Below are 57671 nucleotides of genomic sequence, written 5' to 3' on the forward strand. Positions count from 1 at the left end.
ACCACTTTATCGACGACCGCGACCGGCGGCTCTGCAAGAATACTCAGTGACGGTATGATGATTTCAAATTTATCCGCACCATATTCCTTGACAGCCAGGAAGGCTTCGTTCTCCCATGAGATCAACACATCGCCCACGCCACGTTCCACAAATGTTGTGGTTGAACCGCGTGCGCCGGAATCAAGGACAGGTACATTTTTGTAGAGGTTACTGACGAATCCTTGTGCCTTGTCTTCACCATAACGCCGCTTGCCAAACTCCCATGCCGCCAGATAATTCCACTGCGCACCGCCGGAAGTTTTCGGATTGGGCGTGATCACAGAAACACCGGGTCGTGCCAGATCGTCCCAGTCTTTAATGCCTTTGGGATTGCCTTTGCGCACCAGGAAAATGATCGTCGAAGTATACGGCGTGCTGTTGAGTGCCAAGCGTTTCTGCCAATCTTGCGGGAGTAATTTGGCTTTCTCTGCAATGGCATTGATATCATTGGCCAAAGCTAACGTCACAACATCGGCTTCCAAACCATCAATGACGGAACGTGCCTGCTTGCCGGAACCACCGTGGGACTGCCGAATCGTGACCTTTTCGTTGCTTTTTTCCTGCCAGTGCTTGGCAAAAGCCGTATTAAATTCCTGATATAACTCCCGCGTTGGATCGTAGGAAACATTGAGTAATGTTTTTTCCGCCAATACACTGCTGCTGATCAAGAGACTCGCTGTCAAAAAACTTGTTGTCAACCGTGCTTTAATGTTCATGATTTTTCCTCCAATAGAAATAATAAAAATTTAAGATGCTTTATAAGAGACTGATGAGTACTTCAAAGTATAGAAAATCAGTATCGCCCGAACGTTGATCGACGCAAGGATGCGAGTGGCGGGTAGCGCAGGAATTCGCTGCGATACGGTTTTTTACGAATTCACCCGCGGTAAAATGGGTATAGCCTAAGATGGTGCTGATTCTTGAGGTGGCCTGATAGCGTATGCGTCCTTCAAATGCATGGCCACCGAAATCACCACTTTGTCCGGTCCGGTCGCGGTTGAATCCGGGATCCTTGACGGTATTACTGATGTTGCCGTCGAGAATATCGAACATGCGGTCAGTGCTGCTGGCCAGGAAATACGCGCCATAGCCGAGTTCAAATCCCAATTTCTGGGTTGGACTGAATTCAAACCTGATTTTCGGCGCCTTCAAGTTCTCGTAAATCACATAGTGATCTGCTGACCAAGGCCGTGCGAATCCAAAGAAACGGTCAAAACGATTGTCGACACCGTCATTAGGATCTTTGTCACCGCTGGCATACCCGTAAAAAGCACTGAGACGGGGCTTCCACGCGTAGTCAAAATTTCGTCCTACTTCGATGGTATAGCCTTGTGCATCCTGCCGCAAAGGGCCGCTATAACCGAGTTGATGGTTGTAGCTGACGTCGAAATCAAAATAATTGCTGACTTTGCCGTAAGCACGGAACCCGGGCATGTGAATTTCCCGATCCAGCTTATTGGTGTTGGTAAAACCATTCGGATCACCTTGCTGCTTCTGGCCCATGTAATAGGGTTGTATGGTGACGATGTCAGACCATTTGCGCCAAGTGCCGATCGCACCAAAGAACCACAGATTATCGTTAGCCTCATCAAATTTGGTTTGCAAGCGTCTAACCGGCTGCATGCCGAACAGATCGAGTTCCCAATCATTGGCTTCACGACCCAGATTCAGGCGGAATCCTTCAAACGTATTGGTGGTATTGCGCCATTCATTGCGCGCGATAAAACGCCGATCCGTGGTTTCATAAGCCATGCGACCGACGCGGAATCGAATCGGCCGATCCTGATTCCGGTCATCGACACCCAACCCTTTCTTGAAATACAACTCGCCATACGCATTGAGCAGATCGTATTCATTTCTTTCCTGATCCGTAATGGCATGTTTATTATTAACTACCCGTGAATCCTGGAATTCCACTGCAAAGCGGAATGGATCCAGGATATCCTTTATCCCGATCCATGCGCGATTGCGTAGAAATATGGGATTGTCCTCTCCACCCTCAATGCGCCGTATGTCATTATTGCGCCACTCATAACGCGTACGGTGCTCAAAGCCGATATCCAACCAGGTAACATCTTTAAACGCCGCAACACCGATATCACTCAACCGGCGCACATACCGCGGCGGATCGGAGTCCGGATTGGTGGCATAACTGTTGGAGCGGCGATGATAACTGGTCCCTTGATTGCTTACTGCCGGTGCCTTTGCTTCCGGCACAATGGCAGGCAATGATTGTCCTGGCGCTTGCGGTTTAGCCTGATCTGATGACTTATCGATTGACTTGCCGGTATCAACAGCGATTACCTGCTGTGCGACCTGCATGATATTCCGTTGCATCGCTTGGAAATCCACCGATATTTTATGATCGGATGATGCTTTAGTGGAACTGACCGTCAGTACGCTCAATGCCGCAATGTGTAAAAAAAACCAAAGAAACTTCACTTCACTCTCCTTAGTAAACCCTCCGGCAATCCGGTTGAGCCACTGATATTTTTTGCTATTTCACCGCCTATGTTATGGGTGGGCGTTATGTTGTCAGATGAATCCGTTGATCTTGATTCATCAGAACTAAAATGGATTACGCTATGCTTTCGACGCCTTACGTCCGGAAGATCCGCTTTGATTCACGCGAATTTTTTCCCGGCACTCTATTTGCACAACTTTACCGTCGTGTATCACTATTTCGACTGATCCATATTCAATACCGTCAACAGCACGCAGAATTTCCTGCGCTACGTCTACAGACACCCGCTTGGTGTTCTCTTTAACAAGTTTTACTTCTACATCGGTATTCATTTACATCACCTTGTTGGTAACAATATCAACGGGAGCGAACAGTAGCAGTATTTTTATATAAACAAAAATACTATTTAGTTAGAATATTATTCTTATATGTTATATAGATTGTTTTGTAATGATTTTTTATCAAACATCAGGGAATTCAAGGCAGGAAAGTAGCTAATATGTGTCTGGTCAAACCGTCGTGTCGATCTTTTTCGCTCTCCTGGAACGCAAAAACTACAAAACCGGCTGTCCCGAAGGAAAAATGACATCAATAGACTGTTGTTATTTTATTAAAAAAGTAAGAGAAACAATAAAATACTCCAATTGCTTTCCATACCTGGTTCTGCTGCAGTGCTAGAATTAATAGAATCAGCAACCCTTGGTTTTATATGAAACAACGCTTAGAAAAATTACCGGCCGCTCTCATTACACGCATCTTATTATTAGCCGCAGCTTATTTTGTGGGAGGAAAACTTGGGTTAAGCATACCTTACGTGAGTTCCAGCATTACTTTGTTCTGGCCATCCTCCGGTATCGCCTTGGCAGCACTGTTAGTGTGGAGACTATCGTGCTGGCCCGGTATATTTCTGGGTGCGCTTGCCATAAACCTGACTATCGGCGATCTTAGCCTGCTTGTTGCCACGGGAATCGCCTTCGGTAATACCGTCGGTCCGGTAGTAGGTGCTTTGCTACTCAAACGAACCGTGGGATTTCAAAACAGCTTCGTACGCGGATGTGATGTGACAGCGTTCTTACTGATCGGGCCAGGCAGCATGCTTTTAACCGCAAGTATGGGTGTCTTTGCGCTGTATGCAGGTGGAAATCTATCAGCTGATTTGGCAGCCCAAGCCTGGTTAGGTTGGTGGCTCGGCGACACGGTTGGTGTTTTGGTTTTCACTCCACTGCTGCTGTTCTGTACGCCCCATCAAATGACCTCCATATTCCATCTTTCACGCACCAAGTTGGAGTTCGTTTTAGTCATGGGAAGTTGTATCTCTCTCGCATGGCTGGTATTCGGCGACACCCCGGCAATTGGTCAGCTCAAGTTATCCCTGGCCTTTCTGGTGCTCCCTCCTTTGATATGGGCAGGCCTGCGCTTTAATGCTTTAGGAACTTTTATTGCAGTCCTGGCAATTGTTTCGATTGCTGTCATAGGAACCGCAAAAGGTTTCGGTCCTTTTGCCAGAGGGAATCCCCAGCTCGATCAATTGATTTTATGCATTTTTGTAGCAACCACAACATTCATTGCTTTCATGATGATCGGTATCCAGGCAAACCGACGCCAAGTTGAGCAAAACTTGCGCGACAGCGAATCCCGCCTGCGTTTAGCCCTGACGGCGGCAAACCAGGGCCTTTATGATCTCAATATACAAACCGGAGAGGCGATAGTAAGTCCCGAATACGCTCGCATGCTGGGCTATGACCCACAATCTTTTATAGAAACCGATATCAATTGGCGCAATCGCATGCATCCTGAAGATCGTGAGCCTGTTTATCAGATTTACAAGGATTATATTACCGGGTTACGCAAAGACTATCAGGTGGAATTCCGGCAGCTCACGCAGCAGGGCGAATGGAAATGGATACTTTCCCTAGGTAAAGTCATTGAATGGGATGATCAAGGCCGGCCGTCGCGAATGCTGGGCACACACACCGACATCAGTGACCGCAAAGCGAAGGAGCTGATTTTAAAACAGAACGAAGAAGCGCTGCTGCGCGCGCAAGCGCTGGCTAAGCTTGGCAGTTGGCACTTTGATTTAAAAACCGATGAGCTGACTTGGTCTAAAGAAGCTTTTCAAATTTTTGGTATTGAAGACAACACACCGCTTACCTACCAAGGTTTTCTGGCGTGCGTCGCCCCAGAGGACTGGGAACGGGTTGGTCTCGCCTGGCAAGCTGCCTTAAAAGGCGCAACATACGACATTGAACATCGAATCCATGTCAAAGGGCAAACCAAATGGGTGAGGGAACGTGCTGAGATTACAGTCGACCATACCGGCCAGCTTATTGAAGCATTGGGTACAGTTGAGGATATCAGCGATCGTAAGCAAGCCGAAGAGGAAATTAACCAGGCAAAAAATTTATTACGTACCGTAATCGATGCCACGCCTGATTGGATTTTTGTAAAAGACAGGCAGCACCGCTTTGTATTGGTAAACCAGGCCTTTGCAGACAGTCAAGGACTTGCGCCCGCTGCAATGCTGGGTAGGCCGGATACCGATTTCTGGCCAGAATCTCTATGCCATGGCGATGCGGCAAAAAATATCCGGGGATTCCACGCCGATGACATCGCCGCACTCGCTGGTGAGAAAATACATAATTCTGCCGATCAAGCGACACTGGCAAATGGACAATTACGCTGGCTTGATACCATCAAATTACCATTACGTAATACCATCAGCGGTGAAATCATCGGCATTGTGGGATATGCGCGCGATATTACTGATCGTTTGAGCATCGAATCGAAATACCGAACACTGGTCGAACAAATCCCGGCAGTCACTTACACGATTGCCATCAATGCTGCAGACATCCATACCGTTTACGTAAGTCCACAAATCGAATCACAGCTTGGTTTTAGTGTGCAAGAATGGCTTGATAATCCACGACTCTGGATTGATCAAATACATCCTGATGATAGGCAGCGCATCATGTCTGGCTTGTCGGTCAGCCTGATAACTGGAGCGCCTTATTACTCAGAATATCGGATTTATAAAAAAGATGGCAGTATTGCCTGGATTCGGGATGATGCGGCTTGGCTGAAAGATGCCGATGGCAAGCCTAGCTTGCTGCAAGGTGTGATGCTGGATATTACACACCAAAGACAGACCGAGAATGAATTAAGTTTAACCTTAGAAGAATTACGCGTGTCTGAGAAATATCAGCGCGAACTGCGTACGCTCGCAGAACGGGAGCAAAGCCGTATGGGTGCTTTACTTTCCGCCATGAATATCGGCATTTTATTTGAAGATAATGCGCAACGCGTGGAATATGTCAATCCGGCATTCCTGCGCATGTGGAATATCAGCGCACATGAAAATCTATTGAACGAGCCGACAAGCGTTGTACTTGAGCGTTCTGCCGAGCGTTTTACGCAACCGACACATGCTTTCCAACACGTGCTCAACGTACTCGATACGCATGAAATCAGCGAACGGTTCGAGTTTGGGCTGAATGACGGACGAATGCTGACTCAGCTGTCTTACCCGGTAAACGATATCGAAGGCCGGATTATTGGACGGCTCTGGATGTATGAAGATATTACGCAAGAACGGCAAACCGCTCAGCAACTTCTCTATCTCGCTGAACACGATCCATTGACAGGCTTGTATAACCGTCATCGCTTCCAGGAAGAACTTAATACGATGATTGCAACGTCATTGCGTAGCCATCATCAATTTGCACTACTTTACTTTGATTTGGATGATTTCAAATACATCAACGATACGTTTGGGCACAGAGCCGGCGATACGGTACTGGTCCGTACTGCCGGGGAAATTTCCACTATTGTTCGCCATATCGAAGTATTTGCGCGGCTGGGTGGCGATGAGTTTGCCATTCTGAGTCTGATACAACCCCATGATGATATTAGTGTACTACCCGCTCGTATTGTGACGTCGATTGCCGCTATTCCACTGCGTTTCCGCGATACGAACATCCGTTTGACTACCAGTGTCGGCATCGCCATTTTTCCTGAACATGGCGAAACAGCAGAAGATTTGGTTGCCCACGCCGACGCCGCCATGTATCAAGCCAAGAATCAAGGCAAGAATACCTGGGCAATCTACGATCCTGCGCGCAACTCAACCGAAATCATGATGCACCGGATGACTTGGTACAATCGAATCGCCCAGGCACTGGAGCAGGATCTTTTTGAAATTCATTTCCAGGGCATCTACGAAACTGCGCACAACACCTTGTCTCATTTGGAAGTACTCGTCAGGATGCAGAATCCGAATGAACCGGATAATTTGATCATGCCGGGCCAATTCATACCGATAGCGGAGAAAAACGGGCAAATCGTCAACATCGATCGATGGGTGATCAAACGCAGTATCGAATTACTGCATCAGAATCCGGATATGCCCCCGGTTGCGATTAATATTTCCGGACGCACATTTGATGATCCGGCTATTCCGAACTATATCCGCAGCCTGCTGAACGAGCTGAATGTGGATCCGGAGCGTCTCATTATTGAATTGACTGAAACAGCGGCGGTATCCGATATCCAGGATGCCCAACGTTTTATCGAAGCCGTTCATCAAACCGGTTGCCGCGTTTGCCTGGATGATTTCGGCAGCGGGTTTTCAACTTTCGGTTATCTGAAATACTTGGGTGTCGAGATTCTTAAGATCGATGGATTATTCATCCGCGACCTCCCTAATAATCGGGATAATCAGGTTTTTGTCAAAGCCATGGCAGAAGTCGCGCGCGGACTTGGCAAAATAGCTGTGGCGGAATTCGTTGAAGATGCCGCGACACTGGATATGGTAAAAAGCTTGGGCATCGAGCTTGCTCAAGGTTATTACTTCGGGTGTCCAAAAGCAGAGATCCCCGGTAAATCCTGAAACAGGATAATCCGGCACCATGCAATTTCTTCCGTTAACAGGCTGTTAATTCAGATTTTATTCTGGCGATACGCGCCTCACACACTTTGGCATTGATCGCACCGGGTAATTCTGTTGCATCCAATTTCTGGCTTAACTCCGCCGCAATTGCACCCGCATCCACACGTTTAGCTGCGGCAAATGCTTTTTGCAATCGTTCCGCCTGAGGATACGGCCTGGCCGCATAGCCTGGCCGTCCATGAAAATCACAGGCACAGGCTTGCAGGAATTCTTCAAATCTTTGCGGTTTGCGATAAGCATCGACCATTTGCAGCATATTGGCCATGGTGGATGGTTTAAGTTCTGCGGCCCGATGCACATCACCGTGATAGCGGGCAACCAGTAACGCAAGGTCGCGGCAGTCTTTGGGAATTCTGATGCGCTCGCATAAATCCTGCGTCAACCGGACGCTGCGTGCTTCATGACCGATGTGGCGCGGCCACTCTTCCGGAGGCGTGGTACCTTTGCCTAAATCGTGCGTCAGTGTTGCGAAACGCGCAGGCAGTGAATAATTTTTCGCTGCGGCGTAATCAATGGCCAACATAATATGCACGCCGGTATCGATTTCAGGATGTGCGTGTGCCGGCTGCGGAACACCAAACAGCGCATCGACCTCGGGCATGATCCGAGCCAGCGCACCACATTCACGCAGAATATAGAACATTCTTGATGGATTATTTTCCATCAATCCTCTGGCAAGTTCTTGCCAGACGCGTTCCGGCACCAACGCATCGACTTCGCCGTTATGCACCATATCATTCATCAGCATCAACGTTTCCGGTGCCATACGAAAATTGAAACGTGCCGCAAAGCGCGCCGCTCTCAGGATACGTACGGGATCTTCGGAGAATGCAGGACTGACATGGCGCAGGATGCCGGCTTCCAGATCTGCAACACCGTTAAACGGGTCGATGATATTGCCTGCTTCGTCTTTGGCAATCGAATTGATGGTCAAGTCACGCCGCGCCAAGTCTTCCTGCAAAGTGACTTGAGGCGAGGCAAACACTTCAAATCCTTTATAGCCGCGGGAAACTTTCCGTTCCGTACGGGCTAACGCGTACTGTTCATGGGTTTGAGGGTGCAGAAAAACCGGAAAATCCTTACCAACCGGACGATAACCCAGTCGTGCCATGTCTTCCGGCGAGGCGCCCACGACAACATAGTCATGATCTTTTACGGGCAGTCCCAATAGTTCATCGCGAACGGAACCACCCACCAGATAAGTTTTCAATGTGAGGTATTACAAAAATTAATGGATTCGATGATGCTGATTTGGAGAATCTTAAAGGCTATTGGTTATTCTCAAAATTCTTGGCCCAGATATCATAAACTTCATCCGGCCATAAGGATTTTATCCAGACAATCACATCATCCACCTGCTGTTCAGTCAATTTCCCTTCCCATGCCGGCATCGATCCAATCTCAGGCGGAGTACCTTTAAGTATGGTTTTCTTTAAAACTTCCGTCGAATGATGCCAGGCGTGCGCTGTGCCATCCAGCGGTGGTGGTGGATATTTGCCATCCGCATTCGGTTTGCGCCAATCCGGCGTACCTGCGCCATTCGGTCCATGACAACCGACGCAATTCGCAACATAAACCGCTTCACCGCGTTTAATCTGTGCCGGGTCAAAATTTCGTTCCACCAAGCCCGTTTTGCTATTGATTTGAGGTTGCCCCGACAAGGCACGAAGCGGTGCAGAATCACCACAACCCAGCATCAGCGCAGCGATGCCCAGCAGCACAACACTATATTTCGTCATGAAGAAAGTACAATCACTTTAAGCGCATGACTGAGGTATTCTTCTCAGACTCAGGTGCTGGTTGTGATGGCTCCGCCTTTTTGGCATAGGGATCATAGCTATTATATATCGTAGTATCCTTGCGCTCTTCATCACGCTCCTTGATCAGAAGCACGTTATAAGGATCACTCCGAGCACCCTCCATACCCGGCGTTCCGTGCGGCATGTCAGGCACAGCCAAACCGACTGCTTTGGGTTTTTCTTTCAGTAGCCGTATGATATCCGCTGCCGGTACATGTCCTTCGATAGCATAACCATTGACCAAAGCGGTATGGCACGAACCCAGTGTATTTGAAATTCCGGATTTTTTTCTTATTTCTTTGTTGCCGACATCGTGCGTTTTTACGGTAAAACCGTTATCGCGCATATGATCAACCCATTTAGCGCAGCATCCGCAGGTTGGGCTTTTATAAACATCAACCGTGGCGGTGGCAACTGCTTGTGAGGCAACACTCAACAAACTGACCGTCATGATTGATCCGACTAACAGGCTACTTATTCGTATTTTCATTTCTTCTCCACAGTGATTATTCCACGCATCTTCTTAAAATGGCCGGGCAATGGACAGGCAAAATCAATCATTCCTGCGCTGGTAAATTGCCAGATTAATTCTTTTTGCTCGCCAGGCTCAAGTTGCACTAAATGTACTTCGGAGTGATCCTTTTCCGGAAACATGCGCCGCGTGTTAGCAGCCTTTTTCAGTTCCGCCATCGAACCCATCAGCATTTCATGCTTATTATTACCGCCATTTTTAATGGCAAACCGAACCGTCTCGCCTTCACTGACCTTAATCTCAGCAGGCAAAAACATATTATCCATTTGGGTCAATTTGATAGTACGCGACACCTTGTCTAAATCACCCGGCCTGCCAATATCAACTTCTCTGCTGGAATAGTCTGCACTGGAGTAGCTATTGGTTGAAAACAAGAACAAGGCTAGCAATGGTATAATTAGATAGTTCATAGGATTCTCCTGAAAAATTACTCCCGAACCCATTTATCTGTCCGCTCATTAGAATCTGATCATGCTAAATTGTTCCACTTCATTTGTCTAATATTCTGCCACAAGATCCATAAAGCTCACGTATTTACACAATGAATATTTTCTCTCCTGTCCGCTTATAGAAATCATGCAGAAAAAAGAGCAATACAATACCAATAAGCTACATAAACGCTTACGGCGGCAAGTAGGAACAGCCGTTGCCGACTTCAACATGATTGAAGCCGGTGACCGGATCATGGTGTGCTTGTCCGGTGGCAAGGACAGCTATGCATTGCTGGATATTCTACGCAATTTACAGGCCCATGCACCATTGGAATTCGAGCTGGTGGCGGTTAATCTGGACCAAAAACAGCCCGGTTTTCCTGAACAAGTACTCCCTGAATACTTGACGAAAATCGATATGCCTTTTCGTATCGTTGAACAAGATACTTACAGTGTCGTGAAACGTGTCATTGCAGAAGGAAAAACCACGTGCAGCCTGTGCTCCCGGCTGCGCCGCGGTGTGTTATACCGGGTTGCCAGTGAATTGGGAGCCACCAAGATCGCACTGGGCCATCACCGCGATGATATTCTTGAAACCCTGTTTCTGAATATGTTTTATGGCGGCAAACTGAAAGCCATGCCACCCAAACTGGTCAGCGACGACGGCAAACATATCGTTATTCGGCCGCTGGCTTATTGCAAGGAAAAAGATTTGGCGGCTTACGCCGAAATTGCGGATTTTCCAATTATTCCGTGCAATCTGTGTGGATCGCAAAAAAACCTGCAACGCCAAGCCATCAAAGAAATGATGCAGCAGTGGGACAAGAAATTTCCCGGTCGATTGGAAACCATGTTCCGGGCTATACAGAATATTCAACTGTCGCATCTGGCCGATGCAACTCGTTACGATTTTTTTAACCTGAAAGCACAGGGACAGCCGGTGATTGACGGCGACACCGCATTTGATGAAGAAACATTTGAACCGACCATCGAAGAAATGCTGATACCTGCCGCCGAAGAAACAGATGATAATCCGCTGGTTTCAGGATAATGAACGACGATTTTCGCCAACCTTGGGCGGCACCCATTTGAAAGTCGCCGCAACCAAACCGGCAAACACCACATACACTACCGTCAACAAGCTTTCGGACACGTTGTAAAACATGATTTCGTGTATCCAGCGCTGAATAAAACTTCCATCCATTTCGGCCTGACGTAATGAATTTTCCCATGCAGTCAACGGGCACACGACTCCCAAAAAAGACTCGACCACGACGAATAAAATAGCGGCAAGGTGCAAATAGCGAAACCAGCGATTTCTGACAAATGACAGCTTAAGCCATGCACCCAGCCAGATGACGGGCAGGCTTCCGACCACAAACAATACATATAAGAAGTGAATGATCAGCACAAGGTCAGCCAGCAGCATATGAATAATTATTTGTTCGGAGGCTTGTCGTGTCAGTTAAGAAGCACTTATTAGCTGGTAAATTGAGCAGAGCACAAAAAGCCCTGCCCAATTTGCAATTAAGTCATTAATAATGATCGCCGACTCTCTGCAGCAACCGTATGTCGTTCTTGACTAATCCTATGCCCTTGATACTGCGTGCAATAGCGACGGCTCTTTCCATCTCATCCCGCGTATTGACGATACCGCTTAGCTCTACGACACCTTTGACGGTACTGACATTAATCTCATAGGGTCTCAGAGATCGTTCATCGAGAATTGCTTCATGAACCTTGGCGGTAATGACAATATCATCGAATTGTTCACTGCTCCCCTGATACCCGGAGGTCGATGCGCAACCCGAGAAAAAAACCATTTGAGTCATTAAAAAGAATACGATGAAACGGCTATTCAATTGCGTCATGATAAGGGTCTCCTAAATAATTAACGGAAAAAATACCCTCATTACATTTAGATTAAAGGTGCTTGCTTTACTACCTTCAATACGATACTCAATCTGAAATTTACGGCTTTATTGAATTCTCCGGTAAGTATTCGGCAAAAATCAGAATGTGGGGTATTGTAAGGATAGAGTAGCTCGTGTGTAAGCTAGCGTACAAAGCATTCCATTCCTGTGGACAATATTACATGATTATTGCTGACAGAAACAATTTTTGCGGGACATGCATTGCATGTGTCATTTGCTGACCTGCTTTGATGGTTGGGCTTGCGGAGTTTCTTTTAGCAATGGCACCACCAGCTTTTCCAGTTTTTTCAGATTGACACGACCCAGATAGGTTTCAACAATCTCCCCGGATCGATTGATAACCACTGTGTAGGGTAGCGCAGATTGGCGATTTCCCGCCGCTTCCAGCAACGACCAGGTATTAAAACTACCAACCAATACCGGATAATTAATGCCTAATTCCTGACTGAACATCTTTACCTTGTCGGTTTGATCAATCGCAATTCCCACAAACACCAGCCCCTGATCGCGAAATTTTTTCTGCGCTTCAATAAACTCGGGAATTTCCTCGCGGCAGGGCGTACACCAGGTGGCCCAGAAATTCACCACCATCACGTTTCCCAGCCACTGCGAAACCGCCTGATTTTCTCCTTGAATATCCGGCAAATTGGCAGCGAGAATTGCTTTTGCGCCCTGTTGAATTGCATCACCGGGCAGGACGGATTGCGAACCGCCCATGAGTTGTGCACGTAGCATAAAGCCCGTCGTTATTGCCAGAGCAGCTAAGGCTACATATATGAATAATTGTCTCAATTTTGCCATCATGATTCCTTTAAATGAAGCGACGAGTAGTGAGATGACTCACTTTTCTGCTTAGTTTTCTCTCATTAACAAGCCGTTTAAAAACGATCGGCTCTGCCTCGAAACGTTTCTCAACGGCCTGTTAAATCAACACCGCATTCAGCACGGTCAGAAAATCGTTTTTGTTGAGAAAGCCAATAATTTTGATATCGGGAACGTCATCACCCTGACGATCAATAAATAGAATGCCGGGAGGTCCAAACAGCTTGAAGCGCTTGAGTAAAGCTGCATCGTCTGGAGTACCGTCGGTCACATCAATTTGCAGCAGAACAACATCCTTTAAGCGGGACTGTACTTTGGCATCGGAGAGCGTGAAGCGCTCCATTTCTTTACAAGAAACACACCAATCCGCATAAAACTTAACCATGATGTATTTATCTTTGGACTGCCGGATCGTTTCATCCAATTCTGCAATGGTTTTCACCCGCTGAAAAGGTAGTGATGCATAAGTAGATGTAATTGCTTCCGCAGTATTAGCGTTATTGACATTATTGGCCAAGCCGATTTTTGACAGCGGCTGCAACACATCGCGGCTGCCGGACAAAACGCCAATCAATAAAGCAATACCGACCAGCAATGCAATGACACCGATACCTTTGAGAAATTTCTGCAACCCTGAAGCCCGTTCCGACAATGGATCAATGGCATGCAGGTAGATGGCGGAGATGATCAGCAATGCCGCCCACAACAACATATGAACCACTTCGTTGATGACGGGAGAAATCAACCAAATCGCCACCCCCAGCAACAACACGCCAAAAAACCGCTTGATCGATTCCATCCATGCGCCGGCTTTTGGCAATAACGCGCCAGCCGATGTGCCTAACAACAACAATGGCACGCCCATGCCCAACGCCATGACAAACAACGCCGAGCCGCCCAAGATCACGTCACGGGTTTGGCTGATATACAACAACGCACCCGCCAACGGCGCAGCGACGCACGGACCGACGATCAATGCCGATAATGCACCCATGCCGAATACACCGGTTAAATGCCCACCTTTTAGATGTCCGGCTTCCTCGGATAATTTAGTCTGCAATGCACCGGGTAATTGCAATTCATAAAAACCAAACATGGAAAAAGACAACAACACGAATATCACTGCAAACGACCCCAATACCCACGCATTTTGCAGTGCTGCCGACAGCATCGCACCCGACAGCCCGGCGGCCACGCCTGCAATGGCATAGGTAATCGCCATACCTAATACATAAGCCAGCGCCAGGATAAATCCATGGCCTTTGGTCACGTGCTTACCACGATTGGCAATAATCCCCGACAAAATCGGGAACATCGGAAACACGCACGGCGTAAATGCAAGCAGCAAGCCAATGCCGAAAAATCCGGTTAAAATCAGCCAGAAATCACCGGTTTGAAACATCTGGTCGATTTTATACGCTTCAGTTTCGATGGCCGGTGCCTTGGAAGGCATCTGAAACAATTCAGCGGTCGCATCGATCCCTGCCGCAGCCGCTTTGCCGCTCACTGCTTCAGCAACCGCACCAATAGCCGCTTTCACCGCCGGCAATGTCAGATCAATGGCTTTGTTGATGGGCGCATAACACACGCCAACCGGCTCATTACAGCCTTGGTAAGAAGCGGTCAACGTGAGTGGTTGCTCACTTGCGGGATCCTCGCGTTTTAACGAGATGATAGCCTGAATCGGGTTGTAATACACCTCCGTCTGGCCAAACGTCTGATCCTCTTTCATTTTGCCCGGTGGCAGCGTTATTTTTTCAATCACCGTACCGGCTTGCTGCGGCTCAAAAGCAATTTTGTCGCGATAAAGATAATAATCCTTTGCCGGCGTCAATTTGGCAATCAGCGTATTGCCGTCACGCACTTCTACCGAGATCTTGAATGCCTCATCGGGTGGCAAAAGCGCTTGCGGGTTACTTTGACCTAAATTGATGCCCAGTCCCTGCAATTTTTGGAACAAGCTGAAAGATCCGTTTTCTTGCGCAGAAACATTGGCACTCGCCAAACATAAAATCAGTAAAAAAAATTGGATTAATCGCATCAGTATTCAGTAGTTATTTAATCAGATAGGGGTGTCTCGGCGGCTATCCATTGCAAATAGGCTGGCAGTCCGCCCATGATAGGAACCATAATCACTTCCGGAAGTTCATAAGGATGCATCATCTTGATCAACTGTTCAACCTGTTCGTAGTGTTGCCGCTGGGTTTTAATTAAAACAGGAATTTCCTCAGCCGATTCAATTTTGCCCTGCCAGCGGTAAACCGAAGTGCACGGACTCAGAATATTGACGCACGCAGCCAATTGTTGATCGACTAATGCTTCCGCCAAAGCAGCCGCGCCCTTTTTATCAGGGAGATTGGTGATGATAAGAATGGGTTCCATCAGTGTTATCCGCTGATACAAAATGCTTAATTTTACCTTGCTTAGCCGCTTAATGGGCACATGTAATAACGAACTTTGCATACTGGGAATACCGTGCCAATAAGCATATACTGTAAAAAAGCAATCTATAAAAAGGACTTGAGCAAATGAAAGGATTATTTAATTTAGTAATTGTGCTATCGATAATTACCCCGGTCACAATATTTTTAGGTTACATCATCATGGATGAAGGCGATCAATTCACATCCGAACACTATATGGTGACCGCACTGAGCACGATCCCGTTTATTTTTGCGTTGCTGGTAAAATTCCTGATGTCGGGTGTGGATAAGGAATAGTAAATACACTTTTCTCCAAAAAACCTGATTCATCTTTCCTATCAATTCCAATGAAGAACCCCGCCGCAAGCAGCGGGGAATATACCCCGAAGAGATTTAAGATTCTTCCAAGCAAAACAAATAACGTATTTTACTATCTCTATTCCACCGTTATTTCATCTCAGATTTGATTAAGATTCAGGTATCTGCTAAAGAATAATTTATTCCTTCCGTAAATCGTTTCTCACGTTCCATAAAACCAGCAAATACCATTAAAATCAATGAATTATTATAATAATTCTCGTTATGGATTTGCAAAGAAATTCACCTTTTTTGAGGAAATAAATGAGCATTTTTAATGATATGAAAATAGGCACCAAACTGATTGGTTCGTTTGCAGTACTCTTGAGCATCACGATTTGTTTGATTGTTTTTGCTCTATCCCAGATGAGTCGCATTAATGAAGCAACGACTGAAATAACCTCCAACTGGTTGCCAGCAGTAAAAATTATTTCAGAAATAAATACGAATACCTCCGACTTTCGTATTGGTGAAATGAGTCATGTCCTTTCAACTGATGACAAGACTATGGAAAAATATGAGAAAGATATTGCCGGTCTTTCAATGACCATAGATAAAAACCTCAAGATATATAAAGATCTCATCAGTTCTCCCAAAGAACAAAGCTTGTATGAAGATTTCATGCAAAAGTGGAATCTCTATCTTGCAGAACATCGAAAACTGCTCAATCTGTCTCGCGCGAATAAAACGGAAGAAGCAAGTACATTGATGAAGGGTGAATCTGAGCGACTTTTCAATGACATGTGTATGCAATTGATAAAATTAGTCGACCTTAATGCAGAAGGCGGCACGTTAGCCAGTGAGCATTCCGATCAAATATTTGCATCATCACAAACTTCTGTCATAGTAATGCTGGCCATTGCTGTCGTCATTGGACTTGCCTTAGCATTAGCGGTGACGCGTAACCTATTGGCGCAATTAGGCGGTGAACCAAAATATGCAGCTGAAATCATGCAAAAAATTGCTCATGGTGATTTATCCAGCAACATCTCGGCTAACGCAAAATACCCGTATAGCATACTATACGAAATGAAGGAAATGCAGGACAACCTGATTAAGATCGTCAGCGAAGTACGGAGCGGCACCAACTCAATTGGCACAGCCTCGGAAGAAATTGCGCACGGCACCATAGACTTGAGCCAGCGCACTGAAGAACAGGCCTCCAGCCTGGAAGAAACCGCGTCTTCGATGGAAGAACTGACATCCACCGTGAAACAAAATGCAGACAATGCCCGCCAAGCGAACCAACTTGCCGTTGGTGCATCCGAAGTCGCAATCAAAGGTGGTGCAGTGGTCAGTCAAGTCGTTCAAACTATGAGCTCGATCAACGATAGTTCCAAAAAGATTGTTGACATCATCAGTGTCATTGACGGTATTGCCTTCCAAACCAATATCCTGGCGTTAAACGCAGCAGTAGAAGCAGCGCGTGCCGGTGAACAAGGACGGGGTTTTGCTGTGGTGGCGACCGAAGTGCGCACACTGGCGCAACGTTCTGCAACAGCAGCCAAAGAGATCAAGGAACTGATCAGCGATTCGGTAACTAAAGTGGAAGACGGTACCCGCCTAGTGGATGAAGCGGGCGCAACCATGGACGAAATCGTCAACGCTGTCAAACGCGTAACGGACATCATGAGTGAAATCTCCGCTGCATCGCATGAACAAAGCTCCGGCATTGAACAAGTTAATCAAGCGGTAACGCAGATGGATGAAGTGACCCAGCAGAATGCAGCGTTAGTGGAAGAAGCCGCAGCAGCGACTGAATCCATGAAGGAACAGGCACAAGTATTAACAAAAGTAGTTAGCGCATTTAAACTGTCAAGCGACAGCAGTCATACACCTACACCGGTAAAAAGAAGTAATCGGTCAACGGTTGCCAAGCTGCCAAATCGCGGATCCGCCACAAAAAAGGCAACGGCATCATCGGTACCAGCTCAACCTCGCAAGGTTGCAGCCGGTGGCGGCGGTGATGAGTGGGAAGAATTCTAAAGCGTCATCAACAATACGTTGATTAACCAGTCAGCGTGCCTCGTGAACATTCACAGGCACGCTGGTAAGCCAATCCGGCGACAGCCAAATCCCCCAACGCCAAACCCCGAAATACAAAAGCAGTGCGCTCGTCATCGGTGCAGCGAGCAGCCACCTTGCCAGTCACTAAACCGGTCAGATCGCCGCAAACCAACGCGGGATCAACTAATGGTTTGGGCATGCTGGCCTCCTGTTCCAGATCATCAACAATAATCCGATCGAACGCTGACATACTTTCAGCCAACCATGGAGCCGCCAGATCCGTCATCGTGACAAAGGCACCGGGTTTCAGCCAGCGCGCATTGAGAAATGCAACCAGCTGTGGTGACAATGTTACGGAAGTGACGATCAGATCCGCGTTTTGAATCGCTTCCTGCGCTGTTTTGCTGGCAATTGCAGACAAGCCCATTTTTTCCGCACGGCGACAAAATGCATCGCGACTCGCTGCTCCACGCGCAAAGGCATGAATCTGCTTTAACGGAAATAACTCGGCCAATGCCTGCAAGTGACTATGTGCTTGCACGCCGCAACCGATAAACGCGGCGACGGATGCATCCGGCCGTGCGAACCGCTTGGCAGCCACCGCGCTCAATCCGGCAGTGCGCACAGCGGTCACCCAATTGCCATCGAGTACTGCAAGCGGTAATCCACTACGGCTATCCAGCAACGTCACCAGCGCATTGATGCTGCTCAGTCCGTGCTGCGGGTTGTCCGGATTCAGTACCAGGGCTTTGACCGCAAGAAACGGTGGATCATTGGCAGCCGCTAAGGTGGCCATCATATACCGGCCGTCCGGCGGGGTGATCACCGCCTTGGGTGCATTCCAGACTTGCTGTTGACTTCGGCCAAAGATCAGGTGCTCAATGCTGGCGACAATGTCTTGCGCTGTCAGTTGCAAATCCTGCAATGAACTTTGCGATAAGTAACGGATCAATGGTGGCATCTATCTGAGTCTCTGTTTATTTGCTATCACTCATAGTAAAACTTAAGTCAAGACTTAAATTAGCTATATTAACCATCAACTGCTATAATGTTGCCCCCGCCGCCGCAACTAACAGCTTATTTTTTGAGGAATTATCTTATGTCTCGTCCAATCCGCAATATCGCCATCATCGCTCACGTTGACCATGGTAAAACTACCATGGTTGACAAACTTTTGCATCAAGCCGGCACGTTTGCCGCACATCAACAGATTTCCGAGCGCGTGATGGATTCCAACGATATTGAACGCGAACGCGGCATTACCATTTTAGCCAAAAATTGCGCCATTGATTACGAAGGCATCCACATCAATATCGTTGATACCCCCGGTCATGCGGATTTTGGTGGCGAAGTCGAACGTGTTTTGTCGATGGTCGATGGCGTATTACTGCTGGTTGATGCAGTCGAAGGTCCCATGCCGCAAACCCGTTTTGTTACCAAAAAGGCACTGGCGCTGGGTTTGCGTCCGATCGTCGTGATCAATAAAATTGACCGGCCGGGTGCTCGTGCTGAGTGGGTGGTCGATCAAACGTTTGATTTGTTCGACAAACTGGGCGCCAGCGATGAGCAACTGGATTTTCCAGTCGTCTATGCCTCAGCATTGAATGGTTTTGCTACCTTGGATACGAAAAATCCCAGTACGGATATGCGCCCACTGTTTGACACCATTGTCAAAAATGTTCCCGCCCCTGAAGGTAATCCTGATGAACCCTTGCAACTGCAAATCAGTGCGCTGGATTACTCCAGTTTTGTCGGCCGCATAGGCATTGGACGTATCCGTCGCGGCAAATTGAGACCCGGCCAGGAAGTCATGGTATTAACCGGCGACAATACGCCTAAAAAAGCAAAAGTCAATCAAGTGCTTGGTTTCCAAGGTTTGGAACGTATTCAGATGAAAGAAGCCATGGCGGGCGATATCGTACTGATTAATGGCGTGGAAGAGCTGAGCATCGGCACCACGCTGGCTGATATCGACAAACCGGAAGCATTGCCTATCCTGGCGGTGGATGAACCGACTTTAACCATGACATTCCAAGTCAATACCTCGCCTTTTGCCGGCCAGGAAGGTAAATTCGTTACCAGCCGCCAATTGCGCGAACGTCTGGAAAAAGAGTTGTTAATCAACGTTGCGATGCGGCTGGAAGAAACCAACGAAACTGATTCGTTTTTAATCTCCGGACGCGGCGAACTGCATCTGACCATTCTGCTGGAAAATATGCGCCGGGAAGGTTATGAACTCGCCGTTTCACGCCCGCATGTCGTGATCCGTGAAATCGACGGTGTCAAATGTGAACCGCTTGAAATGCTGACCGTCGATGTTGAAGAAACCAACCAAGGTGCTGTCATGGAAGCATTAGGCGCACGCCGTGGTGATTTGCTGGACATGGTATCGGACTCAAAAGGGCGCGTGCGGCTGGATTATCGCATCCCTGCGCGCGGCCTGATCGGCTTTCAATCGGAATTCATGACCATGACACGCGGCACTGGCTTGATGAGCCATGTGTTTGATGAATTTGCACCGATGCGTCCGGAAATTCCGCCGCGCAGAAACGGCGTGCTGATTTCCGCCGAAAAAGGCGAAGCGGTTGCGTATGCGTTATGGAAACTGCAGGATCGCGGCCGCATGTTCGTCAGTCCTGGCGATCGTCTGTATGAAGGCATGGTGATCGGTATCCACAGCCGTGATAATGATCTGGTGGTGAATCCAATCAAAGGTAAGCAACTAACCAACATTCGCGCATCCGGAACCGACGAAGCAGTGACTTTGGTTCCACCGATTCAGCTCACGCTGGAATCCGCGATTGAATTCATCGCAGATGACGAATTGGTGGAAATTACGCCCAAAACAATCCGTATCCGCAAACGTTATTTGCTAGAACACGAACGCAAACGCGCATCTCGCGTAGCGGCCTAACAGGCTGTTGAAAAACGTTTTCGAGGCAGCCGATACCAGGCAAAAACAGGCGAGAAAGCGCAGTTTATGCCTAATAAATGAGCATTTTGAGCCTGTTTTTAACACCGTAGCGGCAACGCAGATAGTTTTTCAACGTCCTGTAAAAACCACCCATTTCGGCAGACAATAAGCAACCCCATGGCAAGACCACGGGGAATCACCAGTTCAATTCAGAATCCAGCCAGCATTTTGCGTTCAGCAAGAAACACTGGGTTCCCACCCATGCAGAATTCCAGCAGCGACAAGTTTGACTAAACATCAGACTTTATCTATATTTAACTTCAGAAAAATATCTTTTATTTTCTGCACATTGCAACAGGAATGCGCGTTTTTCCTACAATCCATAAGGAGATCAACAGCATGAAAGCAATCACAACATCCCTGTCACACCTTTTTCAGACACGTCTCGGCGCCTGCAAGTCGTTAATATGGCTGGCAATATTAATGCTGGTCATGATTTCAGGTTGCAGCATTGGCGATAAAATCGATAAAGCGACCGACAAAGTGAGCGACATTGCTGGCGATACTGTGGCCGCATTGGATGGCGCCATTGATGCCTTGGATCGTAATTCCTCATCCTGGCAAACGATATTACAGGACACAACCCAACAATTGACCGCCGATGCCCAGTCAACTATACGTAATGAAGTATCCGATCTGCTCAATCGTAGCGTTGCAGCTACCGGCACAGAGTTACGCTGTAATGCGGATTTCATCGGCGCCCGCGTGCGTCAGGCACTGGTAAGAATTCGTGCCCGCTTGCTGCATCAGTCGGTGCCTCCGGTTGAGCCGGCATTGTGCCATGTCACGCCTGCAGCCGTGGATATGGCATTGGATGCAAGCCGCCGCAATAGGCTGGAATTTTTCGGTTACGATTTTGATACCACGCCGATCAAAGTAACGCTGCAGGACAAATCACGCACGCTGGATGTATCCTCTAGCTTGGATCGGCTTACTCACTATCATATGACGCTCAACCTCGGTGCCAATGGTGTACCCGTATCCAGCGCGAGTGATCGCCTGATCCTGGAATGGCAGGATCGTCCCATTTCCAGTATTGCCGTCATTCAACCAGCCACGCCGGTGTGTCGGGAAAAAACGGAAACCTATACACGCAGCACTTATTTATCCTACACACCACCGCATACCAGAGGCGATAAAGAATATTCGGGTAACGGACCCGAGGTATGGGCAACCGCAAACTGGATCAATGATGGCACACACGTCAATTTGCGGCTTTGGATGAAAGCCAAGGAAACACGCAGCGATTGGACCACGGCGGAAGGAGAGCGCACCGAATCTTATTACACAGCGCCGTCCGGCTGGCGTATCGACAGCATACAGGGCAATGTGGAAAGCTCGGCGCACTACGTCGACACCGACCATAACGATGATCGCCAAGGTGGCGGCCCCAATGGACCGGTCAAGGAGTTCAAATTCCGTGGTGATCGCGATGGCGACGATGCAGGAAGTTATACCGGTGTCGATGTCACCTTTAACCCACTTGTCGTCAAGCTGGTAGAAGTCGCCAATTGCGCACCGGCATCAACGGTTAAAACCTTGCAAATAAAAGGACTGATCGCTCCGGATACCATTAAACGTATGCAACCGATGATGCTGAAATTACAACCTAAATAGTTGTAGCATAGCCAAATACCACCGGCTTTGCCGGTGGTAATCGCTTATTTACATTTTTCATTTGCTAAATCACCCATCCAGAATTTCTTTTTCCAGTATGGGCAATTGTCAAAATCACCATGCTTTTGCGGTGAACCGTCGTTTATACCAAACATGGTAAGATGCACGCGCTCCCGTATCCCTTTTTCCTTATCAAAGATATGGTCCACGCTACGAATGATGTTGTACCAAAACCCGGCTGTTCTATCTTGAAATGAATTGATGTTTGCTAACGTTTGATCGATCCAAACCAGCAAACTCCCGCGCGGCATTGTGTCGTACAAAACATTCTCCATTATGTCACGCTCCGGATTAAGCGAAAGATTATAAAAAACCGCTTTTTCGTTTTGCTTGAGATAAGGCGCAATGACGTACTCAATTTCCTTTATGGAACATGCAGCTGCCATGTAGACGATTTGGGAGAAATTAATATTTTGGTATTTTGCCACGATATTGTTTGTAATCATCGTACCCATACTGTGTCCGACCAAAACCACTTCGAGTCCATCCTGCTGGTTCTCTAATTTATTTTTCCCATATTTTTCTTGCCACCGCGTTAAGAATTTTGAAGCTGCAGTTTCAAATGCCGTTTCTTTTTCCAGAACATTTTCAGAATCCGGATCTAGATCCCTCATTGCTGACACCGATGTATCCCTATGCAACACCATATCCGTACGTCTTAGCAACGACCCCCATATTCCGGATCCAAATTCATCTACAAATGGAGCAGTACCCAGTTTTAACGGATTCCAAATACTCCACCAATCTTTAAAAGGTAAGTGCTCATCAGCGCTATCATGGATCTTGAATTGCCCATCCTGTTTTAACTTATCCAAGTTTGCTTTAGCAGCAATTATTTCTTTTCCTTGCCAAGATTCTTTTTGAAACTTGTAATGAAGGTTAGTCAGTACATTGTAGATTGATGTCGGTAAACGAACTATGGATCGCGTAATGTCTTCTACAAAGACGAATGGTGAAGATATCGGACCACGGCTTCCTGACATAACCCCGCGCCTTAGTGAAAATAGATGATCCGAATAGTTACTGGGCCCTTCCGCATTCCATGAAATAAAAAGCGGATATTTACCATCAGCAATCATCTCGTTAACAGTATTTTCATTGACGCGTGAAGTTGCACTGTTAAATGTATTTAATCCGCCATGTACATAAATAAGCAACTGTAAATCGTTTGGTTTTTTCTTTTCGCGCTGTTTCTCAAAGTTTTCAAAGATTTTTGAGATATATTCGTCTTCTCCTGAAATATATTCATCTTCACTTTCCCCATCGTAGATCACTTCATTTCTTGATTCCGGGTTCAGTAAATCGCCATTTTTACTAATATATAGCTGATAAAGATGCGCATTAAATTTCCTGTCTTCAGCGATAGTGGTTGAATGCATTCCTGTATTCAATGAGGAGCATCCAGCACAAAATACAGTAATCAACAAAAGAAATATTAATATAGGATGCACTGCTTTATAATTTCCTATTGGGGATTAATAGGCTCAAAACGCGCATTGAACACGCATATAAACTGCGTTTTTCCGCCTTGGGTTAAATATCAATATTCGTCGCCCGCAGCGCATTTTTCTCAATAAACGCCCGCCGTGGTTCCACCACATCGCCCATTAACGTGGTAAAGATTTCGTCGGTCAGTATGCTGTCTTCGATCTGCGCGCGCAGCAGACGGCGGTTTGCCGGGTCCATGGTAGTTTCCCATAGCTGGCTTGGATTCATTTCACCCAGGCCTTTGTAGCGCTGCACATTCAAACCTTTTTTGGCTTCTTCCAATAACCATTCCAATGCCTGTTTGAATTCTTGGATGGTTTGTTTTCGCTCACCGCGCTGCACGTAGGCGCCGTGACCCAACAGACCTTCAAAAACTTGCGCGGTTTTCTGGATCTGCGCATAGTCGCCGCTTTCCAGGAAATCATTATCCAGATAACTGGTCAACACATTGCCGTGCGACATGCGCATTATTTTCAATCGATAACGTTCGTGTATTTCATCATATTCCGCGACGATTTCGATATCTTTTACCCGCGCTGCAAGCCGGGATGCGCTGTCGATTGCGTGACGCTCATTACTCAAATCGACATCGGGTTGGCGTAACAATGCATGCATCACGTTACTGTCAATCATTTGACTCATGCGCTCAATAATCGCTTCTGACAAAATATATTCATGAGCGATTTTTTCCAGCGTTTCGCCGGTCAAAGGCGGCTTCTCGCTGCCGGTATATAGTTCGGCATCGGCTAACGCCAAGCTCAACATATATTGTTTTAATTCATGATCGTCCTTGACGTAGCGTTCCTTTTTGCCATGCTTGATTTTATACAGCGGTGGTTGCGCGATATAAATGTGACCCCGCTCAATCAACTCCGGCATTTGCCGGTAAAAGAAGGTCAATAACAACGTACGGATATGCGAACCGTCCACGTCCGCATCGGTCATGATAATAATGCGGTGATAGCGCAGCTTGTCCGGGTTATATTCATCCTTGCCAATGCCGGTTCCCAGCGCGGTGATCAACGAAATGATCTCCTGCGACGAAATCAATTTATCGAAACGGGCTTTTTCAACATTCAGTATTTTTCCCTTGAGCGGCATAATGGCCTGAAATTTCCGGTCACGCCCTTGTTTGGCCGAACCACCTGCGGAATCACCCTCGACCAGATAAAGTTCGCATAACGCCGGATTTTTCTCCTGACAATCAGCCAGTTTTCCCGGTAACCCCATGCTGTCCAGCACACCCTTTCTACGCGTTAATTCCCGCGCTTTGCGCGCAGCTTCGCGGGCTCTGGCTGCCTCGATCACTTTGTTGCAAATCGTTTTTGCATCCACGGGATTTTCCAATAAAAACTCGGATAGCTTTTGCGACACGATTTCTTCAACTACCGGGCGTACTTCCGAGGACACCAGCTTTTCCTTGGTTTGTGACGAAAACTTGGGTTCAAACAGTTTTACCGACAGCACGCACGACAACCCTTCACGCATGTCATCACCGGCTGTTTCAATCTTGGCTTTTTTCGTTAATTCATTTTTTTCCATGTAGTTGTTCAATGTACGTGTCATGGCAGCACGTAAGCCTGTCAGATGGGAACCACCATCTTTTTGAGGAATATTATTGGTAAAACACAATACTTGTTCGGTGTAACTATCATTCCACTGCATGGAAACTTCTACGGAGATATTGTCTTTTGTACCAATGGTGTAAAAGATATTGGGGTGAAGCACAGATTTTGTGCGGTTGATATATTCCACAAAATTCTTGATGCCGCCGACAAAAGCAAATTTCTCCTCTTTTCCGGTGCGTTGATCGATCAAGTGAATTTTTACGCCATTATTGAGAAAAGAAAGTTCGCGTAAGCGTTTGGCAAAAATGTCGTAGTGATATTCGATATTGCCAAAAATTTCTTTACTGGCCAGAAAATGCACTTCGGTGCCATGCCGCTCGCTTTCCCCGATAATTTCCAACGGCTTGACCGGAACCCCTAAGCGAAATTCCATCTGATTAATTTTTCCATCGCGGCGAATCGTCAGTTTCAGCCATTCGGATAACGCATTGACTACCGACACACCGACACCGTGCAACCCACCGGAAACTTTATAGGAATTATCATCGAACTTACCGCCGGCATGTAATTCAGTCATGACGATTTCCGCCGCTGAACGCTTCAGTTCGTCATCATGCTTGATACCGGTTGGAATACCTCGCCCGTTGTCCAACACGCTGACTGAGTTGTCCGGATGCAGTGTAACCGTAATCTCGTCGCAATGACCTGCCAGTGCTTCATCAATCGCGTTATCGACGACTTCAAATACCATGTGATGCAAACCCGTACCATCGCTGGTATCGCCGATATACATGCCGGGTCGTTTGCGAACCGCATCCAGGCCTTTTAATATTTTTATACTTTCGGAATCGTAGTCGTTCTGACTTCCATTGGGTAAATTGGTATTTGGATCACTCATCAGTTGGGGCGCTTTATAGTTGTGAAGTTTGAATGAAGTGTTGTAACTTCTGAGGATTTTGATTCATTCCTGCCAGGAATTTCGATCAAATTCTCATCGGCATAACGATGTATTTAAATTCATTGTTTCCAGGTACTGTTATCAGGACACTGCTGTTGGCATTTTCAAATGCACAATGTACTGTTTCATTATCCACATTATTTAATAAATCCAACAGATAGGTGATGTTTAGGCTGATATCAATCGATTCATCAGCGTAGTTAATTTCCAACTCTTCCTGAGCTTCTTCCTGTTCGTTGTTTTTGCAGATAATGCATAGATTATCTTTACTGACAATTAAGCGAACGCCGCGGAATTTCTCGCTTTGATTGGAAAGAATCGACACTCGTTGTAATGCTTGCAGAAAAATTAGGCGATCTATTGCAAACAGTTTTGTGTTTTTGGTTGGAATGACCCGGTTGTAATCGGGAAATTTACCATCAATGATTTTGGATGTTAAAACGATGTCGGAAAAAGAAAACCGAATTTTGTTTTGAAAATATTCAATATTCACCGGATCTTCACTGTCGTTCAGCAATTTTGACAGTTCGAAAACAGCTTTACGTGGAAGAATGACTTCCTGTTTATTCTGAGTGTTATCCAAATCGGTTGCAATGTAAGCAAGACGGTGCCCGTCAGTGCCAACACCGATTAAGTGTTTGCCTTCTATTAATAATAAAAGCCCATTCAGATAATAGCGAATATCTTGCTGTGCCACTGAAAATTGAACATGGTGTAACAGTTTTTTTAACTCACTTTGCTTCAGTGTAACAAGTATATCTGATTTCGATTCTTCGACGATTTGCGGAAAATCCTCAGCAGGTAATATTTGCAGGTTAAAGGCGCTTTTACCTGATTTCACTTGCAGGTGATCATCTTGTCTTGTCAGTGCAACTTCTGCGTCGGATGACAGTGAGCGCAGAATATCCTGAAGCTTCTTCGCTGAAACAGTCAGGGAAAAATTTTGTTTGGCCGAAACGTCTTTAGCAGCAGATGTCTTGATTTGTATTTCCAGATCAGTCGTTAAAAAAGACGTCTTTTCTTCGTCTTGTTGAATCAAGACGTTTGATAAGATGGGTAACGTTTGACGACGTTCGACAATTCCGGTAACTGTCTGCAACGGTTTTAGCAACGTATCTCTGTTAGTTTTTATTAAAAGCATTTATATAAAAAAATAATAATAATTTAATAGTGTCTTCAATACTTCTGTATATCTTATAATACTTAATAAATATCAAAAAGATAGTACAAATTTCCTGTTTGTATGATCCCTGTATAAAAATTGGATAGTTTGTGGATAAAAACTGAAAATTTTTGTATTAACCAGTTATACACAAGTTATTAAACAATTATTAACAGGTCGTTAACCTCTTAAAATCATAATCAGTGCATTAAAATCCCGACTCACGACAGGATCGGAGACGCGTAATTCGTTAATTTTTCGGTAACCGTGAAGTACAGTTGTATGATCTCTTCCACCAAAGGCTTCGCCGATATCCGGTAAACTCAGAGAAGTTAGTTCCTTGGCAATTGCCATCGCCATTTGTCGAGGTCTTGCGACAATGCGTGTGCGTTTTTTTGAGTACATCTCCGATACTTTGATTTTGTAATAATCAGCGACGGTTTTCTGGATGTTCTCAATCGATATTTGACGGCTCTGTACAGCCAGCAAATCCTTTAATGCCTCCTTGGCCAGATCGAGTGTTATTTCCTGGCCGACGAAGCGTGAGAAAGCCAGTACCCGTTTTAATGCACCTTCCAGTTCACGTACATTCGAGCGGATATGCTTGGCAATAAAAAAAGCGACATTTTCGTCCAGCCGGATTTTTTCCAACTCGGCTTTCTTTAATAAGATTGCAACACGCATTTCCAATTCAGGTGGTTCTATTGCTACGGTTAATCCCCATCCAAATCGTGATACCAGCCGCTCTTCCAATCCGGAAATTTCTTTCGGATAAGAATCGCAGGTAATGATGACTTGTTTGTGTGTTTCTATGAGTGCATTGAAAGCATAGAAGAATTCTTCCTGAGTGCGATTTTTACCACCGAAAAATTGCACGTCATCAACCAATAAGAGATCCAGTGAGTGATAGTAAAGTTTAAACTTATCAAAAGCTTTATGCTGGTAAGCGCTCACGACATCCGAGACATATTTTTCAGCATGCACATAGCGGATTTTCGCACTTTTGTCATTGTCATGCACGTAATTACCAATTGCCTGGATCAAATGGGTTTTTCCTAAGCCTACGCCACCATAGATAAAAAGCGGGTTATAAGCAATTCCAGGTGATTCCGCAACTTGGATGGCGCCCGCCCGAGCCAGCTGGTTGGCTTTTCCCGTAACGAAATTATCAAATGTGAAGCTAGGATTCAGGCGGCTGGTATTTTTCCTTGTCGGTGGATATGCCGTACTCGATATAGGTTTCGGTTCACTGGGTATATGTACTGGCGCTGGATCAGGTGGCGTATTTTTAACTTCAGGTTGATTTGCAAGCTTCAGGTGAAACTGGATTTTTTTAGCAAAATATCCTTGTGCCATCACTTCGATATGAGTAATGAAGTTGTCTTTTACCCACTGTGACACGAAACGATTCGGGGCGATGAGTACGACTTCACTGTCGCTATTGAGTGTTGGATCGATTTGTAGCGGCTTGATCCAAGTATTAAATTGTTGTGCGTTAAGTTCTTTTCTGAAATGATCCAGGCAAGATAACCAGAAGGTGTTGAGTGATTGCATAATTTTTTGTTCTTTATCTGTCTGGTTTTAAAGGCAACAACAGTGCAATGTTAGCGTACAAAAAATATTTAATCGGTTATTTCCAGGTTGTCGATTAACCGTGTTTTATCCAACCAAGCCGCACCTAATATCACTAGATCGTCATCGTCGCTATGTGCAGGCATCAGCGAGCTGCGTTTTTGGATTCGAATGTAATCAACTTTCCATCCGCGTTTCGCAAGATTTTTAGTAGCGTTTTCTTGCAATACCGGAAAATCTTTGCGGCCGGAAATAATTTCTTGCTTAAGCTGCAGCAGCGTTTGATACAGATTGCAGGCTTCCAATCGTTGTGCGTTATTTAAGTATTGGTTGCGCGAACTTAACGCCAATCCATCGGGTGCGCGGACGGTTTCACCGGCAACAATCTCAATCGGTAAATTCAATTGTCGTACCATTTCACGCACGATATGCAATTGCTGGTAATCTTTTTTACCGAATACAGCGAGACTGGGTTGAATGATATTGAATAATTTCAATACGATTGTTGCAACACCACGAAAAAAACTCGGACGAAACTCTCCTTCTAACGTATCTGCTACAGGTGGTAATGCTAGCAAGAATTCTTGCTGTGTTGGGAAAAGAATTTCTTCATTCGGTGCAAAAAGGGTATTGACATTCAGCTCGGCAAGCAATTTGCAGTCATTGTCAAAAGTGCGCGGGTAGCGGTCGAAATCTTCGTGTGGCAGAAATTGCAGTCGATTGACAAAGATGCTGGCAACCACGCAATCGGATAGCTGTTTTGCTTGCTTGATCAATGCGAGATGACCCGCATGCAAATTCCCCATGGTGGGAACGAAAGCGATACGTTGTTTATTGCTGAGGCTATTACGTAGCGCGATGATGTCGGTAAATGTTTTCACACAATGACGATTAATTAAAATTCATGTTCTTGGCCTGGAAACTGGCCAGTTTTGACAGCAACCACATAGTTTGCAACGGCTTCCTGAATGCTATTAGCACCTGCCATAAAATCTTTGACGAAACGGGGTTTTTTACCTGAATACAATCCCAGCATATCGTGCAGCACCAGAACCTGAGCGGAACAATCAACACCGGCGCCGATTCCGATGGTAGGTATCGTAAGCGCGTGGGTAATCTTTTTAGCCAGTTTTGCCGGCACAACTTCCATGACCAGCAGACTTGCTCCGGCTTTTTCCAGGTTTTTTGCATCATCGAGCAATTGTTTGGCTGATTCCTCCGAATTACCCTGTAATTTATAGCCGCCAAGTTGGTGAACTGACTGCGGTGTTAGGCCTATATGGGCACAAACGGGAATACCACGTTGTGTCAGGAATTGGACAGTATCCACCATGATTTGCCCGCCTTCAATTTTGACCATATGTGCGCCCGCAGCAATAATCCTGGCAGCATTCTCGAAAGCCTGTTCAGGTGAAACCTGGTAGCTGCCGAAGGGCATGTCGGTCATGATAAACGCCTTGTCGGCACCACGCGCAACACACCGGGTATGATAAATCATATCGTCCAGTGTCACCGATAGCGTGGTGCTTTCTCCGTGCAACACATTTCCCAGCGAATCGCCCACCAGCAAAACATCCACCCCTGCGTTTTTCAGTATGCCTGCAAAAATCGCGTCATAACAGGTCAGGACCGTGAATTTTTCATTGTTATCAACAAGTTTTTGCAGTGTGGCGAGTGTGGTTCTCATGTAGTGTTTTAATGCCTGAATTGCTGAACGGCTGCTTCGTTTTGTCTGGGTGACGCCATGATAACGTATTTGACCTATCCAGTCTTTGTGATAGCAATATCACCGATTTTCCTCAGTGAATTTCTCACCGTTGGCGTGATTATTATCACAGCGATTCCGATTGCGTAACACTATTCTGAGCACGCCGTAGTTGATTGTCATATGCAGAAAAATCAGCAAAAAAGTCGGAGGTATGACTGCCATGTGCAGATCATGGTGGCTGTTCTGTATGTAAGGTTTATTTTTGTCATCAGTTTTGCTCAAGCGCCCAGCCGGATTGGGATGGCGCGCAGGTTTTCGCGGTCGTCGGTGGAACGTGTGGTGCTGAATAAAACGTTTAACTTTATGATTTATTTATAGAAATATGTAGTAAAAAAGATCAATATTTTTTATACCTTGCCTGTGGAATCTGGTAGTCGCTCTACAGTCTAGGTTTAATTAAGCGACTACTGCAATTAGTTTTAAGGAGAAATATGATGGAAGAATTAGATAATTATGAAGTTAATCAAATTTCTGGAGGCTCTTTAGCAGAGTGGTTTCCATGGTTGGATGAACGGAACTATTATCGTTTGTACGGTTTTTGATCTGCGGAACTAATGCAATTTGTAATTAATAGTTGGTGATGGCTGAACAAGGAAATTTTTTCAGCCATTGCCTAAATTAGTAAACAAAGTTTAAAGTTTCTTTATCGATGATGGCCAAATGAAACAGTCACTTTTTCGCTCCGATGCTTTATCTCATGAGCAGGATCGTCTGCATGGCAACGTGTTGATCGTTCGATCACCAACCATCCGGTTTCTCGTCTGGGTGACTGTTTTATTTGCTATTACATTGGTGGGTTTTGCCTTCTGGGGTGAATACACGCGTAAGGAGCATGTCGTGGGTTATTTATCTCCTACGCAGGGCATGATCAAGATCTACTCACCGCAAACAGGCACCGTACTCGAAAAACACGTCGATGAAGGACAGTTGGTCAAGCAAGGGGATATCCTGTTGACCATTTCCAGTGAACGCGCCACGTCCACAACGCGCGAAACCCAGGCGGCCATGCTGATAGAACTCAAACTGCGGCGTGATAGCTTGCGGTTAGAGCAAGGCAAGCAGCAGGAAATTGATGCGTTGACAGGCAGCGGTATCGCAGGGCGGATACGCGGACTGGAAACTGAGATTCGAGAAGCGCAGGCGCAATTGGCGTTGCAATCCAGTCGTGTGGCCAGTGCTGAGCGTACGGTAGCACGTTATGAAGAACTACTGACGGAGCGCTTCGTTTCCGACGCCGCATTGCAGGAAAAACAAGAGGAATTGATCAACCAGCGCAATCAACTTGCGCAAATAAAACGTAGCATCACCAGTCTGAATCGTGAACTGAATACTGCACGAGTGGAGCTCTCTACCTCCGGATTAAAACGCGATAACAACACATCGGCAATCGAACGGCAGATTTCCGAGTTGGAACAGCAGTTGACCGAGGCGGATGTACGACGCAGAGTCGTGTTGACCGCGCCTGCCGCTGGCACTGTCACAACCATTCTGGCTGAAATCGGACAAACCGCTAATCCCAATGCACCACTGCTTTCAATTCTGCCAGAGGACGCTGAATTGCAAGCACAATTACTCGTGCCCACGCGCGCGGCGGGCTTTATCAAACCCACTCAGCAAGTTTCTTTACGCTATCAGGCGTTCCCCTACCAGCGCTTTGGGCATCATTTGGGAGAGGTTGTTGAAATTGGACGCACGGTCATTCAGTCGAACGAGTCTAATTTACCGTTATCCATTCAGGAATCGGTATACCGCGTGACCGTTCGATTACCTCGTCAGCAGGTTCAGGCGTATGGACAGGCCATGCCTTTGCAGGCAGGCATGGTGCTGGATGCGGACATTCATATGGATCGGCGGCGTCTGATCGAGTGGGTGTTTGATCCGCTACTATCCATTACAGGCCGTATTTAGGAGGTGGCTATCATGCTCAACTTTTCCCTTAGCCATCGTGTTCCGGTGATTCTGCAAACTGAAGCTGCAGAATGTGGCCTGGCGTGTTTAGCCATGATCACCGGGTACCATGGACACCGCATCGATCTGGCAACTTTGCGCGCCCGTCACGCCGTTTCATTACGCGGTTCGACACTGGCTGATTTAATGAAAGTCGCAGGTCTACTCAAACTCACACCCCGGCCTCTGCGACTTGATCTCGAACATTTACCGGAGCTTAAGCTGCCTTGTGTGCTGCATTGGGATTTCAATCATTTTGTGGTGCTGACACAGGTTCAGGGTAATCGGGTCATACTGCATGACCCCGCAGTCGGTGAACGCGAAATGCCTTTATCCGAGTTTTCCAAACATTTTACCGGGGTGGCGTTGGAACTCACGCCGACCAGTGAATTTATGCCGCGTGACGATACACGCAAGGTGAAGCTATCGTCGCTGATCGGCCACTTGCAAGGACTAGGTGGAACGGTTACACAGATCCTGATTCTGGCCCTGGTATTGCAGCTTTTTGCCATCCTGGCGCCTTTTTACATGCAGTGGGTCGTGGATCAGGCGCTGGTGGCGCAGGATTATGATCTTGTCACGGTGTTGGGAATCGGGTTTCTATTGCTTGCCGTGGTGCAAACGGGTGTGACGGCTTTACGTGCTTGGGTATTGATGGTATTGAGTACGACGCTGAATTTGCAAATGATCACGAACTTGTTTCGTCACTTGATTCGCTTGCCCATGAGCTGGTTCGACAAACGCCACATTGGCGATGTCGTGTCGCGCTTTGATTCACTCAATGTAATACAACGCACGCTGACAACGGGATTTCTGGAAGCGTTGATCGATGGTGTGATGGTTGTCGTCACGCTGGGCATGATGCTTTTTTACAGTATCAAGCTGGCACTGATCGCGATTATTGCGGCTACGATTTATGCCTTGCTGCGTTTTGCGCTATACCGTCCATTTCGTCTTGCCACGGAAGATCACATTGTACGAGGCGCAAAGCAACAAAGTCATTTCCTTGAAACCATTCGCGGCATGCAAAGTATCAAGCTTTTTGCTTATGAGGCACCGCGTACGGCCACCTGGCAGAATCTCGCTGTAGACCAGTTCAATGCCAGCATTCGAACCCAGCGATTGGGCATTTTGTATCAAGGCCTCAACGGTTTTCTATTCGGTATTGAAAATGTGATCATCATCTGGTTAGGCGCCATGCTGGTGCTGGACAATGCAAGCGGAAGCGGCTTTTCAATAGGGATGTTATTTGCTTTTATTGCCTATAAAACCCAATTTGTGCAACGAATGGCTGCATTGATTGAAAAAGGTTTGGAACTGCGCATGCTGGGGTTACATACTGAGCGGGTGGGCGATATTGCACTGACACCTGCAGAGCAGGACGATGAGTCAGGTAGTGTCGACACTCCCCTCGATGGTCGAATCGAAGTTAAGCACTTGGCTTTCCGTCATTCAGAAACAGATCCTCTTGTGCTGCAAGATGTCAGTTTCAGTATTAAAGCGGGAGAATCGGTAGCTATCGTTGGCCCATCAGGCTGTGGCAAAACGACGCTGGTTAAGCTCATGTTAGGATTGTTACAACCCACCGGCGGAAGTATCGAAGTGGATGGTATTCCACTGAACCGTTTGGGAATTACACGATACCGCCAAGCAGCCGCCAGCGTCATGCAGGATGATCAGTTATTTGCCGGCTCCATCGCTGAAAATATCTGTTTTTTTGATCCACAAGCTGATTACAGCCGGATTGAGGCCAGCGCCCGACTTGCAGTCATTCACGATGACATCACGACAATGCCGATGCAATACAATACGTTGGTGGGAGATATGGGAACAGTGCTGTCAGGCGGCCAGAAACAGCGTTTGTTGCTCGCCCGTGCGCTCTACCGTCAACCGAGTATTCTGTTTCTGGATGAAGCTACCAGTCATCTCGATATCGCTCGGGAACACAGTGTGAATGAAGCCATAAGTACACTTAAACTGACGCGTATCATTGTGGCACATCGCCCGGAAACGATTGCCAGTGCAGATAGGGTGATTGTACTCAATGGTGGAAAAATTATCAGTGATATGCTAACCCAATCATCTGTTCATGCATTGGAATCCGCTATACCTTCCTCGGAGGTGCCGCGAGTTGTTGTGGCAAATTAAAGAGAAAGAGGGGCGGATTCAAGAACTAACTGCAACAGTTAATGTTTAATAGCGAATTTGCCCATGAAAAATGGATTGCTCGCCAAGTATGCAAGTAATAGTTAATCCCTGAGGTGCTTTTCCTCACAGATCCCATGATTTAAATCAGATATTTTGTACATGTAAATCAAACTTTGTTTGAGTTAGTGCAGAATCATTTACACAATTAATGTGACCATGATTCTTGTATGTGCTTGATATCAAATTTGGTTTACAACTATGTTACACAATTTAAATTTGATCAATAAGGAGTAAGAAAATGGAAATTAAAGATTCTAATACATACTGGTGTAATGCTGATGGCACGAATAAGTCAGTACAAACAGATCGGATCCTTGCCCGGAAAGTAGCGCACGAACTGACTTGTGAAGAAGTCAAGGAAATTGCGGGTGGCATGATGAGTGCACACGTTAGTCATTGCGGGCCGTGCTGTGAAGCGGATGATTGTTGCTAACGCAATAATTATCTAATTAAGTTTAATAAATCTCGGGAGCTTGCTCCCGAGTAATCGGTTCCAAAGGAATTCTTTACCGATAAAGGAGTAAGAAAATGGAAATTAAAGATTCTAATACACACTGGTGTAATGCTGATGGCACTGATAAGCCAGCACAAACAGAACGGATTCTTGCGCGGAAAATAGCACATGAGCTGACTTCTGAAGAGATCAAGAAAATTGCAGGTGGCATGCCGCAGCACATTAGTTATGTCGGACCACACCATCTACCGAGTGATGTGATATAGCAGCCCAAACAAATAGGTGCCATAGATATTTTTCCATGGCGCTTCGATTCGTATCCATAAAAGGAATGACCTTGTGAAAATTTTGATACCAACAATGGTCGGTGATGATCATGCGCGGATAGTATGCTGTGCAGCCACTCGCAGAGGTATTGATGTGCACAGATGGTTTACTGCCGATTATCCTTGTCGACAATCGATTTCCATTTATTATGAGAATGCAGAAGAAACAAATTGGGTTTTTAACGGCCCTTCTCTTAGTTTAGAAAATCAAAAATTTGATGTGATTTGGTTGCGACGCCCCGTACCTCCGATATTGCCTGATATTCTGCATCCGGAAGATCGGCAAGTCGCAGTGACGGAGAATGCGTTCTTTTTTAGATCACTGTGGCATGCTTTGGCTAAAGAGGCTTTTTGGATCAACAGCTATCCTGGCCATCTGGCTGCTCGCAGCAAATTATTGCAGTTACGTGAAGCCAAACAATCCGGGTTTACGATACCTCGTACGCTGGTTAGTAATGATCCGGACGATATTGCGGCATTTATCCTTAAGAATCAACCGAATCAGACTATTTATAAATCCTTTTTCCCGGCTCGCTGGGATTTATCAGATGGTAATGCGGCAGTACTGGAAACTACGAAAATAAGTGTGGAGTCATTGCCCAATCCAGAAATTTTGCGGTTAACCCCAGGAATTTTTCAGCCTTACATTGAAAAGGAATTTGAAGTTCGGGCGACATTTCTCGGTGCACATGTTGTAGCAATTCGTTTGAATTCTCAACATAGCCAGCAAGGAAAAACGGATTACCGCGTGAGTCCAATCAATGAACTGGATCCAGAGCCTTATATATTGCCACCTGAAATCTACGAAAGCTGCCGTCAGTTAATGAAAAAACTGAATATCGTGTTTGGGTGCTTTGATTTTATTGTTACACCAGAACATGACTTCGTGTTTCTAGAAGTTAACGAGATGGGGCAGTTTTTATGGAAAGAACAAGTATGTCCTGAAACCAGAATTTTGGATGCTTTTCTCGATTTCTTAATGCACCCATCCTTTGATTTTGAATGGCAACCCAGAGCAGATAGGATCAGGTTGAGCTCTATTATAGAGAGTGATGAATATAACCGATTAGAGCTGGAAGAAAATACGTTGCATATGCGCAGCTTCCCTAATCCAACGTCGGGATTTTATGAGGCGAGGTAGTAGTGTGATTGGCATAAGCCCGGGTTTTATGAATATGTGTATTCGATTATTTCAATGCTTTAATTTGTTCGAGTTTTTGCTCATCACACGATAAAAGTAATTGAGCGATGTCGTTATGTCCCGGAATATGACAATCCGGGGCGATTTCCATCAGCGGTTTCAGGACAAATGCACGTTGTAACATACGTGGATGCGGTAATGTCAATTTCTCATCACGGCATTGCAGATCATCGTACAACAGAATGTCGAGATCCAGTGTGCGTGGCGCATTCAAAGATTCGCGTACACGTCCATGGTTTTGTTCGATAGCCAGCAATGCGTTGAGTAAATCATGCGGTGCCAGATAAGTTTCAATGAGTGCCACCGCATTGATGAAATCGGGTTGATCCAGGCGTCCGACAGGCGCGCTTTGATAAAGCGAAGATTGCTTCATCAAGCACGTACCGGGAAGTTGTTTTAATTCCTCAAATGCGTGCTGAATCTGGGCAATCGGGTTTTCCAGATTACTGCCCAAAGCAATGAATGCCTGGCTTGGTTGTTTATCCATGGAAAGGGTGGATCAACTGTGATCGTTTTTGATGGAATTTTCCCCAGCCAAAGCAGGATCGGGCGAAGATTTTTTGCGCTTGCGCCGTCTTTTGCCTTTTTTTGCTGCCGGCTGGCTGGACAACATTTTTTCGCGCTGGTTGTGATCCGCAGATAGAAAGGTTTTCCACCACTCGCCCAATTCCATGCTCAGCTCACCACTTTCACAGCGCAACAGCATGAAATCATAAGCAGCGCGAAAACGCGGGTGGGTAAGCAAACGAAAGGGTTTTTGTCCGGCGCGAGCCTCAAAGCGCGGCTGCATCGTCCATATTTCTTGGATAATGGCATCAAAGCGACGCGGGATAGCCAGCTTTTTATGCTGTATCGAAAGAATTTGATCAATTGCTGTAAATAAAGCGGGCAAAGGTTTTTCCCCGGAAGCCTGGAGAGAATTCCAGTTTGACAGCACTTCGTGCCATAACAGTATGGCAAACAAAAATGCTGGCGAAACCGGTTTATTTTCTCTAATCCGCTCATCGGTATTTTTCAACGCAATGGTGACAAAACGCTCACCTAATGGTTGTTCCAGTATGACATCGAGCATGGGTAGAAGACCGTGATGCAAACCGCGCGCGCGTAAATCAACAACGCAAGACAGCGCATGCCCCGACAATAGCAGTTTCAACATTTCATCAAACAAACGGGACGGTGGGACGTTTTGCAGTAATGGTGCCAGATCGCCAATGGGCTTGGCGGTTTCCGCCGCAATTTGCAAATCCAGTTTTGACGCCAGGCGCACGGCCCGTAATAGGCGCACGGGATCTTCCCGGTAACGTTGTACCGGATCTCCGATGATGCGCAGTTTTTTGGCTTTGATATCTTCATAGCCATTCAGGTAATCTAGAATTTCTTCTTTGGCAGGATCATAAAACAGCGCATTGACCGTGAAATCACGACGCAAGGCATCTTCTTCCTGATTACCGAAAACATTGTCGTGCAATAGGCGGCCATGCGGATCGGTCAACTGGATCGATGCAGGATCGTCATCATCATTCGAGGAAGGTCCACGAAAGGTTGATACTTCCACGGGTTCAGCGCCACACATGACATGAACCAGGCGAAAACGCCGCCCGATAATGCGTGACCGGCGAAAAATGTTGCGCACTTCTTCAGGTGTCGCATTGGTTGCAATGTCAAAATCTTTGGGCGTCAATCCCAGTAGCAGATCACGCACCGCGCCGCCGACAATATAGGCTGAAAACCCGGCTTGCTGTATCTGAGTGGTTATCTTTAATGCACAGGGGGCGATTAGATTACGCCGAATACCGTGACGTTTGAAGGGAATGATGTTCAGCTTTGCGATCGATTCGGAAGCCGGTGCCTTGCGGCTGAATACCTTGCGGAGAAATTTACGGATCATTGCGAATTATTGAAAGTATTCAGTACGAGAGTTATACACCGGGTATCCATTCTGCAGGATGTTTGCACAATCAACTTGGATTAGTCCATCAAATTATCAATTAAGTTGAAGCTAGCCGATAAGCCGGGTTCTGTCGTGGACAGTCATTCCTCTAGATGCACAGTTACCTGTACATTCAAGCAACCTACCCGCAAGCTCTGCGAGCAACATCATCGCTTGCCTATTTGGTCTTGCTCCGGATGGAGGTTACCGCGTTTCACCGTAACTGAATACGCTCGTCTCTGTGGCCCTATTCCTCACCTCACGGTGGACGGCCGTTAACCGTCATCCTGCTCTGTGGAGCCCGGACTTTCCTCCCCCTGTGTTCAAGAAGAACAACAGGCGGCGACTGTCTGGCTAACTTCGCCGGTTATTCTATCACTTGCAAAAATGATCGGTTGGGGAAATAATCAACCAATGATTTTGAATCGCCTGCAAAAAGGCGTGATGCAATCCTTATCCGTTAATTCGGTATTTACTGTCGGTATGCCATTCAGCCAATACATTTTTCCGGCTTTGGATGATTGCCGTACCTTTTCACCACGACTATTGGCATCCATGTTGTTAAAACCTGTGTTCGGTTTCAAATCGCTTTTTTTCGTGCTTTTGTGCAGCATATTAGCGTTGCTGTTCTGGTTACCCGGCAATGCGTACTCAAAAAATCAGTCATCGGTCTACAAAGCCATCGATACCGCACGCGCAGCGGTTGGTCGCAGCAAGATGGAGGAAGCTCAGCGGCAGGCAGCCATCGAGTACCTTGATGCTGCACGTGCCGATGAGCGCGAAGCGGAAACGCTGAATGAGCAATTAACCGCGTTGCGTGCGGAAGCTGCCGATCAACCTGCGCGGATGGAGCGTTTGAATAAAGCGTTGGCAACAGACCGTGAGCGGGAATTACTCGAGTGGTCCAAGCGCTTGCCGGCTGACGCTGATGGCGAAACACTGGAACAGCTCCTGGAGCAGGAACGCACCATCATCACCGATCTGCGCGCGCAGATCGGGGTCGCCGGCACAGATCTGGCCCTGGTGCTATCGCGCCCGGCGCAGGCAGCCGATGAAATCACCGCATTGCACCGCCGCATCGAAGAACAATCAACACCGATCGTGGCCCAATCCGATGAGCCTGCCGCACTATTTGAAGCGCGTCGCCTACGCCGCAGCAGCGAACAGCATCGCTTGCAAGCAATGCTGGAACTGCGTCTTACCGAGCAGGACACCGCCACGCAGCGTCAGAGCCTGCACGAATTGGCGCTGCGCGAGTTGCGCTATCGCCTGGGATTGCACGAAAAACGCGTGGAACATTTACAGCAGCGCATTACCAACCGTGGTCGGCGTGAACTGGAAGCATTGAGCGAACAATTAATCAAGCGTGAACAAGAATTGGCTGGAGATGCTTTCGTACTGGCATCCGCTGCTGTTGCGAATCGTACCATGGGTGCGGAGCTGATACAGCAAAATGAGCATTTGGCGCGGGATCGCGCCGCTTTGGCCAGTATCGAACAAGCCGGTGAGCATATTGCCGTGACTTTGCGCGATAGCCGCACCCGGCTTGATGTGGGTGGAACCAGTGAACGCGTTGGTCGTTGGCTGTGGAGTGAGCGGCGCCAATTGGAGACGCCCGCCCGCCTTGAGCTGCGTCTGGAATTGATTCGCAATAATCTGGCGGATTTGCGGTTGGAACGGATAATGCTCAGCGAACAGCAACGCGGTCTGTTGGATATGGGTGCCGTTGCCCGGACGTTAGTTAGGGCACATTCGCAGGCGGACGAGGAGGGGCGCAGCGACAAAAATATTCAAAACTTGCTGTTGCCTTTGTTGCATAAGCGTACCGAACTGTTGGCGCTGCTCGAGTCTTTGCTACAGCGACGTATTGCGGCGCTGGAAAAGAGCGAGCAAGCTTTGCAGCAGCAGATTCAAAACGCTCAGGAATTGCAGCAGATGCTGGATCGTTACCTGCTATGGATTCCCAGCCATGGTGTGATCAATGGTAAATGGCTGCAGCGGTTGCCGGATGGACTGCATGATTTGATCAAACCATCGCGTTTTACTACTGTGATGACGCTGAGTGTGCAAAATTTTTACCAGCAACCTGCACCCTGGCTAGGCAGTCTGCTGCTCATACTGGTTTTACTGGAACTTCGGCGCCGCGCTCCGGTACATATCGAGGCCTTGGCGGCTAATACCTACCAGATTCGCAAAGACAGTTACCAGACAACCCTCAAAACATTGGGATGGACCCTGCTGGCCGCGTTGCCTGCTCCTGTTACGTTAGCCTTGCTGGGGCAACTGCTGCAAGGTGTCGGCAATCCTGGACGATTCAGTCATTCCTTAGGTCAGGCTTGTGTGTTACTGGCGTTACCGCTATTGGCAGTGCAACTGCTGCGCTGGATCAGTATGGAGCGTGGCTTGGGGCACGCACATTTCCGCTGGACCCGGCAGCGCCGTACCGCACTGCATTATTGGTTACCGCGGATCGCTGTTGTTGTGCTGCCGCTATACTTTGTCAGTTCGCTGGCGTTTATCCGCAGGCTTGATCTGGCCATCGATGTGCAGGCACGTATGGCGATCATGCTGAGTTGTGTGGCGCTGGCGTGGGCTCTCTGGCGACTGCTGGATGTTGGCCGGCTCTGGGTCATTCGAGGCGTAGTCAGCGAACCATCGACTTTGCGCAAGCTATTGCGCGTGCTGCTGCCCGCATTGCTATTAGCCGTTGCAATACTGGCGTTGACGGGCTATGTTTATTCTGCGGGCATGATATTGCAGTCGCTATTGGCCAGCTTTAGCCTGATTGTCATGATCGCCATTGGACTGGGGCTGCTGGCGCGCTGGTTTTTGCTCGGAGAGCGGCGCCTGATGCTGCATCGCCTGGATGAACGTCGCTTGGCGGCAGCGCACGCCGCTGAAGAATCCGGTGAAGTGATACCGGAGCCGGAAGAGAACATTACGCTGGAACAAGTCAATACTCAGACCCGCCGGCTGTTGCGCGCATTACGGCTGAGTTTGCTGGCATTGGGTTTGATCTGGGTGTGGGCTGCCATACTACCCGCCATCACGCGCCTGGACGAGATTGCACTGTGGCATATCAGTGAGATTGGCACCGATGGTGTTACGATCCAGCAACCCATCACGCTGATGGCGGTGTTGTCGGGTATCTTTACGTTGGTGCTGACCACGGTTGGCGCCAGAAACCTGCCAGGATTGATCGAAATCAGCCTGTTGTCACATATCCGTATCGATGTCGCTTCACGTTATGCCATCACCAGCGTGTTGCGCTACGCGATCGTGATTGGCGGTACCTTGGTGGGATTGAGTTTTCTGGGTATGCGCTGGTCGCAGTTGCAGTGGATGGCCGCTGCCTTGACGGTCGGACTTGGATTTGGTTTACAGGAAATTTTTGCCAACTTTGTATCCGGCATCATTGTGCTGTTTGAGCGGCCGTTCCGGGTCGGTGATGTGATCACAGTCGGTGATCTTTCCGGCCGCGTTACCCGTATCCGTACTCGCGCTACCACTGTGCTTGATTTCGATAACAAGGAAATCGTCATTCCCAATAAGACCTTCATCACCGGCCAACTGATCAATTGGACATTGACCGATACCATTACTCGCGTTGTCATTCGGATAGGGGTTACGCATGGTGCGGATGTAAACAAAGTGCGTGCGTTGCTGTTGCAGGCTGCCAGGGAAGATGACCGGGTGCTGAAAGAACCGGAGCCATCCTGCTGGTTCCTGACTTTCGGGGCAAAATCTCTGGATTTTGAACTTCGTGTATTCGTTAATACCTTAAATCAGCGATTGGAAGTCCAGAATGCCCTCAACACACGCATCATGGTGTTATTTGCCGAGCACGGCATCGAGATTGCCGCTACTTGATCAGCATGGCATTAATTTGTGTCAGCGTTTCTTCGTCGAGCTCACCCGCTTCCGCATTCAGACGTAATCTTGACATGAGATAACCGTGATACGCTTTGGCCAGATCACGTCTGGCCGAGTACATTTGTTGTTGTGCGTTCAGTACATCGACTTCGGTTCTGACACCGACTTTTTGTCCGAGAACGGTTGAATCCAGTTGACTCTGGCTGGATTTCAAGGCCTGTTTGAGTGCGTTTACCTGTGCAATACCGTTAGTGACATTCAGAAATTGCTGGCGGATCTGCACGGCAATGTTGCGCCGGGTGCTTTCAAGGTCATGCAGCGCTTTATCCTGAAGTGCCAATGCTTCGCGTACACGGGATTGCACGGAAAAGCCCTGGAATAGCGGTATATTGAGTTGCAGTCCGATCGATTTTGAGACGAGGTCGATGCCGCGGCCGGTAATGGCACCACCGACGCCGGTTTGATCGCTGTATTGTGCAACCAGATCCAACGTCGGGTAATGTTGCGCCCAGGCCTTTTTTACATCCTGGTGGGCTATTTCATAGGCTGCTTGCTGGATTTTCAACGTGAAATTCTTTTCTTCCGCAACGCGTACCCATTCATCCATGCTGCTGTATTGCAAATTAGCCAAATCGGAAGCGATTTCCTTGGCGCCTACAAGATTTTCAGGAAAGCGGTCAATGATGCCTTGTAACGTGCGCTTCCTGATTTCAAGCGCATTACGCGCGGCAATTTCTTGCGATGTGGTGAGGTCATGGCGGGCTTGTGCTTCGTTGGTATCCACAATGGTGGAAACACCGACTTCAAAATTACGCTTGGCTTGTTGCAGTTGTATCAGAATCGCTTTTTTCTGCGCTTCAGCAACTTCGACATCGACCTGCGCATCCAGTACATCAAAATACGCTTGTGCAACCCGTAGTATCAAATCTTGCGCAGCCACGACAAATTGTGAATCCGCTCTGCTGACTTCAATTTTTGATTGCTGATAAATGACAATATTTTCCATGCGGAACAGCGGTTGTGTCGCTGATATCGTCACACCCCGGCTTTGAATCGTGACTTCCGGCGGATTGATATTGCCGATGTTGTTTGCGTTTACTTGCTGAACCGTGCGTGTTCCCAATAGGGTGATATTCGGCAAGAAACCTGCTCTACCCTGCGGCAACTTTTCCTGCGCAGCCTGATAGGCGGCACGCGCCGAGCGGTATTGTGCATCCTGTGCCAGCGCTTCATGATAGATACCCATCAAATCAGCAGCGTACAGAGCGGAATGCCCTGTAATGCCGATAAAAGCAGCAAAAACGAATTGCAAGCATTTCATATGGATTTCCGATATTCGTTCGGAGCTGATGATATTTCAGCAATAAGTTGGCCGCTGTGACAAATAGCACGCGTGATCGTTGTTCTAATTCTAATCTTCAAAAGACAAACTTTGTCGGTTGCAGTGCATTGATGAGCGGGATTGTACTGGTCTCAAACAATTTTTTAGTTGTGTATTCGCCCGGTGCTACACAAGTGATGAGTGAAGCTTCCATGGCGGGATCTTCGCCGACAATCGCAAATAATCGACCTCCCGGGTTCAGGCTTTGCAGAAAAGCATCGGGTAAAACAGGCGTCGATGCGGTTAACACGATGACATCATAAGGACCATGTTTAGACCAGCCTTGTGCAGCATCGCCTTGTTCGATCGTGACATTCGTAATATCGTGCGCTTTAAGATTATTTTCCGCCATGGTTTTTAGTTCAGGCACGATCTCAACACTATAAACGTGAGCACCTTTCTCAGCCAGTAGCGCTGCCAGGTATCCACTGCCGCTGCCGACTTCCAGAATTTTGTCCGTTTTCTTAATGTGAAGTTCTTGCAGTATGCGAGCTTCCATTTTAGGCGCCAGCATGACTTGACCATAGCCCAAAGGAATTTCCATATCCACAAAAGCCATGGCGCGATTTGCAGGCAGAGCAAATTCTTCGCGCCGTATTTTGTACAATAAATCCAGGACACTATCATCCAATACATTCCACGTACGGATTTGTTGCGTAACCATATTTAATCGAGTTTCTTCAAGATTCATTTCTAGATCCGTATTGTTAATTGAGGTAAGACTTGCAATTATTTCACATTTCCATTAGCTTCACAGCATCAGCTAGGGGTCCGTTTTCAGAATGGAATGTTCTGAAAGAATTAGGTGCCTCTAAAAACCCGGAATTTTAAACCAAGCAAGGCAAGAGCAAAAATGTTGACGTCGCTAGCGTATAGCTGATAGGTGAGGAAACATTGTTTGCGAGTAACGATGCATTGTAACGAAGTTTGGGTTTTTAGAGGCACCTAATCGGTGAGAGAGTCCCTTATTTACCTGACGCGGATAATGCCGCCGTAGGGAAGCTGGGATTCATCCTCCCGCTCTTTATGGCATTTACTTAAGGAGCAACACTATTATGAGCATTACAGTTTTAAACCAAAAAAATTTTTCCAGTGCCACAGCCCAAGTCGATGAAGCAGCCATAAAACCGCTGCCCAATTCGCGCAAAATCTATGTACAAGGATCGCGCGCCGATATTCAGGTACCCATGCGGGAAATTTCTCAGAGCGACACCGCCGCCAGCATGGGTGCGGAAAAAAATCCACCGATATGGGTTTATGACACTTCCGGCCCGTATAGCGATCCAGCCATAAAGATTGATATTCGCTCGGGACTGCCTGCATTGCGCGAAAAATGGATTGCCGAGCGTAATGATACTGAAATATTATCCAGCCATAATTCCGCGTACAGCCAAGCGCGCTTGCAAGATCCCAAACTGGCGGACATGCGCTTTAACCTCCAGCGGCAACCGCGTCGCAGCAAAACCGGATTGAATGTCACCCAGATGCATTACGCGCGCCGGGGCATCATTACGCCGGAAATGGAATATATCGCCATTCGTGAGAACCAGCGTGTCGAAGCGCTCAGTGGTCAACATCACGAATTACTGACACGCCAGCATGTCGGACAGGATTTCGGCGCATCGTTGCCGAAAATGATTACCCCGGAATTTGTGCGCGATGAGGTGGCACGCGGGCGCGCCATCATTCCGGCCAATATCAATCACCCCGAATCCGAACCCATGATCATCGGGCGCAATTTTCTGGTCAAAATCAACGCCAATATCGGGAATTCCGCGTTAGGTTCCAGTATTCAGGAAGAAGTTGAAAAAATGACCTGGGCGATCCGCTGGGGCGGCGATACGGTGATGGATCTTTCCACCGGCAAGAATATTCATGAAACGCGCGAATGGATCATTCGCAACAGCCCGGTACCGATTGGCACGGTGCCGATTTATCAGGCGTTGGAAAAAGTCGACGGCAAATCGGAAGATTTAACCTGGGAAATTTTCCGTGACACGCTGATCGAGCAGGCTGAACAAGGGGTGGATTACTTTACCATCCATGCCGGTGTGCGCCTGGCGTATGTGCCGATGACCGCGAAACGCATGACCGGTATCGTGTCGCGCGGCGGCTCGATTATGGCGAAATGGTGCTTGGCGCATCATCAGGAAAGTTTTCTGTACACGCATTTCGAAGAAATCTGCGAGATTATGAAGGCGTATGATGTCAGTTTCTCGCTCGGCGACGGTTTGCGCCCCGGTTCCATTTATGACGCCAACGATGAAGCGCAATTTGCCGAACTGAAAACGCTGGGTGAATTAACCAAGGTAGCCTGGAGACACGATGTACAAACCATGATCGAAGGGCCCGGTCATGTGCCGATGCACCTGATCAAGGAAAATATGGATTTGCAGTTGCAGTATTGCGACGAAGCGCCTTTTTATACGCTCGGCCCGCTGACGACAGATATCGCCCCCGGTTATGATCACATCACTTCCGCCATTGGTGCTGCGATGATCGGCTGGTACGGCACGGCGATGCTGTGTTATGTGACGCCGAAGGAGCATCTGGGTTTGCCGGACAAGGATGATGTCAAGGATGGCATCATTACCTACAAGATCGCCGCACATGCCGCGGATTTGGCGAAAGGTCATCCTGGTGCGCAGATTCGGGATAACGCGTTATCCAAAGCGCGCTTTGAATTCCGCTGGGAAGACCAATTCAATCTCAGCCTGGATCCCGACAAAGCGCAGCAATTTCATGACGAAACCTTACCGCAGGATGGCGCAAAAGTAGCGCACTTCTGCTCGATGTGCGGCCCGCATTTTTGCTCCATGAAAATCACCCAGGACGTGCGGGAATATGCAGCCAATCAGGGTGTTGCCGAGGATGAAGCCTTAAAACTTGGAATGGCGCAAAAATCAGCGGAATTCAAGGAAAAGGGCGCGGAAATTTACAGCAAACTGTAATTTTGATCCAAAATTATCAATTTTATTAAAGCATAACAACAACGCGATATGGATATTATTTTACTGTTAAAAGCTTTGATCCTGGGCGTTGTTGAAGGATTGACCGAGTTCCTGCCGGTTTCTTCCACCGGTCATTTGATCCTGGTCGGTGATCTGCTCGATTTCAACGATGAGCGTGGCATGGTTTTTACCATCGCGATTCAATTGGGCGCGATTCTGGCCGTGTGCTGGGAATATCGCAGCAAGATTGCCGAAGTCATTCGGGGCATCGGTACCGACCCGGCAGCCAATCGCTTTGTGATCAACTTGTTTATTGCATTCTTGCCCGCCGCCATCATGGGGCTGCTGTTTATTAAAACCATCAAATTCTATTTGTTTCATCCTGTCCCTGTTGCGTTGGCGTTGATCATCGGCGGTTTCCTGATTTTATGGGCGGAACGCAGAGAACATGTGATTGAAGTCGAGCAAGTCGACGACATGGATTGGAAACACGCGCTGAAAGTCGGTCTGGCGCAATGTCTGGCGCTGATTCCAGGCACCTCGCGCTCGGGTGCCACGATTATCGGCGGCTTGTTTTTTGGCCTGTCGCGCAAAGCGGCCACCGAATTCTCATTTTTTCTGGCAATCCCCATCATGTTTGCCGCCACCTTTTATGATGTCTACAAACACCGCGAGTTTTTGGAATGGAATGATTTGGGCATGTTTGCGGTAGGCTTTGTCGCCGCTTTCCTGAGTGCGCTGCTGGCGGTGCGTGGCCTGATACGTTTTATCAGCAGCCATGACTTTACCGTATTCGCTTGGTATCGCATCGTATTCGGCTTCATTATTCTGATAACGGCGTATACGGGTGTGATTGCTTGGTCGGAGGCGTGAGGAAAGCAGGATTCTTAATCTGTACTCGCTCAGATCAAGGCTTGCGATTGACGCTCAATACATCTTTCTGTACATTCTTTTTAAAGCCATAAGGCCTTTTCTCTTCTACTGGTTATATTCAATCAAATGATTCATCACGTTACCGGCGATATTCTACTGTCAAAAGCGCGGGTCATCGCCCATGGTGTTGCGCCGAATGATCCGTTCTCTACGGGTTTAGCGTTAAGTTTAAGGGAGCGGTGGCCGGCCATGTATAAAGATTTCCGGCATTTCTGCCAAACTACGCATCCCAAGTCAGGAAGCGCGTGGGTGTGGGGCGGGGCGGAAGGATCACGCATTATTAACCTGTTTACGCAGGATGCTGCTTATGATCATGACGCCAAGCCTGGAAAAGCAACAGTCGAGCATGTGAATCACGCGCTGCGCGAACTACGCCGCTTGATGGATGCTGAAAATTTTCACAGTCTTGCTTTGCCTCGTCTGGCCACTGGTGTCGGTGGATTGAACTGGGATGACGTCAGTCCGTTGATCACTAAGCATCTGGGTGATTTGCAAGTACCTATCTACGTGTATGTTACTTTCCACAAGGGTGTTGCTGCCAACGAGCCTGAATAATTAATTCGAGTGATCGCGATGGGCCAGGAAATCAACCAAACGCAGTTTAGTGATCAGATTTTCAAGGAATATAAGCGCCGCTTATGTCATGAAGCTGAGTTATTAGGGAATCAGCTGTCGGAAGGATGTTTTTCGGGTATTGGTGAAATTGGCGGCTATGAGCTCGAATCCTGGCTGGTGGATCACAATTATTTTCCAGCACCGATCAATCAAGCATTTCTGACCCGCCTGAACAATCCGTTGGTGGTGCATGAGTTGTCCCGCTTCAACGTCGAACTCAATGGTGCGCCTTTGCCGCTTAAAGGCAACGCCTTGTCTGCCATGGCGCTTGAATTGACCCATACTTGGCAGGAATGCCAGGACATTGCGCACGGAATGGATAGCGTATTGATGATGATCGGCATTTTGCCGACTGTGCGGCAATCCGATCTGTGTCTGGCGAATATGTCGGATCTCAAGCGGTATCGTGCGCTGAACGAACAAGTATTGAAACGCCGTTGTGGACGTCTGTTGCACATTTGTATCGACGGTCGCGAACATTTGGATCTCGATCATGCGGATGTGATGTTGGAAGCCGCTACCACGTCGTTCCAGGTGCACTTGCAAAGCGCACAACGCAACGCCGTACGCTATTTCAATGCATCTATCATTGCAGCCGGGCCGTTGATTGCCGCGGCAGGCAATTCGCCGTTGCTATTTGATGCTGACTTATGGGACGAAACGCGCATCCCGCTGTTTGAACAGTCGGTTGAAATTGGCGACCAGCCGGATCAGAGAAATCGTCGTGTCAGTTTTGGTCAGGGCTATGCGCGCGAATCCCTATTCGAATGTTTTGCGGAAAATCTTGCCAATCATGCCGTGCTGCTACCCATTCTGATGGATGGCCCGCCGCAACAGTTTGCGCACCTCAGATTGCATAATGGAACTATCTGGCGCTGGGTTCGGCCACTCATCGGTTTTGATCCAGACGGCACGCCGCATTTGCGCATTGAGCAGCGCGTGCTTCCCGCCGGGCCCACGATTGCCGATATGATGGCCAATGCCGCCTTGTTTTACGGCTTGGCGCGTTTTCTGGCCAGCATGTCTGATGCGCCGGAATCCGTATTCAGTTTTGACAAGGCCCGCGATAATTTTTATGCCGCAGCGCGCGATGGACTGCGATCTAAGCTTATCTGGCTGGATGGCAGCACAACCGATGCCAGGACTTTGTTGCTGGAAGAAATTTTACCGATGGCGCGGCAGGGTTTGAAATCGCTTGAAATCGATCGTGACGAAATCGATCAAAATCTCGATATTCTGGAATCCCGGATCAAAAGTGGCCAGACCGGCGCCGCGTGGCAGCGTGCTTACCGCGAGAAGCATCAATCCGACAGTTTGCATCTCGTTGCCGCCTATCTTGAGCGTCAACGCAGCGGTGCGCCGGTGCATGAGTGGGCGTTGTAGGCATGTTGACGGAATTGGATTATTTACCGGAAAAATTCTTGCAGGTCGAAGCCAGCGAATTGCATACGGTACTGCCCGGCCCTACCCTGATCCATCTTCCCGGCAGGCGTGACGTACCCCTGTTTGTGTCGATTCTGTTGCACGGCAATGAAGACACGGGTTTGAAGGCCATGCAGGTGGTCTTGAAAAAATATCAGAACCAATCCCTGCCACGCGCACTGTCGCTGTATGTCGGCAATATTGAAGCAGCGCGCGCCGGTGTGCGCCGCCTTGAAGGGCAGCTGGATTACAACCGCGTTTGGTCATTCGATGCGGATTCAGTTGTTACAGAAGAGCACCGCATGATGCAAACAGTGATCGGTATCATGGCGCAGCGCGGCGTATTTGCCAGCATCGACATTCACAACAATACCGGATTGAATCCACATTACGCGTGCGTTAATCGCCTGGATGATGCTTTTTTGCATCTCGCCACGATGTTCTCGCGTATCGTGGTGTATTTCACCGAGCCCAAAGGTGTTCAGTCAGAAGCCTTTGCGCAGCTTTGCCCGGCGGTTACGCTGGAGTGTGGCAAGCCCGGTGGAACTGGCGGAGTCGAACATGCGGCTTCCTTTGTCGAAGGCGCGTTGCATTTATCCGCCTTCCCGACGCATCCTGTGGCCAGTCACGACCTGGAGCTTTTTCATACGGTAGCCATCGTTACGGTGCCGGAAACGGTCAGCCTGAGCGTCGGTGATCCGTCAGCGGATTTGTGTTTGATAGACAATATCGATCATTACAATTTCCGCTTGCTGGATCCCGGAACGCGCTTGGCAATCGTTGCACCCGACTGTACAAACCCTTTGCATGTTCGCAATGGCGCAGGCAATGACATGAGCGAGCATTATTTTGAAAACCGGGAAGGCAATCTTCTGACCAAGCAGCAGGTGATGCCAGCCATGCTGACGCGCGATATCCGCATCATTCGCCAAGATTGTCTGTGCTACCTGATGGAGCGTTTGGATAGAAAATCCTGACGCCGGATACTTTTCAAAACAATATTCTCAACTCTGTACCCACGGCAATCCCGCCACTTTCCAGCCGGAGGCTTTGCCGCGTTGACCTTGTTCATCTCTATCGCCTTCAAAGCCCTCGAGGATGTTGTAACAGTCGGTAAAACCGCTCTGGGTGGCCATTATCGCAGCCTGATTCGAGCGTGAACCGCTGCGGCAAATAAACAGAACGGGCGATGTTTTATCAACTTGTTTGACCAGCTGATCAAGAAAATCCGGATTGGGCTGCATGCCGGGGTATGCCCGTAATTCAATTTCTATTGCTCCCGGAATACGCCCAACCCAATCGAATTCAGCGTGGGAACGCACATCGACCAATTGCGCTTGCGCAGATTCTTGTAAAATTCGGTAAGCCTCCATCGGGAGCAATGCACCTTTGTAAGGAAGTTCCATTTCGTCAGCGCGTTGGTGCGCTTTTTCCAGTATTGCTGCGGTCGTTTCCATAATAGTTACCTCTTGATAGTTGTCAAAAATGATGGAGCGATTGGCTTTATAATAAGCCACTAACTTTGCATTCATCCTTTCCACTTTTCTCATTATAGCGCCTCATGGAAAAAATCCGCTTATCCAAATTGATGTCCGAACAAGGCATCTGCTCGCGCCGTGAGGCGGATCGCTATATTGAATTGGGCTGGGTGTTTGTCGATGGCGAGCAGATTTCCGAACTGGGTACCAAAATTTATCCCACGCAGAAAATCAAATTGAACAAAGCGGCGCAGCTGCAGCAAACACAGTTGGTCACCATTTTGCTGAATAAACCGGTGGGCTATGTATCAGGGCAGCCGGAACCGGGTTACCAGCCCGCTGTGGTGCTGGTCAAACCGGAAAACCAGTTTGTTCCTAAGCAGTCGGTCAAGCGTTTTCAGCCCGCGCATTTGAGAAATTTGGCACCGGCCGGCCGGCTGGATATCGATTCGCAAGGTTTGCTGATTTTTACGCAGGATGGCCGGATTGCCAAGCAGTTAATCGGTGAGAATTCTACGATTGAAAAAGAATATCTGGTGCGGGTTGAGGGCGCTCTGCCGCCTGCAAAACTGGCACTGCTGAATCATGGGTTGAGTCTGGACGGTCAGGCGTTAAAATCGGCGCAGGTGAGCTGGCAAAATCAGGATCAACTGCGTTTTATCCTGCAGGAAGGCAAAAAACGCCAAATTCGCCGCATGTGCGAACTGGTTAATCTGAAAGTGACCGGCTTGAAACGGGTGCGTATCGGCAAAGTCAAGCTGGGCAATTTACCCGAAGGTCAGTGGCGCTATTTGGAAGATGGCGAGAAGTTTTGACAGGAGTTCTTCAAAAACGGGTGAGGTTTGCTTATGTATCAGCGTTTGCACGTTGTACTTAAAATTCCAGCCTATCAGCTTTTGTATTATTACGAAGGTGAAGTGGATACTGTGGCAGCGAAGGCAGTCGATGGCCGCATTATCCATTTTCCCGCCAATATCTTGCGTGCCGTGGTACAGAATAATGGCGTGTATGGCACGTTCGAGCTGGTTTTCGATGAGAATAATAAATTCGTGTCGATCAGCCGCGTGAGTGATTGACTGTAATCCAGGCAATCGCGGCTTTCATTGCCCGATAACCTACGCTAAACTCACTATCTATCAAGTTTTAAACTTTTTCCCTAAATAAACAAAGATCAAACTCATGGCTCAATATGTAATGTCGATGCTCCGCGTGAGCAAAATAGTTCCTCCCAAACGTCAGATTATCAAAGATATATCGCTCAGTTTTTTCCCCGGTGCCAAGATCGGTTTGCTGGGACTGAATGGTTCCGGTAAATCTACCGTGCTGCGCATCATGGCCGGTGTGGATAAGGAGTTTGACGGTGAGGTGCAGCGCCTGCCCAATATCCGCATCGGTTATTTGCCGCAGGAGCCGCAACTGAATCCCGAGCACACCGTGCGCCAGGAAGTGGAAGAAGGCTTGGGCGAAGTGATGCAGGCACAGAAAAAACTTGACGAGGTGTATGCCGCTTATGCTGAAGAAGGTGCTGACTTTGATGCGCTGGCTACCGAGCAGGCACGCCTGGAAGCGATTCTGGCGACCGCCGGCAGCGATACCGAGCATCAGATGGAGATTGCCGCCGATGCATTGCGTTTGCCATCGTGGGATGCGGTGATCGGACATCTTTCCGGCGGTGAAAAACGCCGCGTGGCATTGTGCAAATTACTGCTGGAAAAGCCGGATATGCTGTTGTTGGACGAGCCGACCAACCACTTGGATGCCGAATCCGTGGAATGGCTGGAGCAATTCCTGGTGCGCTTTCCCGGCACTGTGGTGGCGGTGACGCATGATCGCTACTTCCTCGACAACGCCGCCGAATGGATACTGGAACTCGACCGCGGCCACGGTATTCCATGGAAGGGTAATTATTCCAGTTGGCTGGAACAGAAAGAAGCGCGGCTGGAGCAAGAAAACAAGCAGATTGATGCACACATGAAATCGATGAAACAAGAGCTGGAATGGGTGCGGCAAAATCCCAAAGGACGCCAGGCGAAATCCAAGGCGCGTCTCGCCCGTTTTGAAGAACTCAATTCGCAGGAATACCAGAAACGCAATGAAACCCAGGAGATTTTCATTCCCGTCGGTGAGCGTTTGGGTAATGAGGTCATTGAGTTTACCGGTGTCTCCAAATCGTATGGTGACCGCCTGCTGATCGACAATCTGAGCTTCAAGGTGCCGCCGGGCGCGATTGTCGGCATTATCGGCCCGAACGGTGCAGGTAAATCCACCTTGTTCAAACTGATAACCGGTAAGGAACAGCCGGATTCCGGCGAAGTGAAAATCGGTCACACGGTTCAGATTGCGCACGTCGATCAGGCGCGCGACTCACTGGAAAATGACAAGACCGTGTTCGATGCCATCTCCGGCGGCAACGATCTGCTGACCGTAGGCAAATACACCACGCCAGCGCGCGCTTATCTGGGGCGCTTTAACTTCAAAGGCGGCGACCAGCAAAAAATCATCGGCCAGCTTTCCGGCGGTGAGCGTGGCCGCCTGCATCTGGCGCAAACGCTGATTTCCGGTGGTAACGTGCTGCTGCTCGACGAACCTTCCAACGATCTCGACGTGGAAACCCTGCGCGCACTGGAAGACGCATTGCTCGAATTCGCCGGCTGCGTACTGGTCATCTCGCACGACCGCTGGTTCCTCGACCGTATCGCCACGCACATCCTCGCTGCGGAAGGTGAATCGCAATGGACATTCTTCAACGGCAACTACCAGGAATACGAAGCCGACAAGAAAAAACGTCTGGGTGAAGAAGGTGCGAAACCGAAACGGATTCGGTATAAGCCGATTAGTAGGTAACACATGGACATACGTAACATCTGAATTACTGTCATTTTGAGCATAGCGAGAAATCTGTACTGTTAGTTATCAAAGACTCCTCACTATGTTCGGAATGACAAATAAAGGTAAACCAGAGACTCATTTAACTGATAAGCAAGGTACACAAAATGTTAGCAATCAAACTGCCTGAAGACATTGAGAGTCGCCTAGCCGAGCTAGCTGCAAAGACCGGTCGCACCAAAACCTATTACGTACGCGAAGCGATTCTGGAACATCTCGATGAGATGGAAGAAAAATACTTGGCGGTAGAGCGTCTGGACAAAACGGGTAAGCGCTGGACGCTGGACGAAGTGGAGAAGGGTATTGATCTGGAAGGTTGAGTTTGATGATGCAGCGGTAAAAGAGCTGCGTAAACTCGATCATACTGCGCAACAAGACATTCTGCGGTATTTCCGCGAACGCATAGCAACCGAAGAAGATCCGCGCAGATTTGGAAAACAATTGACTCATGATCTCTCTACTTTGTGGCGCTACCGTGTACAGGACTACCGCATGATCTGTCATATTGAGGATGAGAAACTGACAGTACTGGTGTTAACCATCGGTCATCGAAAAGATGTGTACAAATAAGCAACATGAATTAATGTCACTAGAAATTGTTAATCCACTGCATCGCACCATTGGAGTAACGGCATCGGCATCGTGGCGAACGCGTGCTGTTGCTGTGCTACCTAATTATTGCCTTGCCGTTACTTGCAACGATGGTACTGCTGGCATCATCGATATGTCGCAGCTCATTCTAAGTGAGAAGGCCGGTATATTTGCTGCACTGAAGGATGGGCAATTATTTAGTCAGGTTTGCATCGAATTGGGGGCGATTACATGGCCTAACGGCGCAGATCTTGATCCAGCGTGGGTGTATGAAGAGATTGGGAGGAATAAAATTTGGTGTATTCCAGGATAGATGTCTTATTACAAGATATTGAGAATCAGAAATACGGAGGAATTGAGCATGTATCACGAAGAACGACTATCAATTCTATCGAACCTAATTATCCAGAAGAAGAGCTTATTAGATTGATGCATATTCAAATAGAAATCCAATTTGCTATTGGTGCTAACCTTCTTGCCCTGTCAAATAATCTAGCAGGAATAGAGAAGCTTGAGGCAATGGCACAGCGTTATCGGGTAGCTGCTCGGGGCATTAGTTGACGCATTGAATGCGCATGCTAAACTTGCTGTACTTTATTCTGTACTGTAAATGAGATTATTATGGATGCTATCAGTTATACAGCCGCTCGCGCCAATTTAGCCAAAACAATGGAACAGGTTTGCAATGATCATTCGCCTGTCATTATCACTCGCAAACGGGAAGCGCCAGTAGTGATGATTTCCTTGGAAGATTATCAGGCGATGGAAGAAACGACCTATTTACTTCGCTCACCTGCCAATGCACGTCATTTATTGGAATCTATTGCTGAGCTTGAAACAGGGAAAGGCATTGAGCAAAAACTGATTGAATGAATCTGATTTTTTCCTCTAAAGCTTGGGAGGACTATCTGTACTGGCAGGCAACTGATAAGCCTATGCTAAAAAGAATTAATCTTCTGATTAAAGCTATTCAACAAAATCCCTTCGAGGGGATTGGCAAACCAGAGCCGCTGAAGCATAGCCTATCGGGTTATTGGTCAAGGCGTATCAATGATGAGCACAGAATTGTCTATAAAGTTGCTGGCAATGATTTGTTCATTGTTCAGCTTCGTTATCACTATTAACGCTCACTTCAAATGAACGACACCCAACAAATCACCGCAGCCCTCCTCAAATTCCGCGATGAGCGCGATTGGGCGCAATTTCATAATGCCAAAGACTTGGCAATGGCGTTGAAACCAGTTTTTCCCACCGAGCAATAGATGTATATTGAGGTCGCGCAAAAATCCTTGCAACATGCGGTTTTTCTGATCAAAATTTATGATGTTCCCAGAAAATCTTAATACACGATGACCAGGAAGACAGTTTGACACAATTTCCAAACAAGATTTTCCGCTGGAATAACGGCAGCTATACTATGGTTTGTTTAGTGATTTATAACGATGGTAAAGCGGGTATGGTTGGCATGTCTCAAGACTTGATTCCGCATGGTTGCATGAAGAAAATGGTACAGCTAGGCATATCCGGAGAATTCTAATGGTTCACGACATCTTTGTTAGTTATGCGCACAACGATGATTTGCTGCCGGAGGGGTCAACTTACGGTTGGATTACTCATTTTATCGAAGAGTTAAGAAAAGTATTAACGCAAAGATTAGGTAGAAAACCTGATGTGTGGATGGATCATTTGTTGTTGGAAAATGCTCAGGTTGATGCAACACTCATCGAAAAAATTCGTACCAGTCAGACCATAATTTTGTTCATGTCACCTAGTTATTTGAATTCCGAATGGTGTAAACAGGAAATCGGTGACTTTTTGACCGTTCATAGCGCGCATAAAAATAAGGAAAGTGTTTTTATTGTTGCGGTGGAGGAAACGGAACGAGAAAAATGGCATTCGCGATTACAGGCACTCACGCCTCTGCAGCTTTATCAAAAATCTTTGAGTGGCGCTGTTCATAGGCTGGGGTATCCCAACCCGCCGATCGATGGTGAACACGAATATTGGAGGCAGCTCAACGAACTTGCGCATCTGATAAAGTTACAACTGGCGTTAATTGATAACACACGTGGTACTCGATCGATATCAGCTACCCCAGTAGCGGAGGCTGCGCAATCCGATAAAAAAATAAAACCCCCTGTTGTCTGGATTGCGCAACCCACTGCGGATCTTCATAGTCAATGGGAGGCTTTAGCTGCATCAATACGCCAGAGAGGCGCACAAATTTTACCCGTTGGTCATAGCATATATCCACTGGGCGATAGTGATTTCCGTGCAGTGGTTGAGAACGATATTTCCCAAGCGGATTTGTTGATTCAACTTCTAAGCAAGGAAGCCGGTGACGCAGCCAAGTTCCTGCAACTACAAGCATTAGCTGCAAGAATGCGCGTAACAATAGCGGAAATACCTTTTTTGCAATGGCGACCGGAAAATATCGATCTACAGACCGTCATCGATTCAAAGCATCGGGAATTGTTGCAAGGCACCATCGCTTGCGGATTCGAGCAATTCCGTCAACAAGTGCTTGAGAAATTGGATAAGCTCATGAATCC

Annotated in this window: 53 protein-coding genes and 1 other RNA gene (1 of these 54 running past the window's edge); 29 read left to right on the plus strand and 25 right to left on the minus strand. The window is 47.6% G+C overall.

The genetic code is table 11. From position 1 onward, the window contains the following. The 3 genes from Q0K92_RS02060 to Q0K92_RS02070 form a co-directional block, all read right to left on the minus strand. The coding region (locus tag Q0K92_RS02060) for a sulfate ABC transporter substrate-binding protein (protein ID WP_297324146.1) at window positions 1-755 on the minus strand (755 nt) is incomplete at its 3' end. Between the two features lie 40 nt (window positions 756-795). Continuing rightward, on the minus strand, window positions 796-2481 hold the full coding sequence (locus Q0K92_RS02065) for an alginate export family protein (protein WP_297324147.1): 1686 nt from the start codon (window positions 2479-2481) through the stop codon (window positions 796-798). 141 nt (window positions 2482-2622) lie between these two features. Next, a complete protein-coding gene (locus tag Q0K92_RS02070) occupies window positions 2623-2835 on the minus strand; it encodes a YezD family protein (RefSeq protein ID WP_297324148.1) in 213 nt (70 codons plus the stop codon). Between the two features lie 377 nt (window positions 2836-3212). Here Q0K92_RS02070 and Q0K92_RS02075 point away from each other — a divergent pair, with 377 nt between their 5' ends. Beyond that, on the plus strand, window positions 3213-7391 hold the full coding sequence (locus tag Q0K92_RS02075) for an EAL domain-containing protein (RefSeq protein WP_297324149.1): 4179 nt from the start codon (window positions 3213-3215) through the stop codon (window positions 7389-7391). Window positions 7392-7425: 34 nt separating this feature from the next. Here the strand turns inward: Q0K92_RS02075 and Q0K92_RS02080 are convergent, their stop codons facing one another. Genes Q0K92_RS02080 through Q0K92_RS02095 form a run of 4 tightly spaced genes read right to left on the minus strand, consistent with a single transcriptional unit; the run spans window position 7426 to window position 10192 of the window. Further along, entirely contained in the window at window positions 7426-8661 is a 1236-nt protein-coding gene (locus tag Q0K92_RS02080) for a multifunctional CCA addition/repair protein (RefSeq protein ID WP_297324150.1), read from the minus strand. Window positions 8662-8719: 58 nt separating this feature from the next. Further along, on the minus strand, window positions 8720-9190 hold the full coding sequence (locus Q0K92_RS02085; protein ID WP_297324151.1) for a cytochrome c: 471 nt from the start codon (window positions 9188-9190) through the stop codon (window positions 8720-8722). 13 nt (window positions 9191-9203) lie between these two features. Further along, a complete protein-coding gene (locus Q0K92_RS02090) occupies window positions 9204-9740 on the minus strand; it encodes a DUF411 domain-containing protein (protein ID WP_297324152.1) in 537 nt (178 codons plus the stop codon). After that, window positions 9737-10192 carry a cupredoxin domain-containing protein gene (locus tag Q0K92_RS02095; RefSeq protein ID WP_297324153.1) on the minus strand — a complete coding sequence of 152 codons (456 nt, stop codon included), beginning with the start codon at window positions 10190-10192 and terminating at the stop codon, window positions 9737-9739. The genes Q0K92_RS02090 and Q0K92_RS02095 overlap by 4 nt, the downstream gene beginning before the upstream one ends. A gap of 166 nt (window positions 10193-10358) precedes the next feature. Between Q0K92_RS02095 and ttcA the strand changes: the two genes are divergently transcribed. Beyond that, the gene (ttcA, locus tag Q0K92_RS02100; RefSeq protein ID WP_297324154.1) at window positions 10359-11264 is read left to right on the plus strand and encodes a tRNA 2-thiocytidine(32) synthetase TtcA; all 906 of its coding nucleotides are present in this window, start codon (window positions 10359-10361) and stop codon (window positions 11262-11264) included. On the opposite strand, the gene Q0K92_RS02105 is transcribed toward ttcA, so the two are convergent. The 5 genes from Q0K92_RS02105 to cutA all read right to left on the minus strand — a co-directional run bounded on the left by Q0K92_RS02105 (window position 11256) and on the right by cutA (window position 15351). Next, entirely contained in the window at window positions 11256-11642 is a 387-nt protein-coding gene (locus tag Q0K92_RS02105) for a DUF2784 domain-containing protein (RefSeq protein WP_297324155.1), read from the minus strand. The two genes, ttcA and Q0K92_RS02105, sit on opposite strands and share 9 nt — an antisense overlap. 106 nt (window positions 11643-11748) lie before the next feature. After that, window positions 11749-12084 carry a BON domain-containing protein gene (locus Q0K92_RS02110; protein ID WP_297324156.1) on the minus strand — a complete coding sequence of 112 codons (336 nt, stop codon included), beginning with the start codon at window positions 12082-12084 and terminating at the stop codon, window positions 11749-11751. A 273-nt stretch (window positions 12085-12357) separates the two neighbouring features. Further along, window positions 12358-12948 (minus strand): TlpA disulfide reductase family protein, encoded by a 591-nt coding sequence (locus Q0K92_RS02115; protein WP_297324157.1) that lies wholly within the window; start codon window positions 12946-12948, stop codon window positions 12358-12360. A 121-nt stretch (window positions 12949-13069) separates the two neighbouring features. Then, a complete protein-coding gene (gene dsbD, locus Q0K92_RS02120) occupies window positions 13070-15010 on the minus strand; it encodes a protein-disulfide reductase DsbD (RefSeq protein ID WP_297324158.1) in 1941 nt (646 codons plus the stop codon). 17 nt (window positions 15011-15027) lie between these two features. Beyond that, the gene (gene cutA, locus Q0K92_RS02125; RefSeq protein WP_297324159.1) at window positions 15028-15351 is read right to left on the minus strand and encodes a divalent-cation tolerance protein CutA; all 324 of its coding nucleotides are present in this window, start codon (window positions 15349-15351) and stop codon (window positions 15028-15030) included. A 146-nt stretch (window positions 15352-15497) separates the two neighbouring features. Here cutA and Q0K92_RS02130 point away from each other — a divergent pair, with 146 nt between their 5' ends. Together Q0K92_RS02130 and Q0K92_RS02135 are read left to right on the plus strand one after the other, a co-directional pair. Beyond that, a complete protein-coding gene (locus Q0K92_RS02130; protein WP_297324160.1) occupies window positions 15498-15689 on the plus strand; it encodes a hypothetical protein in 192 nt (63 codons plus the stop codon). Between the two features lie 324 nt (window positions 15690-16013). Further along, on the plus strand, window positions 16014-17735 hold the full coding sequence (locus Q0K92_RS02135) for a methyl-accepting chemotaxis protein (protein ID WP_297324161.1): 1722 nt from the start codon (window positions 16014-16016) through the stop codon (window positions 17733-17735). A gap of 22 nt (window positions 17736-17757) precedes the next feature. Here the strand turns inward: Q0K92_RS02135 and Q0K92_RS02140 are convergent, their stop codons facing one another. Next, entirely contained in the window at window positions 17758-18717 is a 960-nt protein-coding gene (locus tag Q0K92_RS02140; protein WP_297324162.1) for an ornithine cyclodeaminase family protein, read from the minus strand. A gap of 138 nt (window positions 18718-18855) precedes the next feature. Here Q0K92_RS02140 and typA point away from each other — a divergent pair, with 138 nt between their 5' ends. Continuing rightward, the gene (gene typA / locus Q0K92_RS02145; protein WP_297324163.1) at window positions 18856-20670 is read left to right on the plus strand and encodes a translational GTPase TypA; all 1815 of its coding nucleotides are present in this window, start codon (window positions 18856-18858) and stop codon (window positions 20668-20670) included. A gap of 399 nt (window positions 20671-21069) precedes the next feature. Further along, window positions 21070-22347: a hypothetical protein gene (locus tag Q0K92_RS02150; protein ID WP_297324164.1), complete on the plus strand. Its 1278-nt coding sequence runs from the start codon at window positions 21070-21072 to the stop codon at window positions 22345-22347. 44 nt (window positions 22348-22391) lie between these two features. Here the strand turns inward: Q0K92_RS02150 and Q0K92_RS02155 are convergent, their stop codons facing one another. From Q0K92_RS02155 to panB, 6 genes are all read right to left on the minus strand, one after another. Continuing rightward, window positions 22392-23798 (minus strand): hypothetical protein, encoded by a 1407-nt coding sequence (locus Q0K92_RS02155; RefSeq protein ID WP_297324165.1) that lies wholly within the window; start codon window positions 23796-23798, stop codon window positions 22392-22394. A 142-nt stretch (window positions 23799-23940) separates the two neighbouring features. Beyond that, window positions 23941-26361 (minus strand): DNA topoisomerase (ATP-hydrolyzing) subunit B, encoded by a 2421-nt coding sequence (gene gyrB, locus Q0K92_RS02160; protein WP_297324166.1) that lies wholly within the window; start codon window positions 26359-26361, stop codon window positions 23941-23943. A gap of 85 nt (window positions 26362-26446) precedes the next feature. Then, on the minus strand, window positions 26447-27562 hold the full coding sequence (dnaN, locus tag Q0K92_RS02165; RefSeq protein ID WP_297324167.1) for a DNA polymerase III subunit beta: 1116 nt from the start codon (window positions 27560-27562) through the stop codon (window positions 26447-26449). Between the two features lie 201 nt (window positions 27563-27763). Continuing rightward, a complete protein-coding gene (gene dnaA, locus Q0K92_RS02170; RefSeq protein ID WP_297324168.1) occupies window positions 27764-29137 on the minus strand; it encodes a chromosomal replication initiator protein DnaA in 1374 nt (457 codons plus the stop codon). Window positions 29138-29205: 68 nt separating this feature from the next. After that, entirely contained in the window at window positions 29206-30036 is an 831-nt protein-coding gene (panC, locus tag Q0K92_RS02175) for a pantoate--beta-alanine ligase (protein WP_297324169.1), read from the minus strand. Between the two features lie 14 nt (window positions 30037-30050). Further along, on the minus strand, window positions 30051-30842 hold the full coding sequence (gene panB, locus Q0K92_RS02180; RefSeq protein WP_297324170.1) for a 3-methyl-2-oxobutanoate hydroxymethyltransferase: 792 nt from the start codon (window positions 30840-30842) through the stop codon (window positions 30051-30053). Between the two features lie 741 nt (window positions 30843-31583). On the opposite strand from panB, the gene Q0K92_RS02185 reads away from it, so the two are divergent. From Q0K92_RS02185 to Q0K92_RS02205, 5 genes are all read left to right on the plus strand, one after another. Further along, the gene (locus Q0K92_RS02185) at window positions 31584-32831 is read left to right on the plus strand and encodes an HlyD family efflux transporter periplasmic adaptor subunit (protein ID WP_297324171.1); all 1248 of its coding nucleotides are present in this window, start codon (window positions 31584-31586) and stop codon (window positions 32829-32831) included. Window positions 32832-32843: 12 nt separating this feature from the next. Further along, the gene (locus Q0K92_RS02190) at window positions 32844-35018 is read left to right on the plus strand and encodes a peptidase domain-containing ABC transporter (protein WP_297324172.1); all 2175 of its coding nucleotides are present in this window, start codon (window positions 32844-32846) and stop codon (window positions 35016-35018) included. 298 nt (window positions 35019-35316) lie between these two features. Further along, window positions 35317-35511: a hypothetical protein gene (locus Q0K92_RS02195; protein WP_297324173.1), complete on the plus strand. Its 195-nt coding sequence runs from the start codon at window positions 35317-35319 to the stop codon at window positions 35509-35511. Window positions 35512-35606: 95 nt separating this feature from the next. Continuing rightward, window positions 35607-35798 (plus strand): hypothetical protein, encoded by a 192-nt coding sequence (locus Q0K92_RS02200; RefSeq protein ID WP_297324174.1) that lies wholly within the window; start codon window positions 35607-35609, stop codon window positions 35796-35798. A gap of 73 nt (window positions 35799-35871) precedes the next feature. Further along, window positions 35872-36999 (plus strand): MvdC/MvdD family ATP grasp protein, encoded by a 1128-nt coding sequence (locus Q0K92_RS02205; RefSeq protein ID WP_297324175.1) that lies wholly within the window; start codon window positions 35872-35874, stop codon window positions 36997-36999. 46 nt (window positions 37000-37045) lie between these two features. Here Q0K92_RS02205 and folK read toward each other — a convergent pair whose 3' ends face one another. The 3 genes from folK to rnpB all read right to left on the minus strand — a co-directional run bounded on the left by folK (window position 37046) and on the right by rnpB (window position 39351). Continuing rightward, on the minus strand, window positions 37046-37546 hold the full coding sequence (gene folK / locus Q0K92_RS02210) for a 2-amino-4-hydroxy-6-hydroxymethyldihydropteridine diphosphokinase (RefSeq protein ID WP_297324176.1): 501 nt from the start codon (window positions 37544-37546) through the stop codon (window positions 37046-37048). A gap of 12 nt (window positions 37547-37558) precedes the next feature. Beyond that, entirely contained in the window at window positions 37559-38947 is a 1389-nt protein-coding gene (gene pcnB, locus Q0K92_RS02215) for a polynucleotide adenylyltransferase PcnB (protein ID WP_297324177.1), read from the minus strand. Window positions 38948-39050: 103 nt separating this feature from the next. Continuing rightward, window positions 39051-39351, minus strand: an RNA gene (gene rnpB / locus Q0K92_RS02220) — RNase P RNA component class A. Window positions 39352-39376: 25 nt separating this feature from the next. Here rnpB and Q0K92_RS02225 point away from each other — a divergent pair. Further along, a complete protein-coding gene (locus Q0K92_RS02225; RefSeq protein WP_297324178.1) occupies window positions 39377-42859 on the plus strand; it encodes a mechanosensitive ion channel domain-containing protein in 3483 nt (1160 codons plus the stop codon). Here Q0K92_RS02225 and Q0K92_RS02230 read toward each other — a convergent pair. Together Q0K92_RS02230 and Q0K92_RS02235 are read right to left on the minus strand one after the other, a co-directional pair. Next, complete coding sequence (locus Q0K92_RS02230) at window positions 42852-44183, minus strand: TolC family outer membrane protein (protein WP_297324179.1); 1332 nt, start codon at window positions 44181-44183, stop codon at window positions 42852-42854. The genes Q0K92_RS02225 and Q0K92_RS02230 overlap by 8 nt on opposite strands. Before the next feature lie 97 nt (window positions 44184-44280). Then, complete coding sequence (locus Q0K92_RS02235; RefSeq protein ID WP_297324180.1) at window positions 44281-44934, minus strand: protein-L-isoaspartate O-methyltransferase; 654 nt, start codon at window positions 44932-44934, stop codon at window positions 44281-44283. A gap of 364 nt (window positions 44935-45298) precedes the next feature. Here Q0K92_RS02235 and thiC point away from each other — a divergent pair, with 364 nt between their 5' ends. From thiC to Q0K92_RS02260, 5 genes are all read left to right on the plus strand, one after another. After that, the gene (gene thiC / locus Q0K92_RS02240; RefSeq protein ID WP_297324181.1) at window positions 45299-47194 is read left to right on the plus strand and encodes a phosphomethylpyrimidine synthase ThiC; all 1896 of its coding nucleotides are present in this window, start codon (window positions 45299-45301) and stop codon (window positions 47192-47194) included. 48 nt (window positions 47195-47242) lie between these two features. Then, entirely contained in the window at window positions 47243-48067 is an 825-nt protein-coding gene (locus Q0K92_RS02245; RefSeq protein ID WP_297324182.1) for an undecaprenyl-diphosphate phosphatase, read from the plus strand. Between the two features lie 126 nt (window positions 48068-48193). Then, window positions 48194-48682 carry a macro domain-containing protein gene (locus Q0K92_RS02250; RefSeq protein ID WP_297324183.1) on the plus strand — a complete coding sequence of 163 codons (489 nt, stop codon included), beginning with the start codon at window positions 48194-48196 and terminating at the stop codon, window positions 48680-48682. Between the two features lie 18 nt (window positions 48683-48700). Next, window positions 48701-50125, plus strand: coding sequence for a glutamate--cysteine ligase (locus Q0K92_RS02255; RefSeq protein WP_297324184.1), 1425 nt, complete (start codon window positions 48701-48703; stop codon window positions 50123-50125). Continuing rightward, a complete protein-coding gene (locus tag Q0K92_RS02260) occupies window positions 50113-51141 on the plus strand; it encodes a M14 family metallopeptidase (protein ID WP_297324185.1) in 1029 nt (342 codons plus the stop codon). Before Q0K92_RS02255 ends, Q0K92_RS02260 begins: the two co-directional genes overlap by 13 nt. A gap of 27 nt (window positions 51142-51168) precedes the next feature. Here the strand turns inward: Q0K92_RS02260 and Q0K92_RS02265 are convergent, their stop codons facing one another. Then, on the minus strand, window positions 51169-51621 hold the full coding sequence (locus Q0K92_RS02265) for a rhodanese-like domain-containing protein (RefSeq protein ID WP_297324224.1): 453 nt from the start codon (window positions 51619-51621) through the stop codon (window positions 51169-51171). A 104-nt stretch (window positions 51622-51725) separates the two neighbouring features. On the opposite strand from Q0K92_RS02265, the gene Q0K92_RS02270 reads away from it, so the two are divergent. The 12 genes from Q0K92_RS02270 to Q0K92_RS02325 form a co-directional block, all read left to right on the plus strand. Then, on the plus strand, window positions 51726-52457 hold the full coding sequence (locus tag Q0K92_RS02270; protein WP_297324186.1) for an rRNA pseudouridine synthase: 732 nt from the start codon (window positions 51726-51728) through the stop codon (window positions 52455-52457). Window positions 52458-52490: 33 nt separating this feature from the next. Continuing rightward, entirely contained in the window at window positions 52491-52718 is a 228-nt protein-coding gene (locus Q0K92_RS02275; protein WP_297324187.1) for a DUF2835 domain-containing protein, read from the plus strand. Window positions 52719-52821: 103 nt separating this feature from the next. Next, complete coding sequence (gene ettA, locus Q0K92_RS02280) at window positions 52822-54486, plus strand: energy-dependent translational throttle protein EttA (protein ID WP_297324188.1); 1665 nt, start codon at window positions 52822-52824, stop codon at window positions 54484-54486. 149 nt (window positions 54487-54635) lie between these two features. Further along, complete coding sequence (locus Q0K92_RS02285; RefSeq protein ID WP_297324189.1) at window positions 54636-54848, plus strand: TraY domain-containing protein; 213 nt, start codon at window positions 54636-54638, stop codon at window positions 54846-54848. Continuing rightward, window positions 54832-55098 carry a type II toxin-antitoxin system RelE/ParE family toxin gene (locus tag Q0K92_RS02290; RefSeq protein WP_297324190.1) on the plus strand — a complete coding sequence of 89 codons (267 nt, stop codon included), beginning with the start codon at window positions 54832-54834 and terminating at the stop codon, window positions 55096-55098. Before Q0K92_RS02285 ends, Q0K92_RS02290 begins: the two co-directional genes overlap by 17 nt. 13 nt (window positions 55099-55111) lie before the next feature. After that, on the plus strand, window positions 55112-55432 hold the full coding sequence (locus tag Q0K92_RS02295) for a DUF2442 domain-containing protein (protein ID WP_297324191.1): 321 nt from the start codon (window positions 55112-55114) through the stop codon (window positions 55430-55432). After that, window positions 55417-55680 (plus strand): hypothetical protein, encoded by a 264-nt coding sequence (locus Q0K92_RS02300; protein WP_297324192.1) that lies wholly within the window; start codon window positions 55417-55419, stop codon window positions 55678-55680. The genes Q0K92_RS02295 and Q0K92_RS02300 overlap by 16 nt, the downstream gene beginning before the upstream one ends. Before the next feature lie 60 nt (window positions 55681-55740). Then, the gene (locus tag Q0K92_RS02305) at window positions 55741-55992 is read left to right on the plus strand and encodes a type II toxin-antitoxin system prevent-host-death family antitoxin (protein ID WP_297324193.1); all 252 of its coding nucleotides are present in this window, start codon (window positions 55741-55743) and stop codon (window positions 55990-55992) included. Continuing rightward, entirely contained in the window at window positions 55989-56243 is a 255-nt protein-coding gene (locus Q0K92_RS02310; protein ID WP_297324194.1) for a Txe/YoeB family addiction module toxin, read from the plus strand. The genes Q0K92_RS02305 and Q0K92_RS02310 overlap by 4 nt, the downstream gene beginning before the upstream one ends. Before the next feature lie 12 nt (window positions 56244-56255). Then, window positions 56256-56381, plus strand: coding sequence for a hypothetical protein (locus tag Q0K92_RS02315; RefSeq protein ID WP_297324195.1), 126 nt, complete (start codon window positions 56256-56258; stop codon window positions 56379-56381). Window positions 56382-56485: 104 nt separating this feature from the next. Beyond that, window positions 56486-56656 carry a hypothetical protein gene (locus Q0K92_RS02320; RefSeq protein WP_297324196.1) on the plus strand — a complete coding sequence of 57 codons (171 nt, stop codon included), beginning with the start codon at window positions 56486-56488 and terminating at the stop codon, window positions 56654-56656. Beyond that, window positions 56656-57671, plus strand: the 5' portion of a protein-coding gene (locus Q0K92_RS02325) for a TIR domain-containing protein (protein ID WP_297324197.1). Its footprint extends 445 nt past the window's final position; 1016 of the gene's 1461 nt are visible here — the first part of the coding sequence; the start codon lies at window positions 56656-56658; its stop codon lies beyond the right edge, outside the window. The genes Q0K92_RS02320 and Q0K92_RS02325 overlap by 1 nt, the downstream gene beginning before the upstream one ends.

Source organism: Nitrosomonas sp. (genome assembly GCF_024282095.1).
Classification (GTDB): Bacteria; Pseudomonadota; Gammaproteobacteria; order Burkholderiales; family Nitrosomonadaceae; genus Nitrosomonas.

What these genes read in the sequence shown, in the direction of transcription:
- Q0K92_RS02140 (WP_297324162.1), bottom strand. Translation starts at nt 18,717, where the DNA reads ATGCCACCATTGATCCGTTACTTATCGCAAAGTTCATTGCAGGATTTG.
- Q0K92_RS02315 (WP_297324195.1), top strand. Translation starts at nt 56,256, where the DNA reads ATGAACGACACCCAACAAATCACCGCAGCCCTCCTCAAATTCCGCGAT.
- Q0K92_RS02085 (WP_297324151.1), bottom strand. Translation starts at nt 9,190, where the DNA reads ATGACGAAATATAGTGTTGTGCTGCTGGGCATCGCTGCGCTGATGCTG.
- Q0K92_RS02270 (WP_297324186.1), top strand. Translation starts at nt 51,726, where the DNA reads ATGGAAAAAATCCGCTTATCCAAATTGATGTCCGAACAAGGCATCTGC.
- Q0K92_RS02190 (WP_297324172.1), top strand. Translation starts at nt 32,844, where the DNA reads ATGCTCAACTTTTCCCTTAGCCATCGTGTTCCGGTGATTCTGCAAACT.
- Q0K92_RS02075 (WP_297324149.1), top strand. Translation starts at nt 3,213, where the DNA reads ATGAAACAACGCTTAGAAAAATTACCGGCCGCTCTCATTACACGCATC.
- Q0K92_RS02250 (WP_297324183.1), top strand. Translation starts at nt 48,194, where the DNA reads ATGATTCATCACGTTACCGGCGATATTCTACTGTCAAAAGCGCGGGTC.
- folK (WP_297324176.1), bottom strand. Translation starts at nt 37,546, where the DNA reads ATGGATAAACAACCAAGCCAGGCATTCATTGCTTTGGGCAGTAATCTG.
- cutA (WP_297324159.1), bottom strand. Translation starts at nt 15,351, where the DNA reads ATGGAACCCATTCTTATCATCACCAATCTCCCTGATAAAAAGGGCGCG.
- Q0K92_RS02070 (WP_297324148.1), bottom strand. Translation starts at nt 2,835, where the DNA reads ATGAATACCGATGTAGAAGTAAAACTTGTTAAAGAGAACACCAAGCGG.
- Q0K92_RS02230 (WP_297324179.1), bottom strand. Translation starts at nt 44,183, where the DNA reads ATGAAATGCTTGCAATTCGTTTTTGCTGCTTTTATCGGCATTACAGGG.
- Q0K92_RS02310 (WP_297324194.1), top strand. Translation starts at nt 55,989, where the DNA reads ATGAATCTGATTTTTTCCTCTAAAGCTTGGGAGGACTATCTGTACTGG.
- Q0K92_RS02150 (WP_297324164.1), top strand. Translation starts at nt 21,070, where the DNA reads ATGAAAGCAATCACAACATCCCTGTCACACCTTTTTCAGACACGTCTC.
- panB (WP_297324170.1), bottom strand. Translation starts at nt 30,842, where the DNA reads ATGAGAACCACACTCGCCACACTGCAAAAACTTGTTGATAACAATGAA.
- Q0K92_RS02275 (WP_297324187.1), top strand. Translation starts at nt 52,491, where the DNA reads ATGTATCAGCGTTTGCACGTTGTACTTAAAATTCCAGCCTATCAGCTT.
- dsbD (WP_297324158.1), bottom strand. Translation starts at nt 15,010, where the DNA reads ATGCGATTAATCCAATTTTTTTTACTGATTTTATGTTTGGCGAGTGCC.
- gyrB (WP_297324166.1), bottom strand. Translation starts at nt 26,361, where the DNA reads ATGAGTGATCCAAATACCAATTTACCCAATGGAAGTCAGAACGACTAC.
- Q0K92_RS02095 (WP_297324153.1), bottom strand. Translation starts at nt 10,192, where the DNA reads ATGAACTATCTAATTATACCATTGCTAGCCTTGTTCTTGTTTTCAACC.
- pcnB (WP_297324177.1), bottom strand. Translation starts at nt 38,947, where the DNA reads ATGATCCGTAAATTTCTCCGCAAGGTATTCAGCCGCAAGGCACCGGCT.
- Q0K92_RS02090 (WP_297324152.1), bottom strand. Translation starts at nt 9,740, where the DNA reads ATGAAAATACGAATAAGTAGCCTGTTAGTCGGATCAATCATGACGGTC.
- ettA (WP_297324188.1), top strand. Translation starts at nt 52,822, where the DNA reads ATGGCTCAATATGTAATGTCGATGCTCCGCGTGAGCAAAATAGTTCCT.
- Q0K92_RS02105 (WP_297324155.1), bottom strand. Translation starts at nt 11,642, where the DNA reads ATGCTGCTGGCTGACCTTGTGCTGATCATTCACTTCTTATATGTATTG.
- Q0K92_RS02115 (WP_297324157.1), bottom strand. Translation starts at nt 12,948, where the DNA reads ATGGCAAAATTGAGACAATTATTCATATATGTAGCCTTAGCTGCTCTG.
- Q0K92_RS02225 (WP_297324178.1), top strand. Translation starts at nt 39,377, where the DNA reads ATGATCGGTTGGGGAAATAATCAACCAATGATTTTGAATCGCCTGCAA.
- Q0K92_RS02195 (WP_297324173.1), top strand. Translation starts at nt 35,317, where the DNA reads ATGGAAATTAAAGATTCTAATACATACTGGTGTAATGCTGATGGCACG.
- Q0K92_RS02235 (WP_297324180.1), bottom strand. Translation starts at nt 44,934, where the DNA reads ATGAATCTTGAAGAAACTCGATTAAATATGGTTACGCAACAAATCCGT.
- Q0K92_RS02265 (WP_297324224.1), bottom strand. Translation starts at nt 51,621, where the DNA reads ATGGAAACGACCGCAGCAATACTGGAAAAAGCGCACCAACGCGCTGAC.
- dnaA (WP_297324168.1), bottom strand. Translation starts at nt 29,137, where the DNA reads ATGCAATCACTCAACACCTTCTGGTTATCTTGCCTGGATCATTTCAGA.
- Q0K92_RS02185 (WP_297324171.1), top strand. Translation starts at nt 31,584, where the DNA reads ATGAAACAGTCACTTTTTCGCTCCGATGCTTTATCTCATGAGCAGGAT.
- Q0K92_RS02255 (WP_297324184.1), top strand. Translation starts at nt 48,701, where the DNA reads ATGGGCCAGGAAATCAACCAAACGCAGTTTAGTGATCAGATTTTCAAG.
- Q0K92_RS02295 (WP_297324191.1), top strand. Translation starts at nt 55,112, where the DNA reads ATGTCACTAGAAATTGTTAATCCACTGCATCGCACCATTGGAGTAACG.
- Q0K92_RS02305 (WP_297324193.1), top strand. Translation starts at nt 55,741, where the DNA reads ATGGATGCTATCAGTTATACAGCCGCTCGCGCCAATTTAGCCAAAACA.
- Q0K92_RS02200 (WP_297324174.1), top strand. Translation starts at nt 35,607, where the DNA reads ATGGAAATTAAAGATTCTAATACACACTGGTGTAATGCTGATGGCACT.
- typA (WP_297324163.1), top strand. Translation starts at nt 18,856, where the DNA reads ATGTCTCGTCCAATCCGCAATATCGCCATCATCGCTCACGTTGACCAT.
- Q0K92_RS02285 (WP_297324189.1), top strand. Translation starts at nt 54,636, where the DNA reads ATGTTAGCAATCAAACTGCCTGAAGACATTGAGAGTCGCCTAGCCGAG.
- Q0K92_RS02130 (WP_297324160.1), top strand. Translation starts at nt 15,498, where the DNA reads ATGAAAGGATTATTTAATTTAGTAATTGTGCTATCGATAATTACCCCG.
- thiC (WP_297324181.1), top strand. Translation starts at nt 45,299, where the DNA reads ATGAGCATTACAGTTTTAAACCAAAAAAATTTTTCCAGTGCCACAGCC.
- Q0K92_RS02245 (WP_297324182.1), top strand. Translation starts at nt 47,243, where the DNA reads ATGGATATTATTTTACTGTTAAAAGCTTTGATCCTGGGCGTTGTTGAA.
- dnaN (WP_297324167.1), bottom strand. Translation starts at nt 27,562, where the DNA reads ATGCTTTTAATAAAAACTAACAGAGATACGTTGCTAAAACCGTTGCAG.
- Q0K92_RS02135 (WP_297324161.1), top strand. Translation starts at nt 16,014, where the DNA reads ATGAGCATTTTTAATGATATGAAAATAGGCACCAAACTGATTGGTTCG.
- ttcA (WP_297324154.1), top strand. Translation starts at nt 10,359, where the DNA reads ATGCAGAAAAAAGAGCAATACAATACCAATAAGCTACATAAACGCTTA.
- Q0K92_RS02110 (WP_297324156.1), bottom strand. Translation starts at nt 12,084, where the DNA reads ATGACGCAATTGAATAGCCGTTTCATCGTATTCTTTTTAATGACTCAA.